The following is a 56,440-nucleotide window of genomic DNA, read 5'->3' on the forward strand; positions in this document are numbered from 1 at the left end:
AGATGTGTATAAGAGACAGGCTCATAACGGTTCGTCAGAATACCCGCAAATCCCTAGCGACATGCCTGAAACAGTTAAAGAGGTTAAGCAGAAAATCCTACTTCCGATGCTTATATAGCCGTCTGGTTAGCTGCCAGTGCAGATCTTTTATGCTGTCATTCCTGGCCGACCGTCAGGCGGATCGCCCGATGGAGTGGGATATCCGCAACGGCGTCATCCAGCGCTACGGCCGCAAACACGGCATTGCGGTGCCCATCAGCGACGTGGTGGTGCTGCTGCTGGCGGCGGGGAGCGAGGGGCCGGGCTAACGGCCGCTGTTTTTCCATTCGGCAAAGTAATGGGCGGCCGTGCTGCCCATCGCTTTTCTAAACAAAATGATAAACGCATTCATACCTGAGAGTGGAGGCGGGCCGATAGAGAGGAAGGGAGATGAATATGAATGTCCGCTCTGTGCCAGCAGCAGACGTTGAGGAGAATATTATTTTGATGTGAAATATTTGCGTAATATTTTTTCTAATAGCGAGAAAACGACCGTCACCCTTTTGGGAGTAATCAGCTGGTAAGGTCGATATAAATAAAATTGCCATTTCTCCTGTCGGAGCTCTGGCAGTGGGGGAACAAGTTGGCCGCTTGCTAAGTACTCCCTACAGATAAAATCGCTGGATTGTACAACCGTTTTTCCGGCCAATGCAGCCTGAATTTCGGCGTATGGGTCTGTAGTATAAAACTCAATATGACGAGGGACAAAAGTATTCACTGCGTCACTCATAAACTCAAATGATTTTCCTGTCTCAGGATTAATTAAACCACTAAATGGATAACGCTGTCGAAGATCTTCTAAATCAGTAGGTGCTCCCAGACGCTCAATAAGTTCAGGGGATGCAACCAAAATATGTTCAACTTGTCCGATGTTTTTAATGATAAAGTTTGGATTAGGTTCTCGCCCTACGCGTATACCTATATCGATACGATGCTCAATAGTATCAAGTTTCATCATATCTAAACGCCAGTCAATAAATAAATCAGGATAGGGGCGTAGTGCAGTCAAGAGTTCATACAAGATTTGTTCATGATTTGGAAATCGAAGTAATGTGATGCGAACAATACCTTTCATTTCATTATCATCTTTCGCCATCTGAAATAATTTTTCAGAATCTTCCAGCAGTCGCTTCGCTTGGGGTAAAAATAGTTCGCCGAAACTGGTGAGAAAGATCGAACGAGTATTGCGTTTGAATAAAGGTTCACCAAGTTGTTTCTCCAACTCAGCGACTGTTCGGGTTACTACTGATGGTGAAACCGACAGTTTGATGGCTGCTTCGCGGAAGTTCAAGGTCTCAGAGGCGATGATGAAAAATTTTAGTGCATCAAGTTTGTTCATGATTATTGTGAAATTTGCAATAATGTATTTTGATAATAGCAATTAATTTGCAACTATTCCAGCCATATAATCGAACAATCAAATAAGTAACCTGTCTTACTTTTTATCAGAACTCAAAAGAGTAAATTATGTCAATTCAACCAGTAGAGTTAAACAAAGCCTATCGTTTATTACAGGTCGGGCCAACCACGATGATATCGGCTAAAAATGATGGCATTGAAAATGTCATGGCAGCGGCCTGGGTGGGATTAGTAGGCAATAACAAAGTGATGGCTTTTATAGGTCCACAGGCATTTACTCGCGGGCTTGTAGAAAAAAGCGGATATTACGCTGTCCAGATCCCAGTAGTAAATCAGATGGAAATGGTTTTATATGCTGGAGGCCACAGTTATTCCGACACACCAGATAAAAATAGTAAAATCCCACTATTTTATCAGAAAGAGTTTGATCTGCCTTTAGTTGAAGGTTGCGCTGGCTGGTTAGTATGTAAGGTCATACCCAATGAAGAAAATGAAAAGCAGCACAACTTGTTCTTGGGGGAAATTGTCGGAGCATGGAGTGATGACCGCGTTTTCAGAAATGGGCACTGGATTTTTGATGATGCGCCTGATGAATTACGTACTGTCCATTACGTAGCTGGTGGACAGTTTTATGCCATTGGCAAAGGTACAAAATTTAATTATGGTCCGGGAAAAGACTAATCCTTACTTCTGTATAAATGTAGCCATATAACATGTCTACATAGAGGTAGTAGCAAAAAAAAACAATTAAGATGTCCGCTTTTCGCTCATAAGAGACAACCATACTCAAATCTCCCACATTGCAGGAGATTTGAGTATGAACACGTCACCGTGGAATAAAGACCGTATCATAGGCCAAAAAAGACCACTTCAGATATCTCATATCTGGGGGATCCGAATCCGGCTTGAACTGGAAGGTAAAACGCGTGATTTAGCTCTGTTCAATATGGCCTTAGACAGTAAGCTACGAGGCTGCGATCTGGTGAACCTCAAAGTATCTGATGTTGCATATGGTAGCTCGGTTTCAAGCAGAGCAACGGTGCTGCAACAGAAAACCGGTAGCCCTGTGCAATTTGAGATAACCAAAGGGACAAGAGAAGCTGTTGCTGCATTGATAAAGCTTAGCAATTTGCACAGTAAAGACTTCTTGTTTCGGTCTCGGATCGGAACTAACCGGCACATATCAACCCGACAATACAGCCGAATTTTTTATGGGTGGGTAGAAAAGCTTGGTCTCGAAGCTTCGCTTTACAGCACACATTCCATGAGAAGAACAAAACCTTACCTGATATACAAGAAAACCAAGAATCTCCGGGTGATCCAACTTCTGTTGGGCCATATGAAACTGGAAAGCACTGTCCGTTATCTAGGCATCGAAGTCGATGATGCGTTAGAGATCTCTGAATCGATTGAAGTCTAAGGTTGTCAGGGCTGCAACAGCAGCCCTGTGCCAAAAGCAGACGTTGAAAACATTGTAGAATCGAATATTGCTATAAAAGCTAGAAGAATTAATAAGCCGCCAGCAGACGGCTTATGTGTAGAAAGGTAGATTCAGCTGTATTCAACGATATTAAACCCTTCATCAGCAGTTGGTTCTGAGAAATAATGCGTTATGATTTCAAATTGTTGATCTGAGGTCGAAAATTCATGTTCTCCTTCTGCATTACGCACGCGTAAGCGGGATTTACATACGTCATCAGAAACTTTCAGATAGTGCAGCTGATTACTGGCACCTGACTCCATAATAATGCTCATCATCCATTCACGATTTGTTTGTGTGTTTGCCGGAAAATCAAGAACTACTGATAAACCAGCTTTTAGTAGTGACACCAGATGAGGCTTCATGGCATTTCTTAGTCTTAATGAATACTGCACATAATCAGATATGGATTGCATTTCATTAGCAAAGAGGGTAGCCAGCCAGTGATCCTCGCTGACAATTACAGTCCCAGGTGATGATCCTAATTTTGCTGACAACGTGGATTTTCCTGATGCAATTTTTCCACATAACAAGTGCAGGACAGGTTTTTCAGGCGTCGTGACTGCATTTATGTCCATTGTTTACCTCACTGGATTGTTACCGGTAAGGCCCGCCTTACCGGCGGGAAAATGGCGAACGTTATCCCACCTGAATTCGACAGGTGATAATAATGATTGATTCGAATAGCACAAAGTGTGTTTTCATCGACATTCAAGTTAACAGGGTTTGGATGAAAAACCAGCATTTTTTCACTTATACGCTTAATGTCCGCTGTTCGCTCTCAGCGGACCTTCAGCTCAGTTAGATCGTCCGCTCTGTGCCAGAAGCGGACGTTTACGAAAGAGGTCTTTGCTCAAACGCAGCGAATTTTCTCTAATCTAATATCGGATTCGCTAACATTTCCTTTCTCAATCCAGCCCAGCCGCCTATAAAATTCTGCCGCACGACTGTTTTTGTCGGTTTCAAGCCAGGCAACCTCATGATGTTTGAATAATTCCTGCTCTGCGAGTCCAACAAGTCTGCGGCCTAAACCTCGACCTTCATATTTAGGTAGAACAAATGCCGCAAAAAGGCATGCTTCATCGGGCAAAATCATTGAAAAACCAGTCACTTTTTCATCATCTTCAGCAACCCATGCGCAACGACTTTTTTCAATCATATCGGTGACAACGCTCTCGGTAATTCCCATCCGCTCCATTTCTTCTCGACTGAGATGATTTTCTTTAACCGAAGTCCTGACGTCAAAAATACCCTCTATATCAGAGGGTAGAGCTAATCTTGTCCTTATATTCATCGTATTATTCCATTCATGATACAGTGTAATTTTGATGATTAACCCGCTCATAGCAGATCCACATCGCCGCATTTCACATTAGATCTGTGCCGGGGACGGACGTTGCATTCCTCCGATTATCACCTTAAGAGTTAATGTTCGATTGTGATGAGGGAAAAATACTATGCTACTGGATACGTTAAAAAGACTCGAATGTTTACTTCATGGCAGCAGGCGGAAAGATCGGAAATGGCTTGAACAGATACTCCATGAAAGATTTAGCGAAATAACGCGCTCAGGAGTATTAGTTGATCGTGCACAGACTATTGAAGCCCTTTCGAGGGAAGACTGCGTTCCAGCTATTCTTAGTAGTGATTTCCGGCTTATCATCATTAGAGATAATTTCGCAATATTGCATTACAGAACTGTCCATCCAGATGGTAGTCGTGCATCCCTTCGTTCTTCATGCTGGGAAATCTCTGAGAACGGGCAATGGAAATTGGTATTCCATCAGGGAACACCTGAGGCAGAGAGCATGTAGTCGTCAAATGCAACGTCCGCTCCTCGCTCTTAACGGACATTCAACAAACTACTCTGTACTTTGAGTAAGGCCAAAGTCCTGCTTTTTACCCCAGCAGAACCCCGGCCACCCATCACCCGCCTCAGTGCGCCGTTATATAAGGCTCCTTCACAAACTCCGCCAGCAGCCAGACCATATCATGCAACAGCCCGGTGAGCTCTTTCGCCACGCTCGCAGGTAATGTCCCGCCCATTACTGTCAGCGTTAACGCCACGGCATAATCCACCTGTAGCGCCGTTTCTTGCCAGCATTCTGGCACGCAGGAGGTTATCTTTTCCCCCGCAATGAGCCGTTCCACCAGATACGGTGGAAGTTCTGAGTCACAGCACTCGCGCAGCCGTTTCAGCGCAGCCAGCAGTCGCTCGCATAGCGTGGCAAATGTCACTGCGTCGTAAGTTTCCACCAGTACGCTTACGTAAGCGGCGCAGGCATCGGCCAGTTCGAAGAGATCCGCAGAATCGGAAATTGGGTGGTTGATGAGCTGGTGAACAACGCTTTCCTCAGAAAGCGCGTAGGAAAATTCAGGGGTAGTCGCCATTTAGCATCCTCTTTGTCTAAAAAATGTCATGTTATGCTAACGGGTTCCTACGCCCGGTTACGGTTGTGCCGCAACGCAGGCACTTTACGACCATAAACAAGGGATGAAAAGCGATAACCCTGAATTACATAAGGTTGCTTGCAGGTTTGCGAGGCGGCTTCCAGAACGGCATTTCCGGGCACCGCCGCACCATTAATCCTCGCTCATCATCGCCAGAAACCGCTTCACCGTCCGCGAACGTTCGAAGCGCCGCCAGCAGAGCGCGATATCGGTATAAAGCTCCGGCGAGCGCAGCGCGTGGTAGGTGACATTCGGCGGTGAAATGGCCGCCATGGATTTCGGCACCAGCGCGAACCCGCCGCCGGCGGAGACCATGCTCAGGGAAGAGGAAAGCTGCGACGACTGCAGCGCGCGCTGCACGTTTATTCCGGCCCGCTCACAGCAGCCGTAAACCCGGTCATACAGACCCGGCGCGACCTCCTGCGGGAACAACACCACCGGCGTATCCCGAAGTTCCTCCAGCGCCAGATCGCCGCACGTCGCCAGGGGATGATCGCGATGCAGCGCCACCACCATTGGCTCCCGGTCGAGGATTTTTAATTCGAATACCTTGCTGCTTTCGCACGGCAGGCGCACAAAGGCGATATCCAGCTCACCCTCCGCCAGCATCGTGGTCAGCGACGACATGTTGGCTTCCACCTGGTGAACCTGCACTGCCATGTTCTGCACCTGAAACTGGCGGATCAGGGCGAAGATTTTGGGATGAAAGGCATCCGAACTGGTAATGCCAATCGACAGGCTGCCGTTCAGCCCGCGCGCGATGCCCCGGGCTTTCTCCAGCGCGGCGTCGCTCAGCGCCAGGATCTTACAGGCGTCCTCATAGAAGGCTTCTCCCGCCTCGGTCAGCTCCACGCCCCGCGTCAGGCGCCTGAACAGCGGCGTGCCCACTTCCTCTTCAAGCCGTTTGATCTGCTGGCTCAGAGGAGGCTGTGAAATACCCAGCGCGTTGGCCGCCCTGGTGAAGTGTCGCTCGCGTGCTACCGCGACAAAATAGCGCAGATAACGAAGTTCCATATCAAAAACGTCTCAAACCAGCATGGATTCTATATTGGAACTCTCTGCTGAATCGGGTCAACATTTATTTAACCTTTATAAATAAAGTTGAAGAGGACGAGCATGATGATGCATTCATCTGCATGCGACTGTGAGGCGAGTTTATGCGAGACCCTGCGCGGGTTCTCGGCTCAACATCCTGACAGCGTGATCTATCAGACATCGCTAATGAGCGCCCTGCTAAGCGGCGTCTACGAAGGGGAGACCACCATCGCCGACCTGCTGGCACACGGCGATTTTGGCCTCGGCACCTTTAACGAGCTGGACGGCGAAATGATTGCCTTCAGCAGCCAGGTCTACCAGCTGCGCGCCGACGGCAGCGCCCGCGCCGCGAAGCCGGAGCAAAAAACGCCGTTCGCGGTGATGACCTGGTTCCAGCCGCAGTACCGCAAAACCTTCGACGGGCCGGTCAGCCGTCAGCAGATCCACGACGTGATCGACCAGCAGATCCCCTCCGACAACCTGTTCTGCGCGCTGCGCATCGACGGCAACTTCCGTCACGCGCACACCCGCACCGTACCGCGCCAGACGCCACCGTACCGGGCGATGACCGACGTGCTGGACGACCAGCCGGTGTTCCGCTTTAACCAGCGCGAGGGCGTGCTGGTGGGGTTCCGCACGCCGCAGCATATGCAGGGCATCAACGTGGCGGGCTATCACGAACACTTCATCACCGACGACCGACAGGGCGGCGGCCATCTGCTCGACTACCAGCTTGAGAGCGGTGTGCTCACCTTCGGTGAAATTCACAAGCTGATGATTGACCTGCCCGCCGACAGCGCGTTTTTACAGGCCAACCTGCACCCTAGCAACCTTGATGCGGCTATCCGCGCCGTCGAAAACTAACAGGAGTACTACCGTGAACAGTGAGAAACAGTCACGTCAGTGGGCGCACGGCGCCGATATGGTTGTCGGCCAGCTGGAAGCGCAGGGCGTGAAGCAGGTGTTCGGGATCCCGGGGGCAAAAATCGACAAGGTTTTTGACTCCCTGCTGGACTCCTCCATCGAGATCATTCCCGTACGCCACGAGGCCAACGCGGCGTTTATGGCGGCGGCAGTGGGGCGTCTGACCGGCAAAGCCGGCGTGGCGCTGGTCACCTCCGGACCGGGCTGTTCGAACCTGATCACCGGTATTGCCACCGCGAACAGCGAAGGCGACCCGGTGGTAGCGCTGGGCGGGGCGGTGAAGCGGGCAGATAAAGCGAAGCTGGTGCATCAGAGCATGGACACCGTCGCGATGTTCAGCCCGGTGACGAAATACGCCGTGGAAGTGAACTCCCCGGACGCGATTGCCGAGGTGGTGTCCAACGCGTTTCGCGCCGCCGAGCACGGCAGGCCGGGCGGGGCGTTTGTCAGCCTGCCGCAGGATATTGTCGACCAGCCCACCACGGGGGCGATTTTACCCGCCAGCGGTCCCGCGCTGATGGGGCCGGCACCGGAATCCGCCATTAACGACGTGGCGAAGCTTATTGAAAAGGCCAAAAACCCGGTCATCTTGCTCGGCCTGATGGCCAGCCAGCCCGCCAACAGCGCCGCGCTGCGCAAGCTGCTGGAGAAAAGCCGTATTCCGGTCACCAGCACCTACCAGGCCGCCGGGGCGGTGAATCAGGAGCACTTCACCCGCTTTGCCGGACGCGTCGGCCTGTTTAACAACCAGGCGGGCGACCGGCTGCTGCATCTGGCGGATCTGATTATCTGCATCGGCTACAGCCCGGTGGAATACGAGCCGTCCATGTGGAACAGCGGCGACGCTACGCTGGTGCACATTGACGTGCTGCCCGCCTATGAGGAGCGCAAGTATGTTCCCGATCTGGAGCTGGTGGGGGATATCGCCGCCACGCTGAATCTGCTCGCCAGCCGCATTGAGCACAAGCTTGAACTGAGCCAGCGCGCCTCGGAAATTCTGGTCGATCGCCAGCATCAGCGGGACCTCCTCGACCGCCGCGGCGCATCGCTTAACCAGTTTGCCCTGCATCCGCTGCGCATCGTGCGCGCCATGCAGGACATCGTGAACAACGACGTGACGCTTACCGTCGATATGGGCAGCTTCCACATCTGGATCGCCCGCTACCTCTACAGCTTCCGCGCGCGTCAGGTGATGATCTCCAACGGTCAGCAGACCATGGGCGTGGCGCTGCCGTGGGCGATTGGCGCGTGGCTGGTCAACCCGGGCCGCAAGGTGGTGTCGGTCTCCGGCGACGGCGGCTTTTTGCAGTCGAGCATGGAGCTGGAAACCGCCGTACGCCTCAACGCCAACGTGCTGCATATCATCTGGGTGGATAACGCCTACAACATGGTTGCCATTCAGGAAGAGAAAAAATACCAGCGTCTTTCCGGCGTCGAGTTCGGCCCGGTCGACTTCAAAGCCTATGCCGACGCGTTCGGCGCAAAAGGTTTTGCCGTCGAGAGTGCCGACGCGCTCGAACCGACGCTTCGTGCCGCAATGGATGTCGATGGCCCGGCCGTGGTGGCCATTCCCGTCGACTACAGCGATAACCCGCTGCTGATGGGCCAGCTCCATCTCAGCCAGATTTTGTGAATCAACATAAGGACAGAGAAATGCAAAAAGTGGCTCTCGTAACCGGCTCAGGCCAGGGGATTGGCAAAGCGATCGCGCTTCGTCTGGTGAAGGATGGTTTTGCCGTCGCTATCGCCGATTACAACGAAGAGACGGCGAAAGCGGTTGCCGATGAAATCATCCGCAGCGGCGGGAAGGCTGTCGCCGTGAAGGTGGACGTCTCTGACCGCGACCAGGTGTTTGCGGCGGTGGAAAAAGCCCGCACCGAACTGGGCGGCTTCAACGTTATCGTCAATAACGCCGGGGTGGCGCCGTCCACGCCGATCGAATCCATCACGCCGGAGATTGTCGACAAGGTCTACAACATCAACGTGAAAGGGGTGATCTGGGGCATTCAGGCCGCGATTGACGCGTTCCGCAAAGAGGGACACGGCGGCAAAATCATCAACGCCTGCTCACAGGCGGGGCATACCGGCAACCCGGAGCTGGCCGTCTACAGTTCCAGTAAATTTGCGGTACGCGGCTTAACCCAGACCGCCGCACGGGATCTTGCTCCGCTGGGGATCACCGTTAACGCCTACTGCCCGGGCATCGTTAAAACGCCGATGTGGGCGGAGATCGACCGTCAGGTCTCCGAGGCGGCGGGTAAACCGCTCGGCTACGGGACCGAGACCTTTGCCAAACGCATTACGCTTGGCCGCCTGTCCGAACCGGAAGATGTTGCCGCCTGCGTTTCATATCTTGCCGGGCCAGACTCTGACTATATGACCGGCCAGTCTCTGCTCATCGATGGTGGGATGGTGTTCAACTAAATTCTAATAAGCTCTGACATGAGTTTTCCCCTGCCCCTGTGCAGGGGCTTTTTTTTGTCTCCTCCGCCATTGTGCATTACACTGCGCGCTGCAAAACTTTAGTCATTACGATCTGACAGGCGGTAACAGCGATGAACGGTACAATCACAACGTGGTTTAAAGATAAAGGCTTCGGATTTATCAAAGATGAAAACGGCGACAACCGCTATTTTCATGTGATTAAGGTCGCGAACCCCGATCTGATTAAAAAAGACGCTGCGGTGACCTTCGAGCCAACTACCAACACCAAAGGCCTTTCCGCGTATGCGGTGAAGGTGATCCCGGAGAGCAAGCATCTCTATATCGCGGGCGAGCGCGTGAAGCTCACCTCGATCAAATCCTTCGTGGTATTCAGCGAAGAAGAGCCCGTTGAGACCAAAATCGACAAAGAGAACGCGGTGCTGTCGGTGGGTCTGCTGATGAACAGCATCAAACCAAAATCCGACAAGAAGCCGGGCGAAATGCGCACGGTGAAGAAGCTGGCGATCACCACCTTCCAGAACACGACGATGATCTTTACCGAAGATGAAATCGACATCGACGCGACGGTTAAGCTGCTGAAGTAATTTTATGCCGGGTGGCGGCGATGCCTTGCCCGGCCTGCAAAACTTAACCCATTCTGTGCTCGCCCCGTAACATCGCCTCACGGTCAAACACCTTCTGGATCGCCCCGTGCGCCATAAACGCTGCCCGGTCGGACATATGGGCAATCACGTCCGCGTCGTGGCTCACCAGCAGATAGGTCATCTCATGCTCGGCCTTCAGGCGGTTAAGCAGGTTCAGGATTTCCGCCTGCACCGACATATCCAGCGCCGAGGTCGGTTCATCCAGCAGCAGAAGCTGCGGGCGCAGCAGCAGCGCCCGGGCAATGGCAACGCGCTGGCGCTGGCCGCCGGAAAGCTGGTGCGGGTAGCGCCTGCCCGCGTCGGCGGAAAGTCCCACCTGCTGCAGCGCATCCGCCACCTTTTCCGCAACCTGCGTTTCGCCGTGTAGGCTTAACGGCTCCGACAGGGTGCGCGCAATGGTGTGGTTTGGATGCAGCGAGGCCCACGGATCCTGAAACACCATCTGCACGTTGCGGCGAAGCTTGCCTTCAAAGCGGCGCCCTGGCGTTAACGTTTCCCCCAGCAGGGCAATACTGCCGCGCCACTCGCGCTGTAGCCCTGCCAGCACGCGCAGAAGGGTCGATTTGCCGCAGCCGGATTCGCCAATCAGGCTGAACGTCTCGCCTCTCTCTATGCTAAAGCTGGCGGCAGAGACCGCCGTTTTTTCCCCGAAGGTGACCTGCACCTGGTTAACCTCAACGAGCGCCATCGCTGGCCTCCTTCCACGGCTGCGAACGATCGAGCGTCGGCAGCATCTGTCCATAAGTATGGGCGTCTGGACGACAGGTCCACAGGGTGCGCGTGTACGGATGCGTCGCCTGCGGGAGCCGGTTCGCCGCCATCTCATCGACCTTTTCACCCTGATACATCACCAGCACGCGGTCGCAGTGCTCCGCCACCAGCGGCAGATCGTGGCTGATTAACAGCATCGCCATCTGGCGTTCTTCGCACTGCTGTACCAGCAGCTCGAGGATCTGGTTGCGCAGGCGGGCGTCCAGCGCGGAGGTCGGTTCGTCGGCAATCAGCACCTGCGGATTGTTGATCAGCGCAATCGCAATCATCACCCGCTGGCCCATGCCCCCGGAAAGCTCGCCGGGATAGCGTGACAGCACGTTCTCGTTCAGCCCGACGGCGCGGATGATGTCGTGAATGCGCGCCGCACGCTCCGGGCGCGTCAGGCGCTGATGCAGCGTGAGCGCCTCATCAAGCTGGGCGGCGACGCTTTTCACGGGGTTTAGGGCGTAGCGCGGGTCCTGCAGGACCATCGCAATCCCGTTGCCGCGCAGCGCCTGCCAGCGGCGGGCGTTCAGGGTCAGCAGATCGTTGCCAAGCACGTTAAGCCGGTTCGCGCTCACGATACCGGGTTTACGCACCAGACCCATCAGGGCGCGGGCGGACATCGACTTACCGGAGCCGGATTCTCCCACCAGCGCCAGCCGCTCGTTGCCAAGCCGAAAGCTCAGGTTGTTGACCACGCGCGCGGCGGGGTAGTCGATATTCAGCGCATCGACGATAACGCGGTGTTCAGTCATGCTGTGGCTCCAGTACGTCGCGCAGGCCATCGCCCAGCAGGTTAAACGCCAGGCTGGCAAACAGGATGGCGCCGCCCGGAATGGCGGCAATCCACCACTGGTCGAAAATCACCTGCATGCCGTCGGCAATCATCGCCCCCCATTCGGCCATGGGCGGACGCGCGCCAAGGCCGAGGAAGCCGAGACCGGCGGCGGCCAGAATAATCCCCGCCAGATCCAGCGCCAGCCGCACAATCGCGGACGGCAGGCACAGGGGCAGAATATGGCCGACCAGCAGGCGCAGGCTGCGGATCCCCATCATCTCCGCCGCGGCCAGATAATCGCTGTGGCGCAGACGCTGAATCTCGCTTCGCGCCTGACGGGCGTAGGCGGGCCAGGTCGTTAAGGCCAGCGCCAGCGCGCCGTTGACCAGCCCCGGGCCAAGCATCGCCACAAACGCGAAGGCGAGGATCAGGCGCGGCATCGACATCACCACGTCGGTAAAGCGCATCAGGATACGCTCCACCCAGCCGCCGTAGTAGCCGGACAAAATGCCCACCAGCAGCCCGGCGGGCAGGGTAATGACCGTCACCAGCGCCACCAGCCCGAGCACCGGACGGGTGCCGTAAATCAGGCGCGAGAGCAGATCGCGCCCGTAGCTGTCGGTGCCCAGCCAGTGCCGGGCGCCAGGTGCCTCCAGGCGCGCGGCAGCGTCCTGCCAGTTCGGATCTACCGGCGCCAGCCAGGGCGCGAACAGGGCAATAAACACCAGCAGCGCGAGGCCAATCAGTCCGCAAACGGCGGCAGGGGAGCGGCGCAGGCGGCGTAAGAAGAGATAAAACGGCATCAGCGCACCCTGGGATCGGTCGCCCGCACAAGCAGGTCGGTAAGGTTATTGATCAGTACAAAGCAGACGCCAATCAGCAGCGTACCGCCCATAACCGCGGTCGTGTCTCCGGCGAACAGGGCGGTGGTGAGATAGCGTCCGATGCCCGGCCACGAGAACACGGTTTCGGTTAATACCGCACCTTCCAGCATGCTGGTATAGGCCAGGGCGATCACCGTCAGCAGGGTGCTGCGAATGTTCGGCAGCACGTGGCGCAGCAGAATGGCCATCTCCCCGGCACCCTTGGCGCGGGCAAGCAGGATGTACTCCTTGTTCATTTCGCTGAGGCAGGCCGAGCGGGTCAGGCGGGTAATGCTTGCCAGCGAGTAATAGGCCAGCAGCAGCACCGGCAGCACCAGGTGGCTGATGGCGTTGCGGAATGCCTCGCGATCGCCGGAAAGCCAGGTGTCTATCAGCGCAAAGCCGGTGCGCGGCTCGACGGTGAACTGCCAGATATCGTCCAGCCTGCCGGGGCCCACGCTCCACTGCAGCTTCGCGTAGAACAGGGCCAGCATCAGCAGGCCAAGCCAGAAAATCGGCACCGAGTTGCCGAGCAGGGTAAGCGTTCTGATCGCGACATCGAGCGGCGAACCGGCGTAGCGGGCGCACAGCACCCCGGCCGTCACGCCGAGCACGGACCCAATGATTAACGCCAGCGTCGCCAGCTCCAGCGTAGCGGGGAAGGCGTGCAGCAGATCCTGCAGCACCGGCTGCCCGGTGGCGCTGGCGGTGCCTAAATCACCGTGGGCGAGATTTTGCAGATAGTGCCAGAACTGCACGGGTAGGGGACGATCCAGCCCGAGCTGGTGGCGAACCTGATCGTACGTTGACTGGCTGGCGTGATCCCCGACGATCTGCAGCACGCGATCGACCGGGGAATACGCCGAAAGCGCAAACGTGACGAGCAGCAGCCCGAAGAGCGTCAGCAGCAGGGTCAGCAGACCCTGAAGCACGCGGGTGGAAAGATGCGGCATGGGAAATCGTTATCCAGAAAATATGCACGGACGACCCCCTCTCCCACGGGAGAGGGAGAAGGACAAGGGCTACTTCGTGACGCGATCGTACCAGACCATATCCGCGTTCAGCCCCTGCTGATATCCCTTCACGTTATCGCGCACCGCGATCTGGGTTTTGCCCTGATCGACGAACACGTACGGCGAGCTCTGCTGCAGCTGTTCCTGCATCTTCTTGTACAGATCCAGACGCTTCGCCGGATCCGGTTCGGCAACCGCCGCCAGCGTGGCCTTGTTCAGCTCCGGGATTTTCCAGCCGTTCAGACCGGCCACGGTGCTGGACTTCCCGTCGTTCCACGCGAAGGCGCTGGCGTTTGAGTGCGCATCGAAGTAGTCCGGGATCCACAGACGAATCGCCGCCTGATGCTGCTTAGCGCGCACGCGGGCATAGACCTGGCTCCCGGCGGCAGGCAGCAGATCCACCTTCACGCCACCCTGAGCAAAGCTCGCCTGCATCGACTGGGCAATAGTGATAAACGGCGGCTTGTTCTCCACGTCCAGCGTGAAGTGCGCGTCCTTAATGCCCGCTTTGGCGAGGATTGCCTTCGCTTTTGCCGGGTCAAATTTAAACGGATTGTCTTCCAGCGCGCCCGGCAGGCCGACCGGCAGGAAGCTCTGGTGAACAAAATACTGGCCTTTCAGCAGGTTTTTAGTGATGCCGTCATAGTCGACCAGCCAGCGCGACGCTTCCCAGAACGCCGGGTTGTTCAGCAGCGGATTGGCGCTGTTGCCGGTGTTAAACACCAGGTAATTCTGCTCGGCGGACGGAATGCTCAGCACCTTCACGCCCGGCTTGCCGTCGAGGGCGCTAATCTGGTCTGCACCCAAATCGCGCGCCACGTCCGCATCCCCCTGCTGGATCAGCAGGCGGCGTGAAGCCGGATCGGGAACGTTTTTAATGATGATGCTTTTGAGCTTCGGCGCGCCGCCGGGGGCGGAATCGTTGGCTTCCAGCACGATGGCCTGATGCGGCTGATAGACGCGCATTTTGAACGCGCCGCTGCCCGCAGAGTGCATTTTCAGCCAGGCGTTGCCGAAGTCATTATCCTTGACGTTTGCCGCGACCTGCTTTTCATCGACGATGGAGGCTATCGGCGTGGAGAGAATATTCAGCGCCACCGAGGGGCTAACGTCCGCCGTCCAGTGAAGCTGGAGGGTATGATCGTCCACCTTTTTCAGCTGGCTGGCGATGTTGCTCGCGTCCCAGCCCAGCACGTTGAGGATAAAGGCCGGGGATTTGTTCAGCGTCACGGCGCGGGTATAAGAGAAAATCACGTCTTCCGGACGCAGCGGGTTGCCGGAGGCGAATTTTGCATCGGGTTTAAGCTTGATGGTCAGGGTTTTTGCTGCCGCATCCGCGTCCCAGCTTTCTGCCAGAACCGGCGTGATTTTTTCCGGATTATCGCGGTCCGGCTGCACCAGACGATGGTACAGGCTCGGCACGGTCTGGATGCTGGAGAGCTCGTTGGCTTCGGCCGGGTCGAGGCTCACGATGTCATCAAGACCCTGAGCAACCACCAGCGTCGTCGGCGGCGTAGCGGCGTGGGTAGCGCCTGAGAGCGCAGCCAGCATCAGTAACGGCAACAGTTTTTTTGTCATAGCGATCCCTGAGAAGAATATATTGTGATTGTTTTATGCTCCGCTACGTTAGGTCGACTCCACATTTCTTCAAAGTCGAAATTCTGCTTTGCTTATGCCATGCGGATATATCGCATGCGGCCTGGTTATTAAACGCCTCTCTTTTCGCCGCCCTTTTAACCTGCTATAACAAAATCCTTACCTTTCAGGGAGTCACCCCCGTGCCCGAAATCAATCAATATGGTCAAACCGTTAACGATCTTGTCCCGGACTGGAAGTGCGCGCAGGTATTAACCCGCACGGCGCTGACCGGCCAGTATTGCCGTCTTGAGCCGCTGGACGCCGGGCGTCACGCGGCGGATCTCTTTGAAGCCTACGCGCTGGGCGACGACAGCGACTGGACGTGGCTTGCCAGCAACCGGCCTGAAAGCGTGGAAGCCACCGCACACTGGGTGTCCGGAAAGGTGATGGATGATGATCTGGTGCCCTTCGCCGTGATGGATTTACGCACTGAAAAGGCGGTCGGGCTGGTGAGCTATATGGCGATCGAGCGCTTTCAGGGCTCGGTGGAGATCGGCCACGTCACCTGGTCGCGCAGGATGAAAGGCACCCGCATCGGCACCGAGGCGGTGTGGCTGCTGCTGAAAAACGCCTTTGACCACAAATACCGACGGCTGGAGTGGAAGTGCGACTCGATGAATACCGCATCGCGCAGCGCCGCGGAGCGGCTTGGATTCGTCTGGGAAGGGCGCTTACGCCAGCGGCTGGTGCGGAAAGGCCGCAACCGTGACAGCGATATGCTTTCTATTATTGACGGCGAATGGCCGCAAAGAGACGCGGAGCTGCGCGCCTGGCTGGCGGCGGCGAATTTTGACGAGGAAGGACGGCAAATAAAGCGGCTTGAGGCGTTTCGGTTATAAGTTTTTATGTAGGGTACAGCCCAACCACGCGGCTAATCCGCGGAAATCGCGATTTCAATCAGGTTGGTTTTTCCGGACTGCAGGCCGCGCGTTACCGCTTCGGCGATATCCGCCGCCTCGGTCACCCGGCAGCAGTGGACGCCCATGGCGGTGGCCAGCGACTGAAAATCGATATGCGGGTTCACGAGGTCCATCCCGATAAAACGGCCCAGCCGCGTTGAGCTGTAGTCGGCCTGGCTCTTCATAAAGTTTTTCAGGATGTTGTACTCCCTGTTATTCATGACGATAAAGGTGACCGGCAGATTTTCGTGTGCTGCCGTCCAGAGTGCCTGCGGCGAGTACAGGGAGGCCCCGTCGCCGATCAGGCAGACCACCGGCTCCTGTCCGCGTCCCAGCGAATGCCCCACGGAGGCAGGCATCCCCCAGCCCAGTCCGCCGCCGCGCATAAAGTAGTAGCGCTGATGCTGCTGGTCAGAGATGAACCGGCGGACATGCCTGGCGGTCGCTATCGCCTCATCAACGATGGTGGTACCCGCCGGAATGGATCGGATGACCTCCCAGGCTGCGACCATCGGCGAAAGGGCCGGGCGAAGCCGCTCGGCGGCCAGACGTTCTTCCTGCAACTGCCACTCCTTCTCACGTTCGTCGCGGGCCGCCACCAGCAGCTGCTGGTGGGCCAGCGTATTGGCGGTCAGGCGCTGCTCAAGCTTCGGCAGCAGTTCGTGCAGGGACAGTTTGATATCCCCCATCACCGAAAGGCGAGTGGCATAGGTGCGGCCAAGCTCGTACATATCCGCCGAGAGCTGATACACCGCGCAGGTTGCCGGAATGGCCTCGCCTTCGCTGTACAAAATGGTGATCAGGCTTCTGCCGCCGATGATAAATACGGCATCGTAGGCATTGATGACGCTGGCGATTTCGCTGGCGGTGGTAGGCATATTGCCTCGCCAGAGCGCGTGCTGGGTGGGAAATGGCAAATTCAGCGGCCAGGAGGAGCCGTAGACGTGGGCGCCGAGCGCTTCCGCCAGCTGTACAATTTCCTGCGTCGAGCCGCTGGAGTGCACCTCATCGCCCGCCACAATCATGATCCTGCCCGGCGCGATCTCGCTGAGCGCCTCCGCCAGCTCGTCCAGCGAGCCCGCAACGGTGTGGTAGTTTACTCTCGACGCCGTCTGTATCCCGGCGTCGCTCAGCTCTTCCATCACGTTCATCGGCAGGGAGAGCAGCACCGGGCCGCCAGGAGGATAGCTGGCAGCGTGAAACGCGCGGCGCACCAGCACCGGGAGCTGGTCGGCGCTGGTGACCTCCTGCGCCCACTTCATGATCGGAGAGCCGATGGAAACAATATCATCATACAGAAGCGGGTCGCGGACGTAGTGTCGCGTATCCTGCTGTCCAACGGTCACCACCAGCGAGGTTTTCATAATCCGCGAATTAATGAGATTCCCCATGCCGTGCCCCAGGCCGCTGGCGGTATGCAAATTGATAAAGCCCGTTTTGCCGGAGGCTTTCGCATAGCCGTCGGCAATCGCCACCACGGTGCTCTCCTGAAGCGCCAGAATATAGTGAATATTTTCATGGCGAAGCAGGGCATCAATGAGCGGAAGTTCGGTGGTGCCGGGGTTGCCAAAAATATATTCCACGCCTTCACTCTCCAGCACTTCAAGAAGAATATCGGCACCCGTTCGCATATTGAGATCTGATAAGGATGTTAATGATTTAATCATAATGACACCTCATTCAGCATTATTTAACGCAGGCTAAAATTCTTCCTGCGTTGGACGCACAACAATTTCATTAATATCAACGTCGCCAGGCTGTTCTATGGCAAATAAAACCGCGCGGGCAACTGCGTCAGCCGGAATAGCCTGCTTATAAAACTCATGGAGAAATTTTTTACTCTCTTCGTCAGAGCTGCCGAATTGCAGTTCGCTTTCGACGGCACCGGGCGAAATAAGCGTCGTGCGGATAGTTTTACCTGCCTCCTGACGTAAGCCTTCGCTCAGCGCGCGGACGGCGAATTTCGTGGCGCTATACACCACGCCGCCAGGGGCCAGCACCTTGATGCCCGCAACGGAGGCAACGTTAATAAAATGCCCGCTGCCCTGACGCTGGAACACCGGGAGCGCGGCAGCGATGCCGTACAGCACGCCCTTCAGATTGGTATCAATCATCTTGTCCCATTCGTCGGTTTTCAGCTCGCTGAGGGGGGCGATGGCCATAAAGCCCGCGTTATTGATCACCACATCCACGCGCTGGTATGCGGCAACGGCAGCGTCAATGGCGCGCTGCACCTCTTCCTGACGGGTCACGTCAGCCTTTACGGCAATCGCCTTGCCGCCCTGTTGAATAATCTGATCCACCAGGGCATTAATTCTGTCCAGACGGCGCGCCACCAGCACCAGCGAAAACGCGTTATTCGCTAAATGGAGGGCAATGGCCTGACCAATACCGCTGCTGGCACCGGTGATGACAACCACCTTGTTTGCACTAATATTCATGATCTTATCTCGCTATTGAGTGATGCAAAAAATAAAAGGCAGAGAAGCGTTAATGAATAATGACAAATTCATTAATGCGGTTTTTGATATATTCTGTATCGGGAATAAAATGATGTTCGTTTAAAACTTAATGGAGTACGGAAGCGTCTGTCAATGTCGTTTTTTAATAATTAAATTAATTGCAGGCCTAATATTTAATTCTTATAGGTAACCGAGAATATTATATAAATAAAAGGGGGGACGATGACGGCCCTGCAAACAGGGCCTGAGGATTACAGTTTGCCACTGTAAAGCACCGGGCCTGTGGGGAGGCCGGTGGGCGATCCGCCCTCTGGTTCAAGGCTTATGGCTATCGTGGCGTCAGCAGGGAGCGTTGCGTTCCTGAGGGTGACGCGTGTGGGGATGTCGTTATGCAGCAGCCCCATGGATACCGGCGCCTGCCCGCCTGGGATCAGCCAAAGCTGCAGGCTGTGTTGCGCGGCGACAGCTGTCGGTCGAAGCGGGGCAATGCTCAGGTGCTGGCGGCTGGCGTCCGCGCTGACGACCCACTGCCCGTGCTGTTGGGCATCGTTGAGTACCATCAGCGGAGCGAGTTCCGGGGCTCGGGTGGCATACCAGGCAACGACCGTCAGGGCGGCGAGTGAGGCCGCAACCATCCAGCCGAGATAAGGCCGACTTTGGCGTAAAGGTTTTTTGGGCGGCAGGTCGAGGGCGATTCTTTTCCACACCGTCTCGGGTGGAGGGACGGGCACAAGATGACTATCCAGCGTGCTGAACATGTCCTGCCAGTACGCCACGCGGGCGGCCAGAGCCGGTTCACGGAGGACCCTTTTCTGGAACTGAAGCCGCGCTCCTCCCCGCAGCGTGCCGAGGGCATACTCTGCTGCCAGCATGTCGTCGCGTTTTTCTGCGTCATTCATAACCCCACGCACTCCCGAAGATGATCCATTGCCCGACGTATCCAGCTTTTCACCGAGCCTACAGGCTGCTGGAGCCAGTCGGCAATGTCTCTGTGAGACATTCCCTGATAGTAGGCGAGCGTAATGCTCTGGCGCTGCTCGCTGCTCAAATGTTCGAGACAATGCCTGAGCCGCTCTGCCTGCGCATCGTCGTGCCAGTTATTCTGCTCATCGTTTTCGCCGGGCAAAAGCGCTTCGTTATACGGCGACTCGCGGTCGGCAGCGCGGGTTTGCCCGCTGCGCAGCCAGTCAATACAGCGATTGCGAACAATATGCGTAAGCCAGGTCATCGGGGTGCTCAGTGCAGCGTTGTAGGTTTCGGCTTTACTCCAGACGGTGATAAAACAGTCGTGAAGGATCTCTTCTGCCCACGCGCGGTCGCGCAGCATGCGCAGCGCGACGGCAAACAGGTGTGGCGATGTGAGTCGATAGAGTTGTTCAAATGCGCGGCGATCGCCGTTTGCGACCGCCTGCATTAATTTCTGCTGCTGTTCTGCCAGCGCGTTATCCATGTTTTTCCCGGAAGGTAACGTCACACTTCCGAAGTATAGACAACTACTTAGGCATCAGGACGGTATCAATCACATCGATCACGCCATTTTTTTGATGAACGTCATAGGTGCTAATGTTCGCCACATTGCCTTTACCGTCCTTAAGCTGAATGTTGTGCGGGCCGTTGCTCATGATCCACAGCGGCTGACCGTTAACGGTCTTCAGCTCCGCGTGTCCGCCGCCCTGTTTAATTTTCTGCTCCAGCGCCTTCATATCGTAATTACCGGCGACCACGTGATAGGTGAGGATGCTGGTGAGCGTGGCTTTGTTTTCGGGTTTGACCAGGTTCTCGACCGTGCCGGCAGGCAATTTCGCAAACGCCGCATTGGTCGGCGCAAATACGGTGAAGGGCCCTTTGCTCTGAAGCGTATCCACCAGTCCAGCCGCTTTGACGGCGGCCACCAGCGTGGTGTGATCTTTCGAGTTCACGGCGTTTTCAACGATATTTTTGCTCGGGAACATTTCGGCTCCGCCTACCATCACGGAGCCTGACGTCATGGCGGCTGATGTGCCTGCACAGAAGAGTAAAGCGCTGGTGACGAGTGCAACACGGGTTAGCTTTTTCATCATCTTTCCTCGGTTTGGGGAGCAAAGGGATTGCTCACATATGCATATACGAGGGGAGGGGGTGAACTGGATGCAGGAAAATAAAAATAAATTTTGGGTGGGAAGCCCTCTCCCGTATGGAAGAGGGCCAGGGGGAGGGGAAATATCCTCAGCGCCTGACCGGCGCCCCGTTGGCCACATAATACGCGGCCGTACTTTTTGCCAGCGGCTCGCGCCCGCGAATCGCATCAGCAATTTTCTCACCGATCATAATCGTGGTGGCGTTCAGGTTGCCGGTAATAATCTGCGGCATGATCGACGCATCCACCACGCGTAATCCTTCCAGCCCGTGAACGCGGCCTTCACCGTCAACCACCGCCATCTCGTCATAGCCCATTTTGCAGGTGCCGCACGGATGGAACGCGGTTTCGGCATGGTTACGCACGAACTCGTCCAGCTGTTCGTCGGTCTGGCATTCGACGCCCGGGCTGATTTCACGACCGCGGTATTTGTCCAGCGCCGGCTGGTGCATGATCTCGCGGGTGATGCGGATCGCGTCGCGGAACTCCTGCCAGTCCTGCTCGTGGGACATATAGTTGAACAGGATCGCCGGATGCTGGTGCGGATCGCGCGACTGAATGCGCACGTGTCCACGGCTCGGGGAGCGCATGGAGCCGACGTGGCACTGGAAGCCGTGTTCCTTCACCGCGTTTGAGCCGTTGTAGTTAATCGCCACCGGCAGGAAGTGGTACTGAATGTTCGGCCACTCAAACTCCTCGCGGCTGCGGATAAATCCGCCCGCTTCGAAGTGGTTGCTCGCACCCACGCCGGTGCCGCCAAACAGCCACTCCGCGCCAATCTTCGGCTGGTTCCACCACTGCAGGGCAGGGTAGAGGGAAACCGGCTCCTTACATTCATACTGGAGGTACATCTCCAGATGATCCTGCAAGTTTTCTCCCACGCCGGGTAAATCATGCACCAGCGGGATATCGAACTGCTTCAGCAGCTCAGCGTTGCCCACGCCGGAACGCTGGAGGATCTGCGGTGACGCAATGGCGCCTGCGCACAGGAGGACTTCTTTATTCGCCGTCGCTTTTGACGGAATGGTGCTCTCGCCTTCCAGCCACTCAACGCCCACCGCGCGCTTGCCCTCAAAGAGGATGCGATCGGTCATGGCGTGGGTGCGGATGGTCAGGTTAGGACGTGGTTTTGCCTGGTCCAGATAGCCGCGCGCGGTGCTGGCGCGTCGGCCCTGCGGCGTGACCGTGCGGTCCATCGGGCCGAAGCCTTCCTGCTGGTAGCCGTTGAGATCGTCGGTGCGCGGATAGCCCGCCTGCACGCCTGCTTCCACCATTGCTTCAAACAGCGGGTTTACGCCCGGCTTAGAGGTGGTGACGCTCACCGGGCCGTCGCCGCCGTGGTAGTCGTTCGGCCCCACGTCGCGGGTCTCTGCCTTGCGGTAGTAGGGCAGGCAGTTGAGGTAGCTCCAGTGCTCCAGACCCGGTTCTTTCGCCCAGTTGTCCAGATCCATCGCGTTGCCGCGCACGTAGCACATGCCGTTGATCAGCGACGAGCCGCCCAGCCCTTTGCCGCGTCCGCACTCCATGCGGCGGTTGTTCATGAAGGGCTCTGGCTCGGTTTCATACGCCCAGTTGTAGCGCTTGCCCTGGAGCGGGAAGGCCAGCGCGGCAGGCATCTGGGTGCGGAAGTCAAAGCGGTAGTCCGGCCCGCCCGCCTCAAGCAGCAGGACGGTGGTGTTCGGATCTTCAGTCAGTCGTGTAGCCAGTACGTTGCCGGCAGAGCCGGCCCCGATAATGATGTAGTCAAATTGCAAATAAACCTCCCGGTTAAAATATGGACTGGAATTTACCCATCTCAACCTGGATGGACTTCACCTGGGTGTAGCTCTGCAGCGTCATCACGCCGTTCTCGCGGCCAATGCCGGAGTGCTTGTAGCCGCCGACCGGCATCTCCGCAGCGGATTCACCCCAGGTGTTGATCCAGCAGATGCCCGCTTCAAGCTGATGAATGGCGCCGTGCGCACGGTTCAGATCGGCGGTGACGATGCCCGCCGCCAGACCGTAGTCGGTGTCGTTGGCGCGGCGAATGGCTTCTTCATCGCTTTCATAGGTGAGGATGGACATCACCGGGCCGAAGATCTCTTCGCGCACGATGGTCATCTCGTCGGTGCAGTCGGTGAACACGGTCGGGGCCACCCACGCGCCGTTATCAAATCCGTCGCCCTTCAGCACGTCGCCGCCGCACAGCACGCGCGCGCCTTCTTCTTTGCCTTTGGCGATGTAGCGCATCACGCTGTCGCGGTGCGGGAAGCTGACCATCGGGCCAAAGTTGGTGTTTTCATCGAACAGATCGCCTGCGCGGATGCGGCCCACGCGCTCAACGATTTTCTGCTCAAACGCGGCCTTAGATTTTGCAGGCACGAACACGCGGGTGCCGTTGGTGCACACCTGGCCGGAGCTGAAGAAGTTGGCCATCATGGTGATGTCTGCGGCGAGATCCAGATCCGCATCGTCAAACACAATCAGCGGGGATTTGCCGCCCAGCTCCATCGTCACCTCCTTCAGGGACGAGGCCGCGGCGTTCGCCATCACCTTTTTGCCGCTGGCGACGCCGCCGGTGAAGGAGACTTTGGCAATGCCCGGATGCTCGGTCAGGTACTGGCCGGTTTCCGCGCCCACGCCCGGCAGGACGTTAAACACGCCGTCCGGCAGGCCCGCCTCGGTGTAGATTTCCGCCAGCTTCAGGGCGGTGAGCGGGGTGACCTCGCTCGGCTTGAAGATCATCGCGTTGCCCGCCGCCAGCGCCGGGGCGGATTTCCACAGGGCGATCTGGATCGGGTAGTTCCACGCGCCGATGCCCGCCACCACGCCCAGCGGCTCGCGGCGCGTGTAGACGAATGAGGTGTCGCGCAGCGGGATCTGGCTGCCTTCCAGCGCCGGGATCAGCCCCGCGTAGTACTCCAGCACGTCCGCGCCGGTGACGATGTCGACGGTCGAGGTTTCAGAAAACGCCTTACCGGTGTCGAGGGTTTCCAGCTTTGCCAGCTCGTCGTTGCGCTCGCGCAGGATGTCGACGGCGCGACGCAGGATGCGCGAGCGCTCCATGGCGGTCATCGCCGCCCAGATTTTTTGCCCGCGCTTTGCGCTCTCTACGGCGCGGTCCACGTCTTCGCGCCCGGCGGCCTGCACGCTCGCCAGAACTTCACCGTTGGCCGGGTTGATGGTCTCGAAGGTGCGACCGCTGGTGGCGGATGTATAACCACCATTGATATAAAGCTGCTGTTCTGCCATTCGGGACATGCTTCCTCCTCGGTTATTCGGTCGGTAAATGCTGGCTGATAAAGTGGCTGGTGAGCGATTGCGCGAGGGTTTTGTCCAGCGGTTTGCCGCTTAGCGCGGCGCGCAGCCACAGCCCGTCAATCAGCGCGGCGAGCCCGTAGCCCGCCTCTTCAGCCTGTTCACGCGGCAGCTCGCGGCGGAACTCGTACACCAGGTTTGAGAGCAACCGGCGGCTGCTGACCTGCTGCAAACGGTAGAGCATCGGCTGATGCATGCTGCTCGCCCAGAAGGCCAGCCAGGCCTTCATCGCCGCGCTGCTCACCTGGGTTTCATCAAAATTGCCGCCGACAATCGCCTGCAAACGCTGCTCCGCGCTGCCGTTCGGCAGGGCGCGTAAGCGGCTTAATACCGCATCGCGCAGCTGGCCGGTGATGTCGCGCATAGTCGCTTCCAGCAGGCCGTTTTTATCTTTGAAATAGTGGCTGATGATCCCCGTGGACACGCCCGCCCGACGGGCGATCTGCGCAATGGTTGCGTCATGCATGCCCACTTCATTAATTGCTTCCAGCGTGGCGTCGATAAGTTGCCTGCGCCGGATCGGCTGCATCCCCACTTTGGGCATTTTTGCCACTCCATTCATCAGCGTTGGTAATCTATTAAAGCGGTTTTTGATTGGACGTTCAATATAAAATGTGTCTTAATTGTTGCGATTTTGGATTTCAATAGTTACAAAAACAGTGGGGATACTGGATGACAGACCTTTCACAAGACAGAGAAAAAGACAAAATCAACCCGGTCGTTTTTTATACGTCCGCCGGGCTGATTTTGTTGTTTTCCCTGACGACCATTTTCTTTAACGATTTTTCTGCCGAGTGGATTGGCCGCACCCTGAACTGGGTGTCGAAGACCTTCGGCTGGTACTACCTGCTGGCGGCGACGCTCTATATCGTCTTCGTGGTCTGCATTGCCTGCTCGCGCTTCGGCTCGGTGAAGCTCGGGCCAGAGCAGTCCAAGCCCGAGTTCAGCCTGCTGAGCTGGGCGGCGATGCTGTTTGCCGCGGGCATCGGCATCGATCTGATGTTCTTCTCGGTAGCCGAGCCGGTCACGCAGTATATGAAGCCGCCGGAAGGGGCGGGGCAGACGATGGAGGCCGCACGCCAGGCGATGGTCTGGACGCTGTTCCACTACGGCCTGACGGGCTGGTCGATGTATGCCCTGATGGGGATGGCGCTCGGATACTTTAGCTATCGTTATAATTTGCCTCTCACCATCCGCTCCGCGCTGTACCCGATTTTCGGGAAAAGAATTAACGGCCCGATTGGCCACAGCGTCGATATTGCGGCGGTAATTGGCACCATCTTCGGCATCGCGACGACGCTCGGCATTGGCGTGGTCCAGCTCAACTACGGGCTAAGCGTGCTGTTTGATATCCCGGATTCGATGGCGGCGAAAGCGGCGCTGATTGCGCTCTCGGTGATTATCGCCACCATTTCGGTGACCTCCGGCGTGGATAAGGGCATCCGCGTGCTCTCTGAGCTGAACGTGGCGCTGGCGCTGGGCCTGATCCTGTTCGTGCTGTTTATGGGCGACACGTCGTTCCTGCTCAACGCCCTGGTGCTGAACGTGGGCGACTACGTGAACCGCTTCATGGGCATGACGCTGAACAGCTTCGCCTTTGACCGCCCGGTGGAGTGGATGAACAACTGGACCCTGTTCTTCTGGGCGTGGTGGGTCGCATGGTCGCCGTTTGTTGGCCTGTTCCTGGCGCGTATTTCGCGCGGGCGCACCATTCGTCAGTTTGTGATGGGCACCCTGATCATCCCGTTCACCTTTACCCTGCTGTGGCTGTCGATTTTCGGCAACAGCGCGCTGCACGAGATCATCCACGGCAACGCAACCTTTGCCCAGGAAGCGATGGCGCACCCGGAGCGCGGCTTCTATAGCCTACTGGCGCAGTATCCGGCGTTTACCTTTAGCGCCTCCGTGGCGACCATCACCGGCCTGCTGTTTTACGTCACTTCAGCGGATTCCGGCGCGCTGGTGCTGGGGAACTTCACCTCGAAGCTGAAGGACATCAACAGCGACGCGCCGAACTGGCTGCGTATCTTCTGGTCCGTCGCCATCGGCCTGCTGACGCTCGGCATGCTGATGACCAACGGCATTTCGGCGTTGCAGAACACCACGGTGATTATGGGGCTGCCGTTCAGCTTTGTGATCTTCTTCGTGATGGCCGGGCTGTATAAATCGCTCAAGGTGGAAGACTATCGACGCGTCAGCGCCAGCCGCGACACCGCGCCGCGGCCAATGGGCGCCCAGGACAGGCTGAGCTGGAAGAAACGCCTGTCGCGCTTGATGAACTACCCGGGCACGCGCTACACCAAACAGATGATGGAGACGATCTGCTTCCCGGCGATGGAAGAGGTGGCGCAGGAGCTGAGGCTGCGCGGCGCCTACGTGGAGCTGAAAAACCTGCCGCCGGAGGAGGGTGAAACCCTGGGACATCTGGATCTGCTGGTGCACATGGGCGACGAGCAGAACTTTGTCTATCAGATCTGGCCGCAGCAGTACTCGGTACCCGGCTTTACCTACCGGGCGCGCAGCGGGAAATCAACCTACTACCGGCTGGAAACCTTCTTACTGGAGGGTAGCCAGGGGAATGATTTGATGGACTACAGCAAGGAGCAGGTGATTACGGATATTCTGGACCAGTATGAACGGCACCTGAACTTTATCCACCTGCACCGGGAAGCGCCGGGGAATAGCGTGATGTTCCCGGATGTTTGAGTAATGACAAACTCTTTTAATTAAAAATCCAGCCATTTTTTTGCCGGGTGGCGCTGCGCTTACCCGGCCTTCAAAACTGCTTTTCCGTAGGCCTGATAAGCGAAGCGCCGTCAGGCCCACCCTTAATTGACATAACTTTAATGATAACCATTTTCATTTAAATATAGCCTGTGCTATACCTTATAGCACGGGCTAATTTTGCGTTGAATTTAATCACCTCTGGAGAGTGCTGCGATGTACCCACGGCAAGGATTGAAGCGTCTGTTGCTCGGCGCGCTGTTGATGGCCGCGACCGCCACCGGCGCGCAGGCGGCTGAAAAATTTCAGGTTATCACCACCTTTACCGTCATCGCCGATATGGCGAAAAACGTGGCGGGGGATGCCGCAGAAGTCACCTCCATCACAAAACCGGGCGCTGAAATCCACGAGTACCAGCCGACGCCGGGGGATATCAAGCGCGCGCAAAAGGCGCAGCTGATCCTTGCGAACGGCATGAACCTGGAGCTGTGGTTCCAGCGTTTTTATCAGCATCTGAACGGCGTGCCGGAGGTGATTGTCACCCAGGGCATCACCCCGATGGGCATCAGCGAGGGGCCGTACGACGGCAAGCCTAACCCGCACGCGTGGATGTCGCCGGACAACGCGCTGATTTACGTTGATAACATCCGCGACGCGCTGGTGAAGTACGACCCGGCCAACGCGCAGGTCTACCAACGTAACGCTGAAGCCTACAAGCAGAAGATCGTCGCGACACTTGAACCGCTGCGCAAGCAGGTGGCGGCCATCCCGGAAGACAAACGCTGGATGGTGACCAGCGAGGGCGCCTTCTCCTATCTTGCGCGGGATCTGGGCATGAAGGAACTTTACCTGTGGCCGATCAACGCCGATCGGCAGGGGACGCCGCAGCAGGTGCGCAAGGTGATCGATCTGGTGAAGAAACATCGCATCCCGGCGGTATTCAGCGAAAGCACGGTTTCCGATAAGCCGGCGCGTCAGGTGGCGCGGGAAACCGGCGCCCACTACGGCGGCGTGCTGTACGTTGACTCCCTGAGCGCGGAAAACGGCCCGGTGCCGACCTATATCGATCTGCTGAACGTGACCACCCGCACGCTGGTGCAGGGCATTCGCGACGGCATGAAGGAGTGACCATGCAGAAGGGGATTGTCGTCACGGACGTGACCGTGACCTACCGCAACGGCCACACGGCGCTGCGCAATGCGTCGTTCAGCGTGCCCGGCGGATCGATTGCCGCGCTGGTGGGGGTGAACGGCTCCGGCAAGTCCACGCTGTTTAAGGCGGTGATGGGCTTTGTGCGGGCGGCGAGCGGCACTATCACCCTCAATGGGCTGCCGCCTCACCGGGCGCTGCGCCAGAACCTGGTCGCCTACGTGCCGCAGTCGGAAGAGGTCGACTGGTCGTTTCCGGTTCTGGTCGAGGACGTGGTGATGATGGGGCGCTACGGGCATATGGGGTTTCTGCGGCGGCCTAAAGCGCAGGATCGGCAGATCGTGACCGACGCCCTGAAGCGCGTGGATATGCTCGAGCTGCGCCATCGACAGATTGGCGAGCTCTCCGGCGGGCAAAAGAAGCGCGTCTTCCTGGCGCGGGCGATTGCCCAGCAGGGCGAGGTGATCCTGCTCGACGAGCCGTTTACCGGCGTGGACGTTAAAACCGAAGCCAGAATCATCAGCCTGCTGCGCGAGTTGCGCGACGAGGGCAAAACCATGCTGGTCTCGACCCACAATTTGGGCTCGGTCACGGAGTTTTGCGATTACACGGTGATGGTCAAAGGCACCGTGCTGGCGAGCGGTCCGACGGAAACCACCTTCACCGCCGAAAACCTTGAGCGCGCCTTCAGCGGCGTGCTGCGCCACGTGGTACTCAGCGGCTCGGAAGATCGCATCATTACCGACGATGAGCGACCCTTCGTGACGCACCGGCAGGAGGCTAAATGAACGCGCTTCTCGAACCCTTCAGCTATGAGTACATGCTTAACGCGATGTGGGTCTCGGCGATGGTGGGTGGGCTGTGCGCGTTTCTCTCCTGCTACCTGATGCTCAAAGGCTGGTCGCTGATCGGCGATGCGCTCTCGCACTCCATCGTGCCGGGCGTGGCGGGGGCTTACATGCTCGGGCTGCCGTTCTCGCTGGGGGCGTTTTTATCGGGCGGGCTGGCGGCGGGCAGCATGCTGTTTCTCAACCAGCGCAGCCGCCTGAAGGAGGACGCCATCATCGGGCTGATCTTCTCCTCCTTCTTCGGGCTGGGGCTGTTTATGGTCTCGCTCAACCCAACCTCGGTGAATATTCAGACCATCGTGCTCGGCAATATTCTGGCTATCGCCCCGGAGGATATCGTCCAGCTGGCGATTATCGGCGTGGTGTCGATCGTCATCCTGCTGTTCAAATGGAAAGATCTGATGGTGACCTTTTTTGATGAGAACCACGCCCGCGCCATCGGCCTGCGCCCGGAGCGCCTGAAGGTACTGTTCTTCACGCTGCTGGCGGTCTCCACCGTGGCGGCGCTGCAAACCGTCGGCGCGTTTCTGGTGATTTGCCTGGTGGTTACGCCCGGCGCAACCGCGTGGCTGCTCACCGACCGCTTCCCGCGTCTGCTGATGATTGCCGTCACCATTGGCAGCCTCACCAGCTTCCTCGGCGCGTGGGCCAGCTATTACCTGGACGGCGCCACCGGCGGCATTATTGTGGTCGCCCAGACGCTGCTGTTCCTGCTGGCGTTCGTCTTTGCGCCGAAGCACGGGCTGCTCGCCAGCCGTCGTCGCGCGAAGGAGGCACACCCATGATGGCGCTGCTCCTTGAACCCTTCCAGTTTGCGTTCATGAACAACGCGCTGCTGATTTCACTTCTGGTAGCCGTGCCCTGCGCGCTGCTGTCGGTTTTTCTGGTGCTGAAAGGCTGGGCGCTGATGGGCGACGCCATGAGCCACGCGGTGTTTCCCGGCGTGGTGCTGGCGTGGGTGATGGGCCTGCCGCTGGCGCTGGGCGCGTTCGTTGCCGGTTTGTTTTGCGCGGTCGCCACTGGCTACCTCAAGGACAACAGCCGGATCAAGCAGGATACGGTGATGGGGATCGTCTTTTCCGGGATGTTCGGCGCGGGGCTGATCCTCTATATCGCCGTCAAACCTGAGGTGCATCTCGACCACATTCTGTTCGGCGATATGCTGGGCATAAACGGGATGGACATTCTGCAAAGCGGTCTCGTCGCGGGGCTGATTGCGCTGGTGATTGGCCTGAAGTGGCGCGATTTCCTGCTGTTCTGCTTTGACTATCAGCAGGCGCAGGCGAGCGGCCTGCGCGCCCGCTGGCTGCACTATGGCTTACTGTGCATGGTGTCGCTGACCATCGTGGCGACGCTGAAGGCGGTGGGGATTATTCTGTCGATTTCGCTGCTGATTGCCCCCGGTGCGATTGCGGTGCTGATTGCCCGACGCTTCCACATGGCGCTGCTGGTGGCAGTGGTGGTATCAGTACTGGTGTCGGTCAGCGGCGTGTATGCCTCGTTTTATATCGACAGCGCGCCCGCGCCGACCATAGTGGTCCTGTTCGCGGTGGTGTTTATCGTGACGTTTGTGGTGACCAGCGTGAAGGCGCGTCGGCAGGAACGTGTGATAGCAGGGTGATGACCTGTTCGTCGTCGACTAGCCAGTGAAGTGTGAAGGCTAAACCTTCGTCAAATCCCGTCAGCGGACGAGTCAGCGCCAGCATCAGCGTCTCTTTATCGAGCATTGTGACGCGCGCGCTGTCAAACCCGATGTAAGCCTGCACCTGCGGAAAAAGGGCCTTAAAAAGGCTCTCTTTGGCGCTGAAAACCAGCGTCAGGGCGAGGGCGAACGGGTAACCCGAGCGGGAAAGCACACGCTCTTCCTGGGCATCTATAATGCCATCTTTGATTTCCCTTGCTTCATTTTCGGCGAGGATCGCTTCACTATCGATACCGATAAGCGCAGGGTATGGCGCGACGACAGCCATCGCCTCCGTGCCGCTGTGGGTGATGCTGCCGGAAATTCCGTCCGGCCAGAGCGGTTCCCCGCTGGGGCCGATGGCGGGAACGGTGTGGTCAGGTAAGGCGTGCGCGGCGGCGATGCGTCCTGCCAGATGGTCAGCCTTGCGTTTACGTCCGGCGTCAGCGAGCTGGGCGTGATGGGGGAGCCAGAGGAGATCGGCGTCGGTGAAGGTGGCGGGGTCGAAGATGATGCGGTGGAGGGTGAGGCCAGCGAGAGAAAATGTGTTGTGGGTGGTGTGCATGGTTTTTCCCTCTGAATTGTGCGGACTGATGCCCTCACCCCAACCCTCTCCCACAGGGAGAGGGGGAAGTCACTGCCTGTATCAGAATCTTGTGTTTACGCTCATATACCAGGTGCGACCCGGTTCATTATACGTATACGCACCCGCACCGTACATATACGCGCCGGTTGTCGCGTTCCCCGTGGTCTGGGCATTACCCGCGCGCCACTGGCGCTTGTCGAAGACGTTGTCTACGCCGCCGGTCAGGCTGACGTTTTTCGTCACGTCCCAGGTGGCGCTCAGGCCAACGATGCTGTACGGGCTGACTTCGTCTTTTTCAGACCCGGTCACCGGCTGGCCTTTGTAATTGTACTTCTTCGGCTGCTGCTTGCCGTACCAGGTGAAGGTCGACTGCAATGACACATCCTGGTGCACCTGCCAGCTCAGGGTTGAGTTGAGCGTGTACTCAGGAATGATCGACAGACGGTCGCCGGTCTCCTTGTTCTTGCTTTGCAGCATATAGGTGATGTTGTTGGTCCAGTTGATGGTGTCGCTGACCGGCACGTTCAGGGAGCCTTCCAGACCTTCCACCACCGCCTTCGGCACGTTTTCCCACTGGTAGATATCGGTGGTGACTTTACCGGTGGACGTCTGGCCAATCGGCGCGTAGCCCGCTTCAATCTTGTTGCGGTAGTCGTTGCGGAACCAGGTCACGCCCGCCAGCCAGCCGTCGCGTTTCCACTCCAGGCCAATCTCTTTGTTGATGCTGGTTTCCGCTTTCAGATCGTCGTTACCCATCATGTAGCAGCCCACGCCGTCGGAACTGGCGTAGCAGCCCTGGCCTTTACTGTACAACAGGTAGTTCGGGTTGGTCTGGTACAGGCTTGGTGCTTTGTAGGCACGCGCGATGCCCATCTTCAGGGTGAAGTCATCCCCCAGACCCTGCGACAGGTTCAGGGACGGGCTCCAGTTATTGCCCACGATGGTGTGGTGGTCGAAGCGCAGGGCAGGGGTCAGCATGGTGCTGTCGGTCAGCTCCATGTTGTTCTCAGCGAACAGGGAGAAGATCTCCGCTGACGTGTACGGGCTACGGTCTTCGCTCATGCCCGGGATGGTGCCACCCTGTTGGGTTTGCGAGAAGGAGGTCGAATCCTTCATCCGCTGCTGGTTCCACTCGGTGCCGAGCGTCAGGTTCTGGTTCACAATGAAATCAATCGGCAGGTTGATTTCGCTGTGCAGCATCACGTCGGCCAGATCGGTGTCGGTGAATTTATTGCTGTTGAACAGGCCTTCCGTACCGCCCGCCAGCCCTTCGCCCAGGCGGGAGTTGCGGGTGTGTTCGTACTGCGCCCAGTTGCTGGTGGTAATGCCGTTGTCCCAGCCGCCGTTCCAGGTCACGGCGAAGTTCTGGCGATAAATACGGTTCGTCTCTTTGCCGTAGTTCTTCTTCACCAACGCGTTGTCGTTGTTGGTGTTTTGCGTGTCACCCGCATAGAGGTTGTTCTGGCGGCTGTAGCCCGCTTCAAACTCCAGCGACTGCATCAGCGCGAAGTCCCAGCGCACCACGCCGTTGATGTCTTTGTTCTCTACACCCTCGCGGCCCGCGGGCAGGGTGTTGGCGTAGGCTCCGGTACGCTCAGACTGGTGGCCCTGGTTGATGTCCCACGCGTCGGCCTGAGTCTTATCCAGGTTACCAAACATGCGGAAGCTGAAGTCGCCGCCCAGCGGGCCGCTCAGGCTGAAGTTGGTGCGCTTGGTAGAACCTTCATCCTTGTGTTCAGGCGCGTTCAGGTAGGTGTTCCAGGAGCCGTGCCACTGGTCGTCGAATTTTTTGGTGATGATGTTCACCACGCCGCCCGCCGCGCCGTTACCGTAGCGTGCGGCGGCCGGGCCGCGGATCACTTCGATGCGCTCGATCATCTCCGGCGGTACCCAGCCGGTATCGCCGCGGGTATCACGCTCGCCGCGCCAGCCCAGGCGGATGGAGTTGCGGCTGGTGACGGGCTTGCCGTCGATCAGGATCAGGGTGTTTTCCGGGCCCATGCCGCGAATATCGATCTGACGGTTGTTCCCGCGCTGGCCGCTGGTGGAGTTCCCGGTCAGGTTAACGCCCGGCATGGTGCGGATGATTTCCGCCACGTCCCGCGCGGGCGGGTTTTTGCGGATCTCATCGGCGGTGATGGTCGACACGCCAGGCGCCTGCAAATTCTGCTCGGCGGCGGTGATCACCATCGTGTCTTCGTGCTGCGCAGAGGCGGCGTTGTCGTCTGCCATGGCGGGCAGCGCGACGCCATAAATCCCTAAATTGACCAGCAAGGCCAGAGAGTGAATCTTCTTATTCATTGTACGTCCCGCTTTTATGGTTATTTATGAACGCGCTTCCCACAGCGCGGGCAATACGCTATTGTAAATGCAAATAGTTATCAATAATATTATCAATAAAATTTGCTCTGAAACAAAAAATATTGCTAAACATGGGGTTATAAGGGTGACGGCGTTAACAACCGGAAGTGAAGCGTGGTGGCAGTCGAAAAACGGGCCGGAATGGCAACGTCATGAGGAAAACTATCGCGTCACATTCTGGTGGCGGGACCCGGCAGGAACCCAGCAGACCTCAACGGTTAAACGCGTCTGGCTCTACGTTACCGGCGTGACCGACCACCATCAGAATGCCCGCCCGCAATCGCTTGAACGCATTCCCGATACCGACGTCTGGCAGTGGCAGGGGGAGTTCAGCCCCGAATGGCGCGGCAGCTACTGTTTTATCCCCTCCGATAACGAAAACGATTTTGCCGATGCAGTATTTGAAGGCGAGCAGCCGGACCGCATGGCGCTGCGCGAAGGCTGGCGCAAGCTGCTGCCTCACGCGGTTTCAGACCCGCTGAATCCGCAGAGCTGGCGCGGCGGGCGCGGGCACGCCGTCTCGGCGCTGGAAATGCCGGAGGCGCCCGTACAGCCGGGCTGGAACCATCCTGATACGCCTTACAAAAAGCCTGTCTGCATTGAGTGGCACAGCGCGCGCCTGAAGAACCGTCGCTGCGTGTGGATTTTTACCACCGGGGATGAAAGCCCCGAGCGCCCGCTGGCGGTGCTGCTTGACGGGCAGTTCTGGGCCGAAAGCATGCCGGTCTGGCCTGCGCTGGCGTCGCTCACCTCCGAGCGCAACCTGCCGCCTGCGGTCTACGTCTTAATCGATGTTATTAATATGGAGCACCGTAACCGCGAGCTGCCGTGCAATCCCGACTTCTGGCTGGCGGTGCAGGAAGAACTTCTCCCCCTTGTCCAACAACGCGCGCCGTTTAGCGACCGCGCCGACCGTACGGTGGTCGCAGGGCAAAGCTTTGGCGGTCTCTCCTCCCTTTATGCCGCACTGCACTGGCCGCAGCGTTTTGGCTGCGTGCTCAGCCAGTCCGGCTCCTACTGGTGGCCGCACCGCGGCGGGCAGCAGGACGGGCTGTTAATCGAACAACTTAAAACCGGCGAAATATCCCCTCGCGGGTTACGCATCCTTCTTGAAGCCGGGCGCAACGAGCCGCTTATCTTGCGCGCAAACCAGGCGATCCTCGCCGAACTACACACTCAGCAACCGGTTATCTGGCGTCAGGTTGACGGCGGACACGATGCGCTTTGCTGGCGCGGTGGGCTGACGCAGGGGCTGATGACCCTCTGGCAGCCGCTCATTCAATAACGGAGTCTGTATGGAATTCAGCAATCCTTTCGATAATCCGCAGGGACAGTTCGCCATTTTGCAAAATGACCAGGGGCAGTACAGCCTGTGGCCGCAGCAGTGCGAGTTGCCCGCGGGCTGGCGCGTGGTCTGCGAACCGCACTCTCAGGAGGCGTGCCAGCAGTGGCTGGCGCAACGCTGGCAGACGCTTGAGCCGTCCTCTTTTGCGGGGGAGCGCGCATGAATCGTCTTCCTCTCGTCGCCGCCCAGCCGGGTATCTGGATGGCAGAGCAGCTTTCCTCGCTGCCAAACGCCTGGAGCGTGGCGCACTATACCGAGCTGAAAGGGAATATCGACGCGCCGCTGTTGGCTAACGCCATCGCCGAGGGCATGATGCAGGCCGATACCCTGCGCACGCGTTTCGCTGAAGATAACGGCGAGGTCTGGCAGTGGGTCGATGAGACTCTGATCCTGCCGGAGCCGTCCATCGTTCGCGTTGATTCTCACGACGCCGCCGTGGCGCTGATGGAGGCCGATCTCAGCCAGGATCTGCGCGTGGACAGCGGTCAGCCGCTCGCTTTTCATCAGCTGATTCAGGTCGGTGACAACCGCTGGTACTGGTATCAGCGCTATCACCATCTGGTGGTGGATGGCTTCAGTTTCCCGGCGATTACCCGCCAGATCGCCGCGATTTACGCTGCCTGGAAGAAAGGGGAACCCACCCCAGCCTCACCGTTTACTCCGTTCGCCGAGGTCGTTGAAGAGTATCAGCGCTATCGCGACAGCGAGGCGTATCAGCGCGACGGTGCCTTCTGGGAGGAGCAGCGCAAACAGCTTCCTCCTCCGGTCTCGCTCTCCTCCGCGCCGCTACCGGGACGCGCCGCCACTACCGACATCCTGCGCCTGAAAATTGCAATGGACGCTCGCGCCTTTAGCCAGCTGGCGCAGGCAGCCGGGCAGGCACAGCGCACCGAACTGGCGCTTGCGCTGGTGGCGCTGTGGCTCGGCCGCCTCACCGGACGGCTGGACTACGCCGCCGGGTTTATCTTTATGCGCCGCATGGGGTCCGCCGCGCTGACCGCAACCGGCCCGGTGCTTAACGTCCTGCCGCTGGCGGTGAATATTAATCCGCTTGAGAGCCTGCCGGAGCTGGCGCTGCGCCTGGCGAACCAGCTGAAAAAGATGCGCCGCCATCAGCGCTACGACGCCGAGCAGATCGTACGCGACAGTGGGCGGGCCGCAGGGGACGAACCCTTGTTTGGGCCGGTGCTGAACGTGAAGGTGTTTGATTATCAGCTGGATATTGACGGCGTGGAGGCCATCACCCACACGCTGGCGACCGGCCCGGTGAACGATCTCGAGCTGGCGCTGTTCCCGGATGAGCAGGGCGGATTAAGCATTGAGATCCTCGCCAACAGGCAGCGTTACGACGACGCGACGCTGAAGCGCCACGTTTCGCGCCTGAACGCGATGCTGGCGCAGTTTGCCGCGAACCCTGACCTGCGCTGTGGCGACGTGGAAACCGTATCCGAGCAGGAATACGCCCGGCTGGCGCGCATCAACGATACCGGCCTGGCGCTGCCCTCCACCACGCTGGCGGATCTGGTGGCGGAGCAGGCGAGCAAAACGCCGGACGCCCCCGCGCTGGCGGATGCCCATATTGAGCTGAACTACCGCCAGATGCGCGAGCAGGTGGTCGCGCTGGCAAACCTGCTGCGCGCGCGCGGCGTGAAGCCGGGCGACAGCGTGGCGGTGGCGCTTCCGCGCTCGGTGTTCCTGACCCTGGCGCTGCACGGCATTGTTGAAGCCGGCGCCGCCTGGCTGCCGCTGGATACCGGCTACCCGGACGATCGTCTGCGGATGATGCTGGAGGACGCGAAACCGTCGCTCCTCATTACCACCGACGCGCAGCTTCCGCGCTTTAACGATCTGCCGATACCTTCGTTTAGTTACAACATGCTATTGCCGACCACAGGCGCTGAACCTCTGCGTCTGGCGAAGCCGGAGCAGACCGCGTACATCATCTTTACCTCGGGTTCGACGGGACGCCCGAAAGGGGTGATGGTGGGGCATACCGCCATCGTTAACCGCCTGAAGTGGATGCAGGATCATTATCCGCTGGGCGCGGACGATGTGGTGGCGCAGAAAACGCCGTGCAGCTTTGACGTGTCGGTGTGGGAGTTCTGGTGGCCGTTTATCGCCGGGGCAAAGCTGGTGATGGCCGAGCCGGACGCGCACCGCGATCCGCAGGCGATGCAGAGCTTCTTCGCAGAATATGGCGTAACCACCACCCACTTCGTGCCCTCGATGCTGGCGGCATTTGTCGCCTCGCTGACGCCGGAAAACGTCGACTGTTGCAGAACGCTGAAGCAGGTGTTCTGTAGCGGCGAGGCGCTGCCAACGGCGCTGTGCCGCGAGTGGGAGCAGCTCACTCATGTACCGCTGCACAACCTCTACGGCCCAACCGAAGCGGCGGTGGACGTGAGCTGGTATCCTGCTTGCGGCCCGGAGCTGGCGGCGGTGGAGGGCAACAGCGTGCCGATCGGCTTCCCGGTGTGGAATACGGGGCTGCGCATTTTGGACGCGATGATGCGCCCGGTGCCGTTCGGCGTGGCGGGCGATCTGTATCTCACCGGCATTCAGCTGGCCCAGGGGTATCTGGGACGTCCCGACCTCACCGCCAGCCGCTTTATTGCCGATCCGTTTGCCCCAGGCGAGCGGATGTATCGCACCGGAGACGTTGCCCGCTGGCTGGACAACGGGGCGGTGGAATATCTGGGCCGCAGCGATGACCAGCTGAAAATCCGCGGTCAGCGCATTGAGCTGGGCGAAATCGACCGGGCGATGCTGTCGCTGCCGGACGTGGCCCAGGCCGTGGCGCATGCGTGCGTGTTTAATCAGGCTGCGGCAACGGGCGGCGATGCCCGCCAACTGGTGGGGTACGTGGTTTCTGAATCCGGTTTACCGCTGGATCGCGACGCGCTGCTGGACTCGCTCAGGGCACAGCTGCCGCCGCATATGGTGCCGGTGGTGCTGCTGCAAATCAGCGCGCTGCCGCTCAGCGCCAACGGCAAGCTCGACCGTAAGGCGCTGCCGCTGCCGGAGCTGACCAGCAAAACCTCCGGTCGCGCACCCGAGACGCAAACCGAAGCCGTCGTGGCGCAGGCGTTTTCTGCGCTGCTGGGCTGCGAAGTGAACGATATCGACGCCGACTTCTTTGCCCTTGGCGGCCACTCGCTGCTGGCGATGCGCCTCGCGGCTCAGCTCGGCCGTGCGTTAAGCCGCAAGGTGACGCCGGGGCAGATTATGGTCGCCTCGACGGTCGGCAAGCTCAGCGCGCTGCTGGACTCGCAACTGAGCGACGAGCAGGCGCAGCGTCTGGGGTATGAAACCCTTTTGCCGCTGCGTGAGGGCGACGGCCCGACGCTGTTCTGCTTCCATCCGGCGTCCGGCTTTGCCTGGCAGTTTAGCGTGCTGGCGCGCTACCTCAGCCCGCGCTGGTCAATCGTCGGCATTCAATCGCCGCGTCCGGACGGGCCGATGCAGCAGCGTGAGGATCTGGATGGAGTCATTGAGCATCATCTGAATACGCTGCGTAAGCAGCAGCCGCAGGGGCCGTATTATCTGTTCGGCTATTCCCTCGGCGGTACGCTAGCGCAGGGCATTGCCGCCCGTCTGCGCGAGCAGGGTGAAAACGTAGCCTTCCTCGGCCTGCTGGATACCTGGCCGCCGGAAACCCAGAACTGGGCGGAGAAAGAGGCTAACGGCCTCGACCCGGCGGTGCTGGCGGAAATCGAGCGCGAGCGGCAGGCGTTTATCGCCGCCCAGCAGGGGCAGGGCTCCAGCGAGCTGTTTAACGCCATTGAGGGCAACTACGCCGACGCGGTGCGGCTGCTCACCACCGCGCACAGTTCACGCTTTGACGGTAAAGCGACGCTGTTTGTTGCCGAACGCACGAGAACGATGGATCCGCATACGGCCTGGGCGCCGTGGGTGGGCGAGCTGGAGGTCTACAGCCAGGACTGCGCCCACGTGGATATCATTTCACCGCAGGCGTTTGAAAAGATTGGGCCGGTACTGAAGGAAATTTTAGGGTAGTGAAAATGCCCGGTGGCGCTGCGCTTACCGGGCCTACGGGAGCTGAATGTAGGCCGGGTAAGGCGTAGCCGCCACCCGGCAATTACCGCCGACCTAACGGCACCACCAGCGGCGTACCCGCCACCGGATCGTCAATAATCATGCAGCGCATGCCGTAGATCCGCTCGATCAGCTCTGGCGTCACAATCTCTTTCGGCGCGCCCTGCGCCACAATCTCGCCGTCGCGCAAGGCAATCAGATGCGTGGCGTAGCGGCAGGCCTGATTTAAATCATGCAGCACCGCCGCCAGGGTATACCCCTGCGTGCGGTTCAGCTCGCTCAGCAGCTCCAGCAGGTCAATCTGATGGCTGATGTCCAGCCAGGTCGTCGGCTCGTCCAGCAGCATAATGGCGGTTTCCTGCGCCAGCACCATCGCGATCCACGCCCGCTGTCGCTGTCCGCCAGAGAGGGTATCCACGCTTTGCTGAGCCAGATCGGTGATGCCCGTTGCCTGCATCGCGCGCTTCACGGCCTCGTCGTCCTCTTTGCGCCAGCGGGTAAACAGCGGCTGGTGTGGATAGCGCCCGCGCGAGACCAGCTCCTGCACTGTGATGTCTCCCGGTGTGGTGGCGTTTTGCGCCAGCAGCCCGATGCGCCTGGCCACCTCTTTGCTGGCGAAGCGCTGGATCTGCTCTCCGTCGAGGAATACGCTGCCCTCTGACGGCGACATCAGGCGGCTCAGGGTGCGCAGCAGGGTCGATTTGCCGCAGCCGTTCGGACCGATAATCGCGGTGAAGTGGCCGTCCGGAATGGCGACGGTTAAATCACGGGCAATGATTTTTTTGCCATAGCCGAGGGTCAAGTTTTCGCCGCGCAAGCGGGTTGTTGAATCTGTCATTTCTTGCGTGACTCCTGAACGAGCAAGACGATGAGGTAAATCCCGCCGAGGCTGACGGTCACCACGCCCACCGGAAGTTGATAAGGCATAAACAGCTGCTGGGCGCAGAGATCGGCGGCCAGCAGCAGCATCGCACCGCACAGGGCAGCCTGGGTCAAGCCCCAGCGCGCGGTGCCGCTAAGACGCCGCGCGATGTGCGGCGCGACAAGGGCAATAAACGAGATCGGCCCGGCGATGGCGGTGGAGGCGGCGGTCAGCAGTACCGCCACCAGCATCAGCATCAGACGCGAGCGCTCAACGCTCACGCCCAGCGCGCAGGCGCTGTCGTCGCCCATCTCCAGCAGGTCCATCCGGCGTACCAGCAGCAGGGCGCCGAAAAACATCAGCAAAATCAGCGGCGCGGCGGGCCAGGTTTTGCCCCACGTCAGGCCATTAAGTGAGCCGGCGTACCACAGCCCGGCGGAGAGCGCGGTTTCCAGAGACGCCTGCAACAAAAGCCAGGTGTTAAACGCCATCAGCATCGCGCGGATGCCGATCCCGATAATGATCAGCCGGAAGGTGTCAATGCCGTTGCGCCAGGCCAGGGCCCAGATAAGCAGCGAGGTCAGAATGCCGCCCGCCATCGCCGTAAAGGTAATGGCCGTCAGATGCTGCCCGAACAGCACCATCGCCACCAGCACGCCGCTCCACGCGCCGGTATTCAGGCCCATCACGTCCGGGCTGCCGAGGGGGTTACGCATCAGCGACTGGAAAATCGCGCCGCTGACGCCGAGCGCCGCGCCTACCAGGATCGCCATCGCCACGCGCGGCAGTCGCCATTCGGTGACCACCATGGTGATGTTACGCGGCGCGCTGCCGGTGAGGGCGTGAAAGACTTGCGCGAAATCAAGCGTTACGGCACCGCTTTGCAGGCTCCAGACCGCCAGCAGAGTAATGGCGATAGCCAGCAGGAAGATGCTGGTGAGTAAACGACGGGAAGGAGCCATCATGCGCTACCTCCGCGTCTGCGACGTACCAGGAAGATCAGCACCGGCGCGCCGATAAACGCGCTCACCACCGAGACGCGCAGCTCGCCGGGCACCAGCAGGCGGCCCAGCACGTCGGCAAACAGCAGCAGGGCAGGAGTGGCCAGCAGCGTGACCGGCAGCGACCAGCGGTGGTCCGACCCCACCAGCCAGCGCGCCATGTGCGGCATCATCAGGCCGATAAAGGCGATCGGACCGACCACGGCGGTTGCGCTACCGCTCAGCACGGTGATAGCGAGCAGGCCAGTCAGCTGCGTGCGCGCCACGCGGTTGCCGAGGGCGGTCGCGGTGTCGCTGCCGAGGCTCAGGCTGTTCAGCGACCGGCTTAAACACAGCGCCACGACGGCGGCGATAATGACCGGGATTGCCACCACGTTTAAGGTTTCAAGGGTGCGGATATCCAGCGAACCGGCCTGCCAGAAGCGCAGCTGGTCATACACGTCCGGGTTGAGCAGGGCGATGCCGCTGGACAAGCCTTCCAGCACCGCCGCGAGCGCTACGCCCGCAAGCGTCAGGCGAACCGGGCTCAGCTGCCCGCCGCCCTGACTGCCGGTAAACGCGACCACCAGCGAGGCGGCCAGCGCGCCGCAGAAGGCCATCACCAGCTGTTCAGAGGGCGACGTTAACCCGAACAGCGCTGCGCCGAGCACGATGGCAAAGCTGGCGCCGGAGTTGACGCCAAGAATGCCGGGGTCCGCCAGCGGGTTACGGGTAAGGGTTTGCATCAGGGCACCCGCAAGGCCAAGCGCGCCACCGGCCAGCAGTCCGGCAAGAGTGCGGGGCAGGCGGGCGTCGAGCACGATGGTGCAGTCGGCGCTCTGACAGGTGCCGGAGAGCGCATCAACGATAACGTAGGCGGGTAGCGGCTTCGCGCCGACCAGCAGGCTGAGTGCAATCGCAAGGATTAGCAGTAGCAATAATACGGGCACGGCAATGGCGCGCACCGCAGAAGAGGAAAACGACATAGCAACATCCATGATTTGATAATGATAGTGATTATCGTTATCTATCTTATTTGGCTATGTTAGCATGTGCGCCCATGGAATGGGTAGAAATAGACTCAAGGCTTTGTCATGAATCAAAAATCCTGGCTGCTTAACCTCAGCCTGTTGAAAACGCACCCGGCGTATCGCGCCGTTTTTATCGCTCGCTTTATCTCCATTTTGTCCCTCGGCCTGCTCGGCGTCGCCGTGCCGGTACAGATCCAGACCATGACGCACTCCAGCTGGCTGGTGGGGCTATCCGTCACCTTAACCGGCGGGGCGATGTTTATCGGCCTGATGGTCGGCGGCGTGCTGGCGGATCGCTACGAGCGTAAGAAGCTGATCCTGCTCGCGCGCGGCACCTGCGGGGTGGGCTTTATCGGGCTGTGTCTGAACGCGATGCTGCCGGAGCCGTCGCTGATGGCGATTTATGCCCTTGGCCTGTGGGACGGTTTTTTCGCCTCGCTCGGCGTGACGGCGCTGCTGGCGGCAACGCCCGCGCTGGTGGGCCGCGAGAACCTGATGCAGGCGGGGGCGATCACCATGCTCACCGTGCGCCTCGGCTCGGTGATTTCGCCGATGGTCGGCGGCCTGCTGCTGGCAACGGGCAACGTGGCCTGGAACTACGGCCTTGCCGCGGCGGGCACCTTTATCACCACCCTGACGCTGCTGCGTCTGCCGCTCCTGCCACCGCCACCGCATCCGCGCGAGCACCCGCTGAAATCGCTGATGGCCGCGATTCGTTTTCTGTTCAGCAACCCGCTGATTGGCGGCATTGCGCTGCTCGGCGGCCTGCTGACGATGGCGAGCGCCGTGCGCGTGCTTTACCCGGCGCTGGCGGGCGAGTGGCAGATGAGCGCCTCGGAGATTGGCGTGCTGTACGCCGCCATTCCGCTCGGTGCGGCCTGCGGGGCGCTGACTAGCGGTAACCTGGCCCAAAGCGCGCGTCCGGGCTTGATTATGCTGGTGGCGACGCTGGCCTCGTTTATCGCCATCGGCTTCTTCAGCCTGATGCCGGTCTGGGCGCTGGGGGTGATGTGTCTGGTGATTTTCGGCTGGCTGAGTGCGGTCAGCTCACTTTTACAGTACACCCTGATCCAGACCCAGACGCCGGAAGGGATGCTGGGGCGTATCAACGGCCTGTGGACCGCGCAGAACGTGACGGGCGATGCAATTGGCGCGGCGATCCTCGGCGGGCTGGGGGCGATAATGACCCCGGTAGCGTCGGCGAGCAGCAGCGGGTTTGTGTTAGCGATGGTTGGCGCGATCTTACTGGTGACGCTGGTGGAATTGCGGCGGTTCAGGCAGGAGGTCGTGTTGAACGACGGTGCGGCCTGATGCCCTCTCCCGCGGGGAGAGGGAGGGAAAATGCCTACCTAAACAACGCATTCAATCTGTCTAATACCAGCATCGCGCTGTAATAATCCAGGCGGAACGTTTCGGTTCCCAACGCCCACACGCGCTTGTTTTTCACCGACGGCAGGTGCGCCAGCAGCGGGTTAGCGTAAATCGCCGCCACGTCTTTCTCGTCGCCGGCAAACACGAACAGCCCTTCGCCGTTCAGCCCCGTCGCCAGATTTTCTCCACCCAGCTGAATAATGTCGTGACGCTTGCCCTGGCTTTTTGAGGTGTGCAGCCCATCGGGTAACGCCGCCAGCGTAAAGCCCAGCTGGTGTAACAGCTTGCCCTGCGCCGATTCTGTCGTCCACAGGTTCGCCGTGTGCGCGGCGGCGGTGTAGACGATGGCATTCACCGGCTGCGGCGGCAGTTTCATCTGCTGTTTCACCTGCGCGAGCTGTTTATCGAACGCGGCGATGCGTTCAGCGGCCTGTTTCTCGTGCCCGGTCATCGTGCCCAGCTGGGTCAGCAGTTCCTGCCAGCTTTTGTCGTCGTAGTTGATGATAAGCGTCGGGGCGATGGCGGAGAGCTGATCGTACAGCGCCAGCGCGGAATCCCCGCCGGTGGCGCTGATCAAAATCAGATCCGGCATCTGGGCGGCCACCGCTTCGGCGCTTGGCTCGCCGATGTACAGCCGTGCAACCTTACGCTGTTTTGCAATATCCCCCCACTGGCGCAGGAAACCCTGCGCGTCCGCCACGCGGTTGTTCGGCGTGGTTGCGCCGCTGGCAATGACCGGCGCGTCAATCGCCAGCAGAGATCCGGTTAAGGTCACGCTGGTGGAGACAATGCGCGTCGGTTTGCTCTCAAGCGTATGCACGCCGCGGCTGTCGTTGACCTGGCGCGGCCAGTCTGCGGCGGCGGCTGAGGTTAGTCCTAAAACAAAAAGTCCTGTCAGAAGAAGGGCATTGCGGCAAACGGCAGCGATTTTCACAGAGCGGCATCCTGTTTTTACTGAAGATAATGCTTCTCATTTTCATGGTTGCCGGGAAGGGATGCAAGCGTTTGTCGCAGAAGTTAATGGCCCGACGGTTGACAGCGGCGCGCTGTGGGATTAGGTTAGCCGACGAAAATATAAATGATAATCATTATTGCTTCTTTTATCATTTTGAGGAGGATGATATGGACACGTCCCTGGCTGAGGAAGTTCAGCACACCACGACCACGCTGCAATCAGACAGCTTTTTCTTTATGTCGCCTTACCGCAGTTTTACCACCTCAGGCTGTTTTGCCCGATTCTCTGAACCTGCCGTCGGCGGAGACGATCCGGCGGGGCAGTTCCAGCAGAAATTAGCCCAGGCTTTCCGGGATGCGAAAGCCAGCGGCATCGCCCATCCCGTCATGGTAGGGGCCATCCCGTTCGATACCCGCAAGCCGTCTTCGCTGTTTATTCCGCAACGCTGGGAGACGTTTTCCCGTCCCGCGCGTCAGCAGTCCGCACGCTATTTCTCCGGCGCGCAGGCGCTGAAGGTGGAACAGCGCACCGAGATCCCCGCTCAGCCCGTTTTTGAAGAGATGGTCGCGCGCGCCGCGTCGCTCACCGCCACGCCGCAGGTGAATAAGGTAGTGCTGTCGCGCCTGATTGATATCGCCACCGACAAAAAAATGGACAGCGGCGCGCTGATGGAGCGTCTGATCGCTCAGAACCCGGCGAGTTTTAACTTCCACGTGCCGCTGGAAGACGGCGGCGTGCTGCTCGGCGCCAGCCCGGAACTGCTGCTGCGCAAAGAGGGCAGGCACTTTAGCTCGCTGCCGCTTGCAGGCTCCGCGCGCCGCCAGCCGGACGACGTGCTGGATCGCGAGGCGGGCAATAAGCTGCTGGCCTCCGAAAAGGACCGCCACGAACACGACCTGGTGACCCAGGCGATGAAGGCCATTCTGGAACCGCGCAGCCATCACCTGAGCATGCCGTCTTCCCCGCAGCTCATCACCACGCCGACGCTGTGGCATCTGGCGACGCCGGTTGAAGGTGACGCGCGCGAGAACGAAAACGCCCTGACGCTGGCCTGCCTGCTGCACCCGACCCCGGCCCTGAGCGGCTTCCCGCATCAGGCGGCTAAAGAACTGATTGCCGAGCTGGAGCCGTTCGACCGCGAGCTGTTCGGCGGCATCGTCGGCTGGTGCGACAGTGAAGGCAACGGCGAGTGGGTGGTGACCATCCGCTGCGCGCGTCTTCACGAAAATACCGTTCGCCTGTTTGCCGGCGCGGGCATTGTGCCTGCCTCCTCCCCGGTGGGCGAGTGGCGTGAGACGGGCGTGAAGCTCTCCACCATGCTTAACGTGTTTGGTTTGCACTAAGGAATACCCATGACCATCCCTTTTACCCGCTGGCCTGAGGATTTTGCCCGCCGCTACCGTGAAAAAGGCTACTGGCAGGATCTGCCGCTGACCCACATCCTGACGGACCATGCGCAAAGCGATGCGGTCGCGATTATTGACGGCGATCGCCACATCACCTACCGCGCGTTTAATGAGGCGGTGACGAATCTGGCGTCTGCCCTCCAGGCTCAGGGGCTGCACCGCGGCGAGACCGCGCTGGTGCAGCTCGGCAACGTGGCCGAGTTTTACATCACCTTTTTCGCGCTGCTGCAGATCGGCGTCGCGCCGGTTAACGCGCTCTTTAGCCATCAGCGCAGCGAGCTGAACGCCTACGCCGCCCAGATCAAACCCGCCGTGCTGATCGCCGATCGCGAACATGCCCTGTTCGCGGGGGATGATTTTCTCAATACCTTTGTGGATGAACACCGCTCGGTTCGCGCCGTGCTGCTGCGCGGCGATAAGGGTGAACATGCGCTGGAAGCGGCGATTGCGCGCCCGGCGGACAACTTCATCCCCAACCCGACGCCCGCAGACGAGGTGGCGTTCTTCCAGCTCTCCGGCGGCAGCACCGGTACGCCGAAGCTGATCCCGCGTACGCACAACGACTACGACTACAGCATCCGCCGCAGCAATGAAATCTGCGGCATCACTGCGCACACCCGCTATCTGAACGCGCTTCCCGCGGCGCATAACTACGCCATGAGCTCGCCGGGATCGTTAGGCGTGTTCACGGCGGGCGGCTGCGTGGTGCTGGCGAACGATCCGAGCGCCACGCTCTGCTTCCCGCTGATTGAGCAGCATCAGATCAACGTGACGTCGCTGGTCCCTCCGGCGGTGAGCCTCTGGCTGCAGGCGATTGCCGACGGCGCGGGGAACGCGCAGCTGAAATCCCTCAAGCTGCTCCAGGTGGGCGGCGCACGCCTCTCCGCCACGCTCGCGGCGCGTATTCCGGCGGAAATCGGCTGCCAGTTGCAGCAGGTATTCGGCATGGCGGAAGGGCTGGTGAACTACACCGCGCTCGACGATATGCCGGAGCGCATCATCAATACCCAGGGCCGCCCAATGTGTCCGGACGACGAGGTGTGGGTGGCGGACGAGGACGGCAACCCGCTCCCGCGCGGGGAAGTCGGACGTTTGATGACGCGCGGCCCGTACACCTTCCGCGGCTATTTCAACAGCCCGGAGCACAACGCCAGCGCCTTTGATGCCAACGGTTTCTACTGCTCCGGCGATCTGATCGCCATCGATGAGCAGGGCTACATCACCGTGCAGGGGCGCGAGAAAGATCAGATCAACCGCGGTGGCGAAAAGATTGCCGCCGAAGAGATCGAAAACCTGCTGCTGCGCCACGAAGCGGTGATCCACGCCGCGCTGGTGAGCATGGAGGACAGCCTGCTGGGCGAAAAAAGCTGTGCGTATCTGGTGGTGAAACAGCCCCTGCGTGCGGTTGAGGTGCGTCGCTTCCTGCGCGAGCAGGGCGTTGCCGAATTTAAGCTGCCGGACCGCGTGGAGAGCGTGGATGCGCTTCCGCTCACGCCGGTCGGCAAAGTTGATAAGAAACAGTTGCGCCTGTGGCTTGCTGAACGCGCCCGGGGCTGAGGAACAGAGAATGGCCATTCCAAAATTAACCGCTTACGCGCTGCCAACCGCCGCAGAGCTGCCGACCAACAAGGTGAACTGGGCGTTTGAGCCGGAGCGCGCCGCGCTGCTGATCCACGATATGCAGGAGTATTTCCTGAACTTCTGGGGCGAAAATAGCGACATGATGCAGCAGGTGGTGGCGAACATCGCTAAACTGCGCGCGTACTGCAAAGAACACAATATCCCGGTGTACTACACCGCGCAGCCGAAAGAGCAGAGCGATGAAGACCGCGCCCTGCTGAACGACATGTGGGGGCCGGGCCTGACCCGCTCGCCGGAGCAGCAGCGTATCGTGGCTGAACTGACGCCGGACGAAGCGGACACCGTGCTGGTGAAGTGGCGCTACAGCGCGTTTCACCGCTCACCGCTGGAGCAGATGCTGAAAGAGACCGGCCGCAACCAGCTGCTGATTACCGGCGTGTATGCCCACATCGGCTGCATGACTACCGCCACAGATGCCTTTATGCGCGACATCAAGCCGTTCTTTATCGCCGACGCGCTGGCGGACTTCACCCGCGACGAGCACCTGATGTCGCTGAAATACGTGGCAGGACGTTCGGGCCGCGTGGTGATGACCGACGAGCTGCTGCCGTCCGTTCCGGCAACGAAAGCCGCGCTGCGCGAGCTGATCCTGCCGCTGCTGGACGAGTCCGACGAGCCGATGGATGACGAAAACCTGATCGACTACGGTCTGGACTCGGTGCGCATGATGGCGCTGGCCGCCCGCTGGCGGAAGGTGCACGGCGACATCGACTTCGTGATGCTGGCGAAAAATCCGACCCTTGACGCCTGGTGGGCGCTGCTCTCCCGTGAGGTGAAGTGATGGCGGGGTTTGATTTTACCGGTAAAACGGTTTGGGTAACGGGCGCGGGTAAAGGTATTGGCTATGCGACCGCGCTGGCCTTTGTGGAGGCGGGCGCGCGGGTGACCGGGTTCGATCTGGCCTTCCTGCAGGACGATTATCCGTTTGCCACCGAAACGCTGGACGTGGCGGACGCGGCGCAGGTGGGCGACGTCTGCGGGCGTTTACTCGGCACCCTTGCGCGCCTCGACGTGCTGGTTAACGCGGCGGGCATTCTGCGCATGGGCGCGACGGACGAGCTTTCGCAGGAAGACTGGCAGCAGACCTTTGCGGTTAACGTCGGCGGCGCGTTTAACCTGTTTCAGCAGACGATGGGCCAGTTCCGCCGTCAGCAGGGCGGAGCGATAGTGACCGTGGCCTCCGACGCGGCGCACACCCCGCGCATCGGGATGAGCGCCTACGGCGCGTCGAAGGCGGCGCTGAAAAGCCTGGCGCTGACCGTCGGGCTGGAGCTGGCGGGCAGCGGCGTGCGCTGTAACCTGGTGTCGCCCGGCTCAACGGATACCGACATGCAGCGCACCCTGTGGAAAAGCGACGATGCGGAGCAGCAGCGCATTCGCGGCTTTGGCGAGCAGTTCAAGCTCGGCATTCCGCTCGGCAAAATCGCCCGTCCGCGGGAAATTGCCGCCACCGTGCTGTTCCTTGCGTCCGATGCCGCCAGCCATATTACCCTGCAGGATATCGTGGTGGACGGCGGCTCCACACTGGGGGTGTAATGATCTGGAAACGTCATTTATCGCTTGAAGACCTGAACGCCACCAGCGTGAACACCCTGGTGGCGCACCTGGGCATCGTCTATACCCGCCTCGGGGACGACACGCTGGAAGCGGAGATGCCGGTGGATGCCCGTACCCATCAGCCGTTTGGCCTGCTGCACGGCGGGGCGTCGGCGGCGCTGGCGGAAACGCTGGGCTCAATGGCCGGTTTTCTGATGACCCGCGACGGGCAGAGCGTGGTCGGCACTGAGCTGAACGCCACGCACCACCGCGCGGTCTCTCACGGTAAGGTGCGCGGCGTGTGTCAGCCGCTACATCTGGGGCGTTCGAGCCAGAGCTGGGAGATCGTGGTATTCGACGAGCAGGGGCGGCGGTGCTGCACCTGTCGGTTGAGCACGATGGTGCTGGGGTAGGCCATTCAGCTGAAAGTGATCGGCTTAACACTGTGGTGTAAATCTCTGGTTTGACCACGCATTATTGCGTTTCAAAGTTGTTAAATTTTATCCGTTGTTCTAGAAACAAAATGTAACATCTCACTGTTTCACAACAACGGACAACAACTATGAACAACTCAGGGAAATACCTTACGTGGGCGGCGCTCTCCGTTGTGGGAGCCTTTGCCCTGGGCTATATCGCCCTCAACCGGGGGGAGCAGATCAATGCGCTCTGGATCGTCGTCGCCTCCGTCTGCATTTATCTCATTGCGTACCGTTTTTATGGCCGCTATATCGCAAAGACGGTGCTGGGCGTAGACGGCACACGCATGACGCCTGCCGTACGCCACAACGACGGGCTGGACTACGTGCCGACCGATAAAAAAGTGCTGTTCGGTCACCATTTCGCGGCGATTGCCGGTGCAGGCCCGCTGGTGGGGCCGGTGCTGGCGGCGCAGATGGGCTACCTGCCGGGGATGATCTGGATCCTCGCGGGCGTGGTGCTGGCGGGCGCGGTGCAGGACTTTATGGTGCTGTTCGTCTCCACCCGTCGCGACGGCCGTTCTCTGGGTGAGCTGGTGAAAGAGGAGATGGGGGCAACCGCCGGGGTGATTGCGCTGGTGGCGACCTTTATGATCATGGTGATCATCCTCGCGGTGCTGGCGATGATCGTGGTGAAAGCGCTGACCCACAGCCCGTGGGGAACCTACACGGTCGCCTTTACCATTCCGCTGGCGTTGTTTATGGGGATTTACATTCGCTACCTGCGCCCCGGGCGCATCGGTGAAGTCTCTGTCATTGGCCTGGTGTTCCTGGTATTTGCGATTATCTCCGGCGGCTGGGTGGCGGAAAGCCCGACCTGGGCACCATTCTTCGACTTTACCGGCGTGCAGCTGACCTGGATGCTGGTGGGCTACGGCTTTGTGGCGGCGGTGCTGCCGGTGTGGCTGCTGCTGGCCCCGCGCGATTATCTCTCAACCTTCCTGAAAATCGGCACCATCGTCGGGCTGGCCATCGGCATTCTGATTATGCGCCCAACGCTGACCATGCCTGCGCTGACCAAATTCATCGACGGTACCGGCCCGGTCTGGACTGGTAACCTGTTCCCGTTCCTGTTTATTACCATCGCCTGCGGTGCGGTGTCCGGCTTCCACGCGCTGATTGCCTCCGGGACCACGCCGAAGATGCTGGCCAACGAGAATCAGGCCTGCCTGATTGGCTACGGCGGCATGCTGATGGAGTCCTTCGTGGCGATTATGGCGCTGGTCTCCGCCTGCATTATCGACCCGGGCGTTTACTTCGCGATGAACAGCCCGATGGCGGTGCTGGCCCCGGCCGGCACCGTTGACGTGGTAGCGTCGGCCGCGCAAGTGGTGAGCGGCTGGGGCTTTGCCATTACCCCGGAAACGCTGACGCATATCGCTAATGAGGTGGGCGAGCAGTCAATTATCTCCCGCGCGGGCGGGGCACCGACGCTGGCGGTGGGCATGGCCTACATCCTGCACGGCGCGCTGGGCGGGCTGATGGACGTGTCGTTCTGGTATCACTTCGCCATCCTGTTCGAGGCGCTGTTTATTTTGACGGCGGTGGATGCGGGAACCCGTGCGGCGCGCTTTATGCTCCAGGATCTGCTGGGGGTGATCTCCCCGAACCTGAAGCGGACCGATTCGCTCCCGGCTAACCTGCTGGCGACGGCGCTGTGCGTGCTGGCGTGGGGCTACTTCCTGCATCAGGGCGTGGTCGATCCGCTGGGCGGGATCAACACTCTGTGGCCGCTGTTCGGTATCGCCAACCAGATGCTGGCGGGCATGGCGCTGATGCTCTGCGCGGTGGTGCTGTTCAAGATGAAGCGCCAGCGTTACGCGTGGGTGGCGCTGGTGCCAACCGCCTGGCTGCTAATCTGTACCCTGACGGCGGGCTGGCAAAAAGCCTTCAGTCCGGACAATAAGGTGGGCTTCCTGGCGATCGCCAACAAGTTCCAGGCGATGATCGACAGCGGCAAGATCCCGGCGCAGTACACCGAGTCACAGCTGTCTCAGCTGGTATTCAACAACCGTCTGGATGCCGGACTGACCATCTTCTTTATGGTGGTGGTTGTGGTGCTGGCGTTGTATTCTCTGAAAACCGCGCTGGCGGCGCTGAAGGTCGACACGCCGACGGCGAAAGAGACGCCGTACGAGCCGATGCCTGAAAACCTGGACGAGATTGTGACCCAGGCGAAAGGGGCGCATTAACCTGTGTGCCGGGTGGCGCTAGCGCTTACCCGGCCTACATTTCCAGTGAGACCAGAATGATGTTCGACACCCTCTCCAAAGCAGGTAAGTACCTGGGCCAGGCCGCCAAAATGATGATTGGCGTGCCGGATTACGATAACTACGTCGAGCATATGCGCGTCAACCATCCGGACCAGACGCCAATGACCTACGAAGAGTTTTTCCGCGACCGCCAGAACGCCCGCTACGGCGGCAAGGGAGGGGCGAAGTGCTGTTAACCCTCTTTCGGTAAATAGAGGCTGATTTGCTCCTGCTTGCAGCCATAAATTGCCGCCAGCTTTTCGCGTGTGCGCTTTTGCGGACGGGAGTCCAGCGCTTCCAGCTGTGATACGGCGGACTGGCTGATGCCGAGTTTTTCCGCCACTTCCTGCTGCGACATGCCGCGCAGAATGCGCCATGCGGCCTGCAGGCTGACGTTCTCGCTATGCATGATGTCGCACACTTCACCCGGTAAACCTACGTTATCGTAGATATCTGATTCGTAAGGGATGTCTTCCCAGTCGTTTTCATCATCGTCATCATACTCAAGCATGGCTAAACGCATGCGAAAATATTCATCGTAGGGAATGACAACATACTGTTTTTTTCCTTCTTCATCCTTGATAAACTGAATAGTCATATTCCGTATGCTCCTCATGAAGGTAGGTGGTGGTTGTCCGGCGTTTTACCGCCACTACGTAACAGGTATCACCCGGCGGGTCTCCGAAGGTGTAAATGACCCTGTAATCACCTAATCGCAACCTGTAGTGGTTTTCGGGAGAAGATAATTTCTTGATATCCGCGACAGGTGATGTTTTATCATCCATCTTCTCCAGCCTGAATTTAATGCGGTTCTGATATCGCGTATCGATTTTAGAAAATTGCTTCTCTGCTGTTTTTGACCACACGATCTTCATCCGTACCTCCACTGTACGCCCACACAAAATATAAGGAAATAATAAGACTATTAGATAAATTCCGAATTTCTTATGGGGTACTGTAGAGCGGAAAAAAAGCGCAGGTAAGAGGCAAAACGCAAACCGTCGAGGCGGCTCGAAAAGGCCTCTGCCGGGCGACAGAGGCTTGCAGGAAAATTGCGATCAGGCGTTCAAACCGCCGTCCACGTCCAGACCGGTGCCTGAGATCTGCCCGGCTGCCGGGCTGGCAAGGAAGGTGACCGCCGCCGCGACGTCTTCCGGCTGGCCGTAATGGCCCAGGGCAATAAGCTGACGCTGTGAGTCAGCCTGCTCACCGTCCTCCGGGTTCATATCGCTGTTGGTCGGGCCGGGGTGCACCAGGTTAACGGTAATGCCGCGCGGGCCAAGATCGCGGGCCAGACCGCGGGTGAGGGAGTTCAGTGCAGATTTGGTCATTGAGTAGACGGCAATCCCCGGCTGTGCCACGCGGTTCGCCAGACAGCTGCCGATGTTGATGATGCGCCCGCCGTCAGACATATGCACCAGCGCTTCCTGAATGGCGATCACCACGCCGCGGATGTTGACGTTGATGAGGGCGTCGATGTCCGCCAGCGTCATGGACTCCAGCGGGCCGCCGCGCGCGATACCGGCGTTATTGACCAGAATATCCAGTCCGCCAAGGGAGCGCGCCGCCTGGGTGACGGCATCCTGAATCGCCTGCGCGCTGGCGCTGTCCGCCTGAATGGCCTCGCCGTGCCGCCCCAGCGCCTTAATTTCATCGGCGACCGCCTGGGCTTTATCGACGGATTTTTCGTAAGTGATAACCACATCAGCACCGGCGCGCGCCAGCGACAGCGCAATCGCCCGGCCCAGCCCGCGGCTGGCACCGGTAACCAGCGCCTTTTTACCTGTTAAATCGATCTGCATGATGACCTCGTTACGAGAGTGGTGAGAATCATCATTAGGTATAGCCCGTCGGCGCAATTAACGGCGGAAGGATTCTACTTTCTCAAACGCGGCGCGCAGAGCCTCAGGCGTTAACGTCACCGGCAGATAGTGAATCGACTCCACCGGGCGCAGGGTGTGGGCGATGACCTTATCCAGCTCGTCGCGGTTATTGAAGTCGACGTCCAGCTCGCGAAGCGTGGTCGGCAGGTTAAAGCGCCGGTATGCCGCCACCAGCTGTGCCAGCACGTCGTCCTGGCCGAGCAGGGCGCTCTGCACCAGAATGCCGTAGGCCACCTTAGTGCCGTGCAGGTATTTTTCCGTCTGCGGCAGCACGGTTAAGCCGTTATGCACCGCGTGCGCCGCCGCCACGCGGGTATAGCGCTCCCCCAAACCACCAACCATACCGCCGCCGGCAATAATGGCGTCCACCACGTCCCGAAACGCCTGCGTCAGCTCGCCGCGCTGCTGGTCGGCAAGCGCTTGCTCACTGTGTTCCAGCAGCACGTCGCGGATCGCCAGCGCGCCGTTAAGGCCAAGGCGCACGGTCAGCGGCAGGATTTCCGGCTGTGGGGCGAGAACCACCGCTTCGTACCACTTCGCCAGCGTATCGCCGATGCCCGCCAGCAAATATTCCGCCGGGGCGTTCAGAATGATCCGCGGCTCCACCAGCACCAGAAAGTTAGCGTCGTCAAAAATCTCAAACTGTAGCGCCTGACCGGCATCGTTGTACCAGACGGAGAGCGGAGTCCACGCTGCGCAGGTGGCGGCGATGGTGGGAATGCCCACGAACGGAACGCCCAGACGACGCGCCACGGCCTTGACGGTATCCATCACCGCGCCGCCGCCCACGCCAATCACCACGCTGGCTTCGCTTCCCGCTTCGTTCACCAGACGGGTGACGTCGCGCTCGCTGCAGTGGCCTTTAAACAGCAGGTGCTTCGCCCCCGGCGCGTTAAAGCTCTCCGGCAGGAACGGGCGTGCGCCCTCTATTGCGCGCTCGCCGTAAATCCATACCGCATGGGAAAGCTGTTCCGGGGTAAAGAAGTCATTCAGATGCGCAAGGCTTCCGGAATGGGAGAAGTAGTTCGCCGGGCCGGGCACGACGCGGATGTCGGTGTTGCTCATGGTGTTGTCCTTTTTTCGCAAGCGCTAACCCGATGTTATGTCTGGACATCCGGATGGCTAATAATATTTCGCTTTATCTTATGCCTTTTCCGTCGTTGTCAGTCAACCGGAGCTGTGAAAAATTCGATAAATCAGAAGAGTTATGAAGGATTTACGCGGATGGTTTCCAGTCGTCTTGAAATGCGCGGTATCAGCCTGGCCTTTTCCGGCTTTCAGGCGCTGACGCGCGTGGACTTCACGCTGAACGGCGGGTCGGTGCATGCGCTGACGGGCGCCAACGGTGCGGGGAAATCAACGCTGATGGCGGTGCTGTGCGGGACGCACGACCACTATGAGGGCGAAATCTCCATTAACAACCAGCCGGTAAACATTCGCGAGCCGCTGGACGCCAAACGGCTGGGCATCCACCTCGTGCAGCAGGAGGTGGACGTGGCGCTGATCCCCGGGCTGAGCATTGCGGAGAACATCATGCTCGACCAGCTGGCGCAGCCGGGGCACCGCTACCGCTGGCGCACCGTTCGTCAGCAGGCGCGGCAGGCGCTGGCGCAGCTCGACGTTACGCTGGACGTTCGCCGCTCCATCGACGGCTGCACGCTGGCCGAAAAGCAGCAGATTTTGCTGGCACGCGCTTTGTCCCACCACTGCCGTTTTTTGATTCTTGACGAGCCCACCGCGCCGCTGGACGCGCACGAGAGCGAGCGTCTGTTTGCGGTGGTAAGACGTCTGCAACAGCAGGGCATCGGCGTGGTGTTTATCTCCCACCGCATTCATGAGCTAAAAGCTATCTGCGACACCCTGACGGTGCTGCGCGACGGCAAGCTGATTGAGTCCGGCCCGATGGCCGATCTCAGCGGTGAAGAGATTGTTGAGAAGATGCTCGGCCACGTGCTGAGCGATATCTACCCGCCCGCGCGACCGCCGCACGGCGACGAAACGCTGCTGCGAGTGGAAGGACTGCACGACGACGCGCTGCTGAAGGATATCTCCCTGCACCTGCGCAAAGGCGAAATCCTCGGCATTGCCGGGCTGGCGGGGGCGGGGAAAACCGAACTCTGTAAGGCGCTGTTTGGCGCCAGCAAAAGCCGCGTGGCGCGCGGTGAGCTGAATCATCAATCCTGGCAGCCGCGCGATCCGGCAGACTCGGTGCTGCGCGGCCTGGCGCTGGTGCCGGAGGAGCGGCGCAAGGAGGGCATTTTTATCGACGAGCCGGTAAGCATGAACCTTGCCGTGTGCGCCGATAACAGCTTTTCGCGCTGGAGCCTGTTTGGTCATCGTCAGGCGTGGCGCTGGGCGGAAGAGGTCATTGCCCGCGTCGGCGTTCGCGCCCGCGGTCCCGGACAGGTTTTGCGACGTCTCTCCGGCGGTAACCAGCAGAAGGTAGCCATCGGCAAGTGGCTGCGTAATGACGCCAGCGTGCTGATCTTCGACGAGCCGACCAAAGGCGTGGACGTGAAGGCCAAAACCGATCTGTTCCAGCTGATTGACGGCCTGGCTCGCGAGGGCAAAGGGGTGATTTACGCCTCCGGTGAGTTTGCCGAGCTGGTGGGACTGTGCGACCGCATCTGCGTCCTGTGGGACGGGCGCATCGTGGCGGAAATCGCCGGGGCTGAGGCCCGTGAAGAGACACTACTTTATTATTCAACCGGAGGAACGGCGTCGTGAGCAAGGCCCTTTCAGTGACCGCGGCGGCGTCTGGCCGTCAGCAACTTTTTGATTTTCTCTATAAATGGGGCATGCTGCTCACCGTCGTCGCGCTGGTGGCCGTCTTTGGCATGGCGTCGGACAGCTTCCTCGATCCGAACAACATCATCAATATTCTGCGCTCGATTGCCATCGTGACGGTGATTGCCGTTGGCGTGTCGATTTCATTGACCGTCGGCGGGTTCGATCTCTCCGTGGGCTCCACGGCGTCGCTGGCGAACGCGCTGGTGATTTCGCTTTTCGTCTGGCACGGCTTCGGCACCACCGAGTCGATTGTAATCACTCTCGCGCTCTGCACGCTGGTCGGCCTGTTTAACGCTTTCCTGATCGTC

54 protein-coding genes and 1 pseudogene (1 of these 55 cut by a window edge) are annotated in these 56,440 nt (G+C 59.2%); 27 read left to right on the forward strand and 28 right to left on the reverse strand.

From position 1 onward, the window contains the following. Positions 1-155: 155 nt before the first annotated feature. Positions 156-308, forward strand: a pseudogene (locus HBA26_RS01655) (ketopantoate reductase C-terminal domain-containing protein); the annotation flags it as partial. A gap of 170 nt (positions 309-478) precedes the next feature. Here HBA26_RS01655 and HBA26_RS01660 read toward each other — a convergent pair. After that, entirely contained in the window at positions 479-1,378 is a 900-nt protein-coding gene (locus HBA26_RS01660; RefSeq protein WP_028012259.1) for a LysR family transcriptional regulator, read from the reverse strand. Between the two features lie 128 nt (positions 1,379-1,506). Here HBA26_RS01660 and HBA26_RS01665 point away from each other — a divergent pair, with 128 nt between their 5' ends. After that, complete coding sequence (locus HBA26_RS01665; protein WP_028012260.1) at positions 1,507-2,079, forward strand: flavin reductase; 573 nt, start codon at positions 1,507-1,509, stop codon at positions 2,077-2,079. Positions 2,080-2,215: 136 nt separating this feature from the next. Then, positions 2,216-2,818: a tyrosine-type recombinase/integrase gene (locus HBA26_RS01670; protein WP_047364321.1), complete on the forward strand. Its 603-nt coding sequence runs from the start codon at positions 2,216-2,218 to the stop codon at positions 2,816-2,818. A gap of 131 nt (positions 2,819-2,949) precedes the next feature. On the opposite strand, the gene HBA26_RS01675 is transcribed toward HBA26_RS01670, so the two are convergent. Together HBA26_RS01675 and HBA26_RS01680 are read right to left on the reverse strand one after the other, a co-directional pair. Then, positions 2,950-3,456 carry an ATP-binding protein gene (locus tag HBA26_RS01675; RefSeq protein ID WP_047364322.1) on the reverse strand — a complete coding sequence of 169 codons (507 nt, stop codon included), beginning with the start codon at positions 3,454-3,456 and terminating at the stop codon, positions 2,950-2,952. Positions 3,457-3,731: 275 nt separating this feature from the next. Further along, positions 3,732-4,172, reverse strand: coding sequence for a GNAT family N-acetyltransferase (locus HBA26_RS01680; protein WP_047364355.1), 441 nt, complete (start codon positions 4,170-4,172; stop codon positions 3,732-3,734). A gap of 163 nt (positions 4,173-4,335) precedes the next feature. Here HBA26_RS01680 and HBA26_RS01685 point away from each other — a divergent pair, with 163 nt between their 5' ends. Further along, positions 4,336-4,692, forward strand: a complete 357-nt coding sequence (locus HBA26_RS01685) for a DUF4440 domain-containing protein (protein WP_072059941.1) — start codon at positions 4,336-4,338, stop codon at positions 4,690-4,692. Positions 4,693-4,813: 121 nt separating this feature from the next. On the opposite strand, the gene HBA26_RS01690 is transcribed toward HBA26_RS01685, so the two are convergent. Both HBA26_RS01690 and HBA26_RS01695 read right to left on the reverse strand, forming a co-directional pair. Continuing rightward, positions 4,814-5,269 carry a hypothetical protein gene (locus HBA26_RS01690; RefSeq protein WP_126345071.1) on the reverse strand — a complete coding sequence of 152 codons (456 nt, stop codon included), beginning with the start codon at positions 5,267-5,269 and terminating at the stop codon, positions 4,814-4,816. 192 nt (positions 5,270-5,461) lie between these two features. Then, positions 5,462-6,343, reverse strand: coding sequence for a LysR family transcriptional regulator (locus HBA26_RS01695; RefSeq protein ID WP_048998942.1), 882 nt, complete (start codon positions 6,341-6,343; stop codon positions 5,462-5,464). A gap of 105 nt (positions 6,344-6,448) precedes the next feature. Here HBA26_RS01695 and budA point away from each other — a divergent pair, with 105 nt between their 5' ends. The 4 genes from budA to HBA26_RS01715 all read left to right on the forward strand — a co-directional run bounded on the left by budA (position 6,449) and on the right by HBA26_RS01715 (position 10,317). After that, entirely contained in the window at positions 6,449-7,228 is a 780-nt protein-coding gene (gene budA, locus HBA26_RS01700; RefSeq protein WP_028012263.1) for an acetolactate decarboxylase, read from the forward strand. A gap of 13 nt (positions 7,229-7,241) precedes the next feature. After that, on the forward strand, positions 7,242-8,921 hold the full coding sequence (alsS, locus tag HBA26_RS01705) for an acetolactate synthase AlsS (RefSeq protein WP_028012264.1): 1,680 nt from the start codon (positions 7,242-7,244) through the stop codon (positions 8,919-8,921). A gap of 20 nt (positions 8,922-8,941) precedes the next feature. Continuing rightward, positions 8,942-9,712, forward strand: coding sequence for a (S)-acetoin forming diacetyl reductase (locus HBA26_RS01710; protein ID WP_028012265.1), 771 nt, complete (start codon positions 8,942-8,944; stop codon positions 9,710-9,712). A gap of 131 nt (positions 9,713-9,843) precedes the next feature. Further along, a complete protein-coding gene (locus HBA26_RS01715; protein WP_045260739.1) occupies positions 9,844-10,317 on the forward strand; it encodes a cold shock domain-containing protein in 474 nt (157 codons plus the stop codon). Positions 10,318-10,360: 43 nt separating this feature from the next. Here the strand turns inward: HBA26_RS01715 and HBA26_RS01720 are convergent, their stop codons facing one another. The 5 genes from HBA26_RS01720 to HBA26_RS01740 form a co-directional block, all read right to left on the reverse strand. Beyond that, positions 10,361-11,065, reverse strand: coding sequence for an ABC transporter ATP-binding protein (locus HBA26_RS01720; RefSeq protein ID WP_047367678.1), 705 nt, complete (start codon positions 11,063-11,065; stop codon positions 10,361-10,363). Then, positions 11,052-11,888: an ABC transporter ATP-binding protein gene (locus tag HBA26_RS01725; RefSeq protein ID WP_047367679.1), complete on the reverse strand. Its 837-nt coding sequence runs from the start codon at positions 11,886-11,888 to the stop codon at positions 11,052-11,054. Before HBA26_RS01725 ends, HBA26_RS01720 begins: the two co-directional genes overlap by 14 nt. After that, the gene (locus HBA26_RS01730) at positions 11,881-12,714 is read right to left on the reverse strand and encodes an ABC transporter permease (protein WP_126345070.1); all 834 of its coding nucleotides are present in this window, start codon (positions 12,712-12,714) and stop codon (positions 11,881-11,883) included. Before HBA26_RS01730 ends, HBA26_RS01725 begins: the two co-directional genes overlap by 8 nt. Further along, entirely contained in the window at positions 12,714-13,727 is a 1,014-nt protein-coding gene (locus HBA26_RS01735) for an ABC transporter permease (RefSeq protein WP_126345069.1), read from the reverse strand. Before HBA26_RS01735 ends, HBA26_RS01730 begins: the two co-directional genes overlap by 1 nt. Before the next feature lie 69 nt (positions 13,728-13,796). Then, positions 13,797-15,365 carry an ABC transporter substrate-binding protein gene (locus tag HBA26_RS01740; RefSeq protein WP_126345068.1) on the reverse strand — a complete coding sequence of 523 codons (1,569 nt, stop codon included), beginning with the start codon at positions 15,363-15,365 and terminating at the stop codon, positions 13,797-13,799. Between the two features lie 200 nt (positions 15,366-15,565). Here HBA26_RS01740 and HBA26_RS01745 point away from each other — a divergent pair, with 200 nt between their 5' ends. Continuing rightward, positions 15,566-16,264, forward strand: coding sequence for a GNAT family protein (locus HBA26_RS01745; protein WP_100170638.1), 699 nt, complete (start codon positions 15,566-15,568; stop codon positions 16,262-16,264). Between the two features lie 32 nt (positions 16,265-16,296). Here the strand turns inward: HBA26_RS01745 and HBA26_RS01750 are convergent, their stop codons facing one another. From HBA26_RS01750 to betI, 8 genes are all read right to left on the reverse strand, one after another. Then, complete coding sequence (locus tag HBA26_RS01750) at positions 16,297-17,991, reverse strand: thiamine pyrophosphate-binding protein (RefSeq protein ID WP_126345067.1); 1,695 nt, start codon at positions 17,989-17,991, stop codon at positions 16,297-16,299. A 33-nt stretch (positions 17,992-18,024) separates the two neighbouring features. After that, complete coding sequence (locus HBA26_RS01755) at positions 18,025-18,765, reverse strand: SDR family oxidoreductase (RefSeq protein ID WP_063154746.1); 741 nt, start codon at positions 18,763-18,765, stop codon at positions 18,025-18,027. 272 nt (positions 18,766-19,037) lie between these two features. After that, positions 19,038-19,685 (reverse strand): anti-sigma factor, encoded by a 648-nt coding sequence (locus HBA26_RS01760; RefSeq protein WP_028012274.1) that lies wholly within the window; start codon positions 19,683-19,685, stop codon positions 19,038-19,040. Next, a complete protein-coding gene (locus tag HBA26_RS01765) occupies positions 19,682-20,236 on the reverse strand; it encodes a sigma-70 family RNA polymerase sigma factor (protein WP_126345066.1) in 555 nt (184 codons plus the stop codon). Before HBA26_RS01765 ends, HBA26_RS01760 begins: the two co-directional genes overlap by 4 nt. Positions 20,237-20,279: 43 nt before the next feature. Further along, complete coding sequence (locus HBA26_RS01770) at positions 20,280-20,843, reverse strand: fasciclin domain-containing protein (RefSeq protein WP_049138747.1); 564 nt, start codon at positions 20,841-20,843, stop codon at positions 20,280-20,282. A gap of 148 nt (positions 20,844-20,991) precedes the next feature. Further along, positions 20,992-22,656, reverse strand: coding sequence for a choline dehydrogenase (betA, locus tag HBA26_RS01775; protein ID WP_126345065.1), 1,665 nt, complete (start codon positions 22,654-22,656; stop codon positions 20,992-20,994). A 13-nt stretch (positions 22,657-22,669) separates the two neighbouring features. Next, a complete protein-coding gene (gene betB / locus HBA26_RS01780; RefSeq protein ID WP_088205181.1) occupies positions 22,670-24,142 on the reverse strand; it encodes a betaine-aldehyde dehydrogenase in 1,473 nt (490 codons plus the stop codon). A gap of 13 nt (positions 24,143-24,155) precedes the next feature. Beyond that, positions 24,156-24,743, reverse strand: a complete 588-nt coding sequence (betI, locus tag HBA26_RS01785) for a transcriptional regulator BetI (RefSeq protein WP_049138744.1) — start codon at positions 24,741-24,743, stop codon at positions 24,156-24,158. Positions 24,744-24,871: 128 nt separating this feature from the next. Between betI and betT the strand changes: the two genes are divergently transcribed. From betT to sitD, 5 genes are all read left to right on the forward strand, one after another. Beyond that, complete coding sequence (gene betT / locus HBA26_RS01790) at positions 24,872-26,905, forward strand: choline BCCT transporter BetT (RefSeq protein ID WP_126345064.1); 2,034 nt, start codon at positions 24,872-24,874, stop codon at positions 26,903-26,905. A 234-nt stretch (positions 26,906-27,139) separates the two neighbouring features. After that, the gene (locus tag HBA26_RS01795; protein ID WP_126345063.1) at positions 27,140-28,051 is read left to right on the forward strand and encodes a metal ABC transporter substrate-binding protein; all 912 of its coding nucleotides are present in this window, start codon (positions 27,140-27,142) and stop codon (positions 28,049-28,051) included. 2 nt (positions 28,052-28,053) lie between these two features. Continuing rightward, the gene (locus tag HBA26_RS01800) at positions 28,054-28,860 is read left to right on the forward strand and encodes a manganese/iron ABC transporter ATP-binding protein (RefSeq protein ID WP_047367689.1); all 807 of its coding nucleotides are present in this window, start codon (positions 28,054-28,056) and stop codon (positions 28,858-28,860) included. Further along, entirely contained in the window at positions 28,857-29,705 is an 849-nt protein-coding gene (gene sitC / locus HBA26_RS01805) for an iron/manganese ABC transporter permease subunit SitC (protein WP_126345062.1), read from the forward strand. The genes HBA26_RS01800 and sitC overlap by 4 nt, the downstream gene beginning before the upstream one ends. Next, a complete protein-coding gene (sitD, locus tag HBA26_RS01810) occupies positions 29,702-30,541 on the forward strand; it encodes an iron/manganese ABC transporter permease subunit SitD (RefSeq protein WP_126345061.1) in 840 nt (279 codons plus the stop codon). The genes sitC and sitD overlap by 4 nt, the downstream gene beginning before the upstream one ends. Here sitD and entD read toward each other — a convergent pair. Both entD and HBA26_RS01820 read right to left on the reverse strand, forming a co-directional pair. Then, positions 30,477-31,166 carry an enterobactin synthase subunit EntD gene (gene entD, locus HBA26_RS01815; protein WP_126345060.1) on the reverse strand — a complete coding sequence of 230 codons (690 nt, stop codon included), beginning with the start codon at positions 31,164-31,166 and terminating at the stop codon, positions 30,477-30,479. The genes sitD and entD overlap by 65 nt on opposite strands. A gap of 81 nt (positions 31,167-31,247) precedes the next feature. Then, positions 31,248-33,488 (reverse strand): TonB-dependent siderophore receptor, encoded by a 2,241-nt coding sequence (locus HBA26_RS01820; RefSeq protein WP_126345059.1) that lies wholly within the window; start codon positions 33,486-33,488, stop codon positions 31,248-31,250. 145 nt (positions 33,489-33,633) lie between these two features. Between HBA26_RS01820 and fes the strand changes: the two genes are divergently transcribed. The 3 genes from fes to entF are packed head-to-tail and all read left to right on the forward strand — an operon-like array spanning position 33,634 to position 38,910. Beyond that, positions 33,634-34,833, forward strand: a complete 1,200-nt coding sequence (gene fes / locus HBA26_RS01825; protein ID WP_126345058.1) for an enterochelin esterase — start codon at positions 33,634-33,636, stop codon at positions 34,831-34,833. 10 nt (positions 34,834-34,843) lie between these two features. Further along, positions 34,844-35,056, forward strand: coding sequence for an MbtH family NRPS accessory protein (locus HBA26_RS01830; RefSeq protein WP_028012289.1), 213 nt, complete (start codon positions 34,844-34,846; stop codon positions 35,054-35,056). Further along, entirely contained in the window at positions 35,053-38,910 is a 3,858-nt protein-coding gene (gene entF / locus HBA26_RS01835) for an enterobactin non-ribosomal peptide synthetase EntF (RefSeq protein ID WP_166720746.1), read from the forward strand. The genes HBA26_RS01830 and entF overlap by 4 nt, the downstream gene beginning before the upstream one ends. Before the next feature lie 82 nt (positions 38,911-38,992). On the opposite strand, the gene fepC is transcribed toward entF, so the two are convergent. Genes fepC through fepD form a run of 3 tightly spaced genes read right to left on the reverse strand, consistent with a single transcriptional unit; the run spans position 38,993 to position 41,777 of the window. Then, positions 38,993-39,787 (reverse strand): iron-enterobactin ABC transporter ATP-binding protein, encoded by a 795-nt coding sequence (gene fepC / locus HBA26_RS01840; RefSeq protein ID WP_126345056.1) that lies wholly within the window; start codon positions 39,785-39,787, stop codon positions 38,993-38,995. Further along, positions 39,784-40,773, reverse strand: coding sequence for an iron-enterobactin ABC transporter permease (fepG, locus tag HBA26_RS01845; RefSeq protein WP_166720750.1), 990 nt, complete (start codon positions 40,771-40,773; stop codon positions 39,784-39,786). Before fepG ends, fepC begins: the two co-directional genes overlap by 4 nt. Then, the gene (gene fepD, locus HBA26_RS01850) at positions 40,773-41,777 is read right to left on the reverse strand and encodes a Fe(3+)-siderophore ABC transporter permease (protein ID WP_063154734.1); all 1,005 of its coding nucleotides are present in this window, start codon (positions 41,775-41,777) and stop codon (positions 40,773-40,775) included. The genes fepG and fepD overlap by 1 nt, the downstream gene beginning before the upstream one ends. Before the next feature lie 108 nt (positions 41,778-41,885). On the opposite strand from fepD, the gene entS reads away from it, so the two are divergent. Next, positions 41,886-43,133, forward strand: coding sequence for an enterobactin transporter EntS (gene entS / locus HBA26_RS01855; RefSeq protein WP_126345055.1), 1,248 nt, complete (start codon positions 41,886-41,888; stop codon positions 43,131-43,133). Positions 43,134-43,167: 34 nt separating this feature from the next. Here entS and fepB read toward each other — a convergent pair whose 3' ends face one another. After that, positions 43,168-44,127: a Fe2+-enterobactin ABC transporter substrate-binding protein gene (fepB, locus tag HBA26_RS01860; protein ID WP_126345054.1), complete on the reverse strand. Its 960-nt coding sequence runs from the start codon at positions 44,125-44,127 to the stop codon at positions 43,168-43,170. Between the two features lie 188 nt (positions 44,128-44,315). Here fepB and entC point away from each other — a divergent pair, with 188 nt between their 5' ends. The 7 genes from entC (at position 44,316) to HBA26_RS01895 (ending at position 51,656) form a co-directional block, all read left to right on the forward strand. Next, the gene (gene entC, locus HBA26_RS01865) at positions 44,316-45,491 is read left to right on the forward strand and encodes an isochorismate synthase EntC (RefSeq protein ID WP_100170623.1); all 1,176 of its coding nucleotides are present in this window, start codon (positions 44,316-44,318) and stop codon (positions 45,489-45,491) included. 9 nt (positions 45,492-45,500) lie between these two features. Next, positions 45,501-47,111, forward strand: coding sequence for a (2,3-dihydroxybenzoyl)adenylate synthase EntE (gene entE, locus HBA26_RS01870; RefSeq protein WP_126345053.1), 1,611 nt, complete (start codon positions 45,501-45,503; stop codon positions 47,109-47,111). 10 nt (positions 47,112-47,121) lie between these two features. After that, positions 47,122-47,976, forward strand: a complete 855-nt coding sequence (locus HBA26_RS01875; RefSeq protein WP_063154729.1) for an isochorismatase — start codon at positions 47,122-47,124, stop codon at positions 47,974-47,976. Beyond that, positions 47,976-48,731 carry a 2,3-dihydro-2,3-dihydroxybenzoate dehydrogenase EntA gene (gene entA, locus HBA26_RS01880; RefSeq protein ID WP_063154728.1) on the forward strand — a complete coding sequence of 252 codons (756 nt, stop codon included), beginning with the start codon at positions 47,976-47,978 and terminating at the stop codon, positions 48,729-48,731. The genes HBA26_RS01875 and entA overlap by 1 nt, the downstream gene beginning before the upstream one ends. Beyond that, the gene (gene entH, locus HBA26_RS01885) at positions 48,731-49,144 is read left to right on the forward strand and encodes a proofreading thioesterase EntH (protein WP_063154727.1); all 414 of its coding nucleotides are present in this window, start codon (positions 48,731-48,733) and stop codon (positions 49,142-49,144) included. Before entA ends, entH begins: the two co-directional genes overlap by 1 nt. A gap of 149 nt (positions 49,145-49,293) precedes the next feature. Beyond that, positions 49,294-51,399 (forward strand): pyruvate/proton symporter CstA, encoded by a 2,106-nt coding sequence (gene cstA, locus HBA26_RS01890; RefSeq protein WP_063449408.1) that lies wholly within the window; start codon positions 49,294-49,296, stop codon positions 51,397-51,399. A 59-nt stretch (positions 51,400-51,458) separates the two neighbouring features. Beyond that, positions 51,459-51,656, forward strand: coding sequence for a YbdD/YjiX family protein (locus tag HBA26_RS01895; protein WP_069733625.1), 198 nt, complete (start codon positions 51,459-51,461; stop codon positions 51,654-51,656). On the opposite strand, the gene HBA26_RS01900 is transcribed toward HBA26_RS01895, so the two are convergent. The 4 genes from HBA26_RS01900 to HBA26_RS01915 all read right to left on the reverse strand — a co-directional run bounded on the left by HBA26_RS01900 (position 51,653) and on the right by HBA26_RS01915 (position 54,407). Further along, on the reverse strand, positions 51,653-52,057 hold the full coding sequence (locus HBA26_RS01900; protein WP_063942796.1) for a helix-turn-helix transcriptional regulator: 405 nt from the start codon (positions 52,055-52,057) through the stop codon (positions 51,653-51,655). The two genes, HBA26_RS01895 and HBA26_RS01900, sit on opposite strands and share 4 nt — an antisense overlap. Beyond that, a complete protein-coding gene (locus HBA26_RS01905) occupies positions 52,032-52,334 on the reverse strand; it encodes a type II toxin-antitoxin system RelE/ParE family toxin (protein WP_126345052.1) in 303 nt (100 codons plus the stop codon). The genes HBA26_RS01900 and HBA26_RS01905 overlap by 26 nt, the downstream gene beginning before the upstream one ends. A 183-nt stretch (positions 52,335-52,517) precedes the next feature. Further along, complete coding sequence (locus HBA26_RS01910) at positions 52,518-53,261, reverse strand: 3-oxoacyl-ACP reductase family protein (RefSeq protein WP_100170618.1); 744 nt, start codon at positions 53,259-53,261, stop codon at positions 52,518-52,520. Between the two features lie 57 nt (positions 53,262-53,318). Then, positions 53,319-54,407 carry an oxidoreductase gene (locus HBA26_RS01915; protein WP_126345051.1) on the reverse strand — a complete coding sequence of 363 codons (1,089 nt, stop codon included), beginning with the start codon at positions 54,405-54,407 and terminating at the stop codon, positions 53,319-53,321. 159 nt (positions 54,408-54,566) lie between these two features. Here HBA26_RS01915 and HBA26_RS01920 point away from each other — a divergent pair, with 159 nt between their 5' ends. Further along, a complete protein-coding gene (locus tag HBA26_RS01920; protein WP_126345050.1) occupies positions 54,567-56,069 on the forward strand; it encodes a sugar ABC transporter ATP-binding protein in 1,503 nt (500 codons plus the stop codon). Continuing rightward, a protein-coding gene (locus tag HBA26_RS01925; protein WP_047367708.1) for an ABC transporter permease crosses the window boundary here: on the forward strand, positions 56,066-56,440 show its 5' end (the start). Its footprint extends 621 nt past the window's final position; only the first 375 of its 996 coding nucleotides appear in the window; its start codon is at positions 56,066-56,068; the stop codon falls past the right edge of the window. The genes HBA26_RS01920 and HBA26_RS01925 overlap by 4 nt, the downstream gene beginning before the upstream one ends.

The organism is Enterobacter sp. 725m/11 (genome assembly GCF_011683705.1).
Lineage (GTDB): Bacteria > Pseudomonadota > Gammaproteobacteria > Enterobacterales > Enterobacteriaceae > Enterobacter > Enterobacter bugandensis.

What these genes read in the sequence shown, in the direction of transcription:
- HBA26_RS01670 (WP_047364321.1), top strand. Translation starts at nt 2,216, where the DNA reads ATGAACACGTCACCGTGGAATAAAGACCGTATCATAGGCCAAAAAAGA.
- HBA26_RS01905 (WP_126345052.1), bottom strand. Translation starts at nt 52,334, where the DNA reads ATGAAGATCGTGTGGTCAAAAACAGCAGAGAAGCAATTTTCTAAAATC.
- HBA26_RS01695 (WP_048998942.1), bottom strand. Translation starts at nt 6,343, where the DNA reads ATGGAACTTCGTTATCTGCGCTATTTTGTCGCGGTAGCACGCGAGCGA.
- fepC (WP_126345056.1), bottom strand. Translation starts at nt 39,787, where the DNA reads ATGACAGATTCAACAACCCGCTTGCGCGGCGAAAACTTGACCCTCGGC.
- HBA26_RS01675 (WP_047364322.1), bottom strand. Translation starts at nt 3,456, where the DNA reads ATGGACATAAATGCAGTCACGACGCCTGAAAAACCTGTCCTGCACTTG.
- entD (WP_126345060.1), bottom strand. Translation starts at nt 31,166, where the DNA reads ATGCACACCACCCACAACACATTTTCTCTCGCTGGCCTCACCCTCCAC.
- entH (WP_063154727.1), top strand. Translation starts at nt 48,731, where the DNA reads ATGATCTGGAAACGTCATTTATCGCTTGAAGACCTGAACGCCACCAGC.
- HBA26_RS01770 (WP_049138747.1), bottom strand. Translation starts at nt 20,843, where the DNA reads ATGAAAAAGCTAACCCGTGTTGCACTCGTCACCAGCGCTTTACTCTTC.
- HBA26_RS01680 (WP_047364355.1), bottom strand. Translation starts at nt 4,172, where the DNA reads ATGAATATAAGGACAAGATTAGCTCTACCCTCTGATATAGAGGGTATT.
- HBA26_RS01730 (WP_126345070.1), bottom strand. Translation starts at nt 12,714, where the DNA reads ATGCCGTTTTATCTCTTCTTACGCCGCCTGCGCCGCTCCCCTGCCGCC.
- budA (WP_028012263.1), top strand. Translation starts at nt 6,449, where the DNA reads ATGATGCATTCATCTGCATGCGACTGTGAGGCGAGTTTATGCGAGACC.
- HBA26_RS01795 (WP_126345063.1), top strand. Translation starts at nt 27,140, where the DNA reads ATGTACCCACGGCAAGGATTGAAGCGTCTGTTGCTCGGCGCGCTGTTG.
- betI (WP_049138744.1), bottom strand. Translation starts at nt 24,743, where the DNA reads ATGCCCAAAGTGGGGATGCAGCCGATCCGGCGCAGGCAACTTATCGAC.
- HBA26_RS01755 (WP_063154746.1), bottom strand. Translation starts at nt 18,765, where the DNA reads ATGAATATTAGTGCAAACAAGGTGGTTGTCATCACCGGTGCCAGCAGC.
- HBA26_RS01665 (WP_028012260.1), top strand. Translation starts at nt 1,507, where the DNA reads ATGTCAATTCAACCAGTAGAGTTAAACAAAGCCTATCGTTTATTACAG.
- fepG (WP_166720750.1), bottom strand. Translation starts at nt 40,773, where the DNA reads ATGGCTCCTTCCCGTCGTTTACTCACCAGCATCTTCCTGCTGGCTATC.
- HBA26_RS01735 (WP_126345069.1), bottom strand. Translation starts at nt 13,727, where the DNA reads ATGCCGCATCTTTCCACCCGCGTGCTTCAGGGTCTGCTGACCCTGCTG.
- cstA (WP_063449408.1), top strand. Translation starts at nt 49,294, where the DNA reads ATGAACAACTCAGGGAAATACCTTACGTGGGCGGCGCTCTCCGTTGTG.
- HBA26_RS01710 (WP_028012265.1), top strand. Translation starts at nt 8,942, where the DNA reads ATGCAAAAAGTGGCTCTCGTAACCGGCTCAGGCCAGGGGATTGGCAAA.
- HBA26_RS01720 (WP_047367678.1), bottom strand. Translation starts at nt 11,065, where the DNA reads ATGGCGCTCGTTGAGGTTAACCAGGTGCAGGTCACCTTCGGGGAAAAA.
- HBA26_RS01685 (WP_072059941.1), top strand. Translation starts at nt 4,336, where the DNA reads ATGCTACTGGATACGTTAAAAAGACTCGAATGTTTACTTCATGGCAGC.
- HBA26_RS01920 (WP_126345050.1), top strand. Translation starts at nt 54,567, where the DNA reads ATGGTTTCCAGTCGTCTTGAAATGCGCGGTATCAGCCTGGCCTTTTCC.
- HBA26_RS01800 (WP_047367689.1), top strand. Translation starts at nt 28,054, where the DNA reads ATGCAGAAGGGGATTGTCGTCACGGACGTGACCGTGACCTACCGCAAC.
- HBA26_RS01915 (WP_126345051.1), bottom strand. Translation starts at nt 54,407, where the DNA reads ATGAGCAACACCGACATCCGCGTCGTGCCCGGCCCGGCGAACTACTTC.
- entS (WP_126345055.1), top strand. Translation starts at nt 41,886, where the DNA reads ATGAATCAAAAATCCTGGCTGCTTAACCTCAGCCTGTTGAAAACGCAC.
- HBA26_RS01690 (WP_126345071.1), bottom strand. Translation starts at nt 5,269, where the DNA reads ATGGCGACTACCCCTGAATTTTCCTACGCGCTTTCTGAGGAAAGCGTT.
- HBA26_RS01750 (WP_126345067.1), bottom strand. Translation starts at nt 17,991, where the DNA reads ATGATTAAATCATTAACATCCTTATCAGATCTCAATATGCGAACGGGT.
- entC (WP_100170623.1), top strand. Translation starts at nt 44,316, where the DNA reads ATGGACACGTCCCTGGCTGAGGAAGTTCAGCACACCACGACCACGCTG.
- HBA26_RS01830 (WP_028012289.1), top strand. Translation starts at nt 34,844, where the DNA reads ATGGAATTCAGCAATCCTTTCGATAATCCGCAGGGACAGTTCGCCATT.
- HBA26_RS01740 (WP_126345068.1), bottom strand. Translation starts at nt 15,365, where the DNA reads ATGACAAAAAAACTGTTGCCGTTACTGATGCTGGCTGCGCTCTCAGGC.
- sitD (WP_126345061.1), top strand. Translation starts at nt 29,702, where the DNA reads ATGATGGCGCTGCTCCTTGAACCCTTCCAGTTTGCGTTCATGAACAAC.
- sitC (WP_126345062.1), top strand. Translation starts at nt 28,857, where the DNA reads ATGAACGCGCTTCTCGAACCCTTCAGCTATGAGTACATGCTTAACGCG.
- betB (WP_088205181.1), bottom strand. Translation starts at nt 24,142, where the DNA reads ATGTCCCGAATGGCAGAACAGCAGCTTTATATCAATGGTGGTTATACA.
- entA (WP_063154728.1), top strand. Translation starts at nt 47,976, where the DNA reads ATGGCGGGGTTTGATTTTACCGGTAAAACGGTTTGGGTAACGGGCGCG.
- HBA26_RS01715 (WP_045260739.1), top strand. Translation starts at nt 9,844, where the DNA reads ATGAACGGTACAATCACAACGTGGTTTAAAGATAAAGGCTTCGGATTT.
- HBA26_RS01660 (WP_028012259.1), bottom strand. Translation starts at nt 1,378, where the DNA reads ATGAACAAACTTGATGCACTAAAATTTTTCATCATCGCCTCTGAGACC.
- HBA26_RS01820 (WP_126345059.1), bottom strand. Translation starts at nt 33,488, where the DNA reads ATGAATAAGAAGATTCACTCTCTGGCCTTGCTGGTCAATTTAGGGATT.
- HBA26_RS01760 (WP_028012274.1), bottom strand. Translation starts at nt 19,685, where the DNA reads ATGAATGACGCAGAAAAACGCGACGACATGCTGGCAGCAGAGTATGCC.
- entE (WP_126345053.1), top strand. Translation starts at nt 45,501, where the DNA reads ATGACCATCCCTTTTACCCGCTGGCCTGAGGATTTTGCCCGCCGCTAC.
- betT (WP_126345064.1), top strand. Translation starts at nt 24,872, where the DNA reads ATGACAGACCTTTCACAAGACAGAGAAAAAGACAAAATCAACCCGGTC.
- HBA26_RS01875 (WP_063154729.1), top strand. Translation starts at nt 47,122, where the DNA reads ATGGCCATTCCAAAATTAACCGCTTACGCGCTGCCAACCGCCGCAGAG.
- fepD (WP_063154734.1), bottom strand. Translation starts at nt 41,777, where the DNA reads ATGTCGTTTTCCTCTTCTGCGGTGCGCGCCATTGCCGTGCCCGTATTA.
- HBA26_RS01895 (WP_069733625.1), top strand. Translation starts at nt 51,459, where the DNA reads ATGTTCGACACCCTCTCCAAAGCAGGTAAGTACCTGGGCCAGGCCGCC.
- HBA26_RS01900 (WP_063942796.1), bottom strand. Translation starts at nt 52,057, where the DNA reads ATGACTATTCAGTTTATCAAGGATGAAGAAGGAAAAAAACAGTATGTT.
- HBA26_RS01765 (WP_126345066.1), bottom strand. Translation starts at nt 20,236, where the DNA reads ATGGATAACGCGCTGGCAGAACAGCAGCAGAAATTAATGCAGGCGGTC.
- HBA26_RS01725 (WP_047367679.1), bottom strand. Translation starts at nt 11,888, where the DNA reads ATGACTGAACACCGCGTTATCGTCGATGCGCTGAATATCGACTACCCC.
- entF (WP_166720746.1), top strand. Translation starts at nt 35,053, where the DNA reads ATGAATCGTCTTCCTCTCGTCGCCGCCCAGCCGGGTATCTGGATGGCA.
- HBA26_RS01910 (WP_100170618.1), bottom strand. Translation starts at nt 53,261, where the DNA reads ATGCAGATCGATTTAACAGGTAAAAAGGCGCTGGTTACCGGTGCCAGC.